The organism is Ruminococcus sp. OM04-4AA (assembly GCF_003462585.1).
Lineage (GTDB): Bacteria > Bacillota > Clostridia > Lachnospirales > Lachnospiraceae > Mediterraneibacter > Mediterraneibacter faecis.
Window position 1 is genome coordinate 1 of the sequence record NZ_QTZH01000003.1, and the last position, 57,671, is coordinate 57,671.

47 protein-coding genes and 8 pseudogenes (1 of these 55 running past the window's edge) are annotated in these 57,671 nt (G+C 41.6%); 48 read left to right on the forward strand and 7 right to left on the reverse strand.

The window, feature by feature from the left end:
- Window positions 1-715 precede the first annotated feature (715 nt).
- From DXB52_RS01675 to aroC, 4 genes and pseudogenes are all read right to left on the reverse strand, one after another.
- On the reverse strand, window positions 716-2,593 hold the full coding sequence (locus tag DXB52_RS01675; protein ID WP_117568179.1) for an extracellular solute-binding protein: 1,878 nt from the start codon (window positions 2,591-2,593) through the stop codon (window positions 716-718).
- Complete coding sequence (locus DXB52_RS01680) at window positions 2,593-3,426, reverse strand: ABC transporter permease (RefSeq protein ID WP_172675344.1); 834 nt, start codon at window positions 3,424-3,426, stop codon at window positions 2,593-2,595. The genes DXB52_RS01675 and DXB52_RS01680 overlap by 1 nt, the downstream gene beginning before the upstream one ends.
- A pseudogene (locus DXB52_RS01685) lies at window positions 3,398-4,470 on the reverse strand (ABC transporter ATP-binding protein). The gene DXB52_RS01680 and the pseudogene DXB52_RS01685 overlap by 29 nt, the downstream one beginning before the upstream one ends.
- Window positions 4,463-5,574: pseudogene (aroC, locus tag DXB52_RS01690) on the reverse strand (chorismate synthase). The pseudogenes DXB52_RS01685 and aroC overlap by 8 nt, the downstream one beginning before the upstream one ends.
- 386 nt (window positions 5,575-5,960) lie before the next feature.
- Between aroC and DXB52_RS01695 the strand changes: the two are divergent.
- The 27 genes and pseudogenes from DXB52_RS01695 (at window position 5,961) to DXB52_RS01825 (ending at window position 36,515) form a co-directional block, all read left to right on the forward strand.
- Window positions 5,961-7,412: a L,D-transpeptidase family protein gene (locus DXB52_RS01695; RefSeq protein ID WP_181982993.1), complete on the forward strand. Its 1,452-nt coding sequence runs from the start codon at window positions 5,961-5,963 to the stop codon at window positions 7,410-7,412.
- Window positions 7,413-7,501: 89 nt separating this feature from the next.
- Complete coding sequence (tgt, locus tag DXB52_RS01700) at window positions 7,502-8,629, forward strand: tRNA guanosine(34) transglycosylase Tgt (protein WP_055145881.1); 1,128 nt, start codon at window positions 7,502-7,504, stop codon at window positions 8,627-8,629.
- Between the two features lie 171 nt (window positions 8,630-8,800).
- Window positions 8,801-9,076 (forward strand): preprotein translocase subunit YajC, encoded by a 276-nt coding sequence (gene yajC, locus DXB52_RS01705; RefSeq protein ID WP_015529127.1) that lies wholly within the window; start codon window positions 8,801-8,803, stop codon window positions 9,074-9,076.
- Window positions 9,077-9,264: 188 nt separating this feature from the next.
- A pseudogene (leuB, locus tag DXB52_RS01710) lies at window positions 9,265-10,349 on the forward strand (3-isopropylmalate dehydrogenase).
- A gap of 33 nt (window positions 10,350-10,382) precedes the next feature.
- Entirely contained in the window at window positions 10,383-12,056 is a 1,674-nt protein-coding gene (gene ilvD, locus DXB52_RS01715) for a dihydroxy-acid dehydratase (RefSeq protein ID WP_015529129.1), read from the forward strand.
- Window positions 12,057-12,083: 27 nt separating this feature from the next.
- Window positions 12,084-13,769, forward strand: a complete 1,686-nt coding sequence (gene ilvB / locus DXB52_RS01720; protein ID WP_015529130.1) for a biosynthetic-type acetolactate synthase large subunit — start codon at window positions 12,084-12,086, stop codon at window positions 13,767-13,769.
- A 122-nt stretch (window positions 13,770-13,891) separates the two neighbouring features.
- On the forward strand, window positions 13,892-14,974 hold the full coding sequence (serC, locus tag DXB52_RS01725) for a 3-phosphoserine/phosphohydroxythreonine transaminase (RefSeq protein ID WP_020436149.1): 1,083 nt from the start codon (window positions 13,892-13,894) through the stop codon (window positions 14,972-14,974).
- 1 nt (window position 14,975) lies between these two features.
- Window positions 14,976-16,139, forward strand: coding sequence for a phosphoglycerate dehydrogenase (locus tag DXB52_RS01730; protein WP_020436148.1), 1,164 nt, complete (start codon window positions 14,976-14,978; stop codon window positions 16,137-16,139).
- 274 nt (window positions 16,140-16,413) lie between these two features.
- Entirely contained in the window at window positions 16,414-17,106 is a 693-nt protein-coding gene (locus DXB52_RS01735; protein ID WP_015529133.1) for a GntR family transcriptional regulator, read from the forward strand.
- Window positions 17,093-18,289 carry an NADP-dependent isocitrate dehydrogenase gene (locus tag DXB52_RS01740; RefSeq protein ID WP_015529134.1) on the forward strand — a complete coding sequence of 399 codons (1,197 nt, stop codon included), beginning with the start codon at window positions 17,093-17,095 and terminating at the stop codon, window positions 18,287-18,289. The genes DXB52_RS01735 and DXB52_RS01740 overlap by 14 nt, the downstream gene beginning before the upstream one ends.
- Before the next feature lie 808 nt (window positions 18,290-19,097).
- Window positions 19,098-20,536: pseudogene (locus tag DXB52_RS01745) on the forward strand (acyl-CoA carboxylase subunit beta).
- A gap of 14 nt (window positions 20,537-20,550) precedes the next feature.
- Window positions 20,551-21,315, forward strand: coding sequence for an OadG family transporter subunit (locus tag DXB52_RS01750; RefSeq protein WP_117539820.1), 765 nt, complete (start codon window positions 20,551-20,553; stop codon window positions 21,313-21,315).
- A 16-nt stretch (window positions 21,316-21,331) separates the two neighbouring features.
- Complete coding sequence (locus tag DXB52_RS01755; RefSeq protein ID WP_015529137.1) at window positions 21,332-21,700, forward strand: biotin/lipoyl-containing protein; 369 nt, start codon at window positions 21,332-21,334, stop codon at window positions 21,698-21,700.
- Between the two features lie 25 nt (window positions 21,701-21,725).
- A pseudogene (locus DXB52_RS01760) lies at window positions 21,726-22,876 on the forward strand (sodium ion-translocating decarboxylase subunit beta).
- A 17-nt stretch (window positions 22,877-22,893) separates the two neighbouring features.
- Entirely contained in the window at window positions 22,894-24,306 is a 1,413-nt protein-coding gene (locus DXB52_RS01765; protein ID WP_118106356.1) for an oxaloacetate decarboxylase subunit alpha, read from the forward strand.
- Window positions 24,307-24,493: 187 nt separating this feature from the next.
- Window positions 24,494-26,284 (forward strand): aminopeptidase P family protein, encoded by a 1,791-nt coding sequence (locus DXB52_RS01770; protein ID WP_181981396.1) that lies wholly within the window; start codon window positions 24,494-24,496, stop codon window positions 26,282-26,284.
- Between the two features lie 94 nt (window positions 26,285-26,378).
- Window positions 26,379-27,332 carry a MurR/RpiR family transcriptional regulator gene (locus DXB52_RS01775; protein ID WP_015529141.1) on the forward strand — a complete coding sequence of 318 codons (954 nt, stop codon included), beginning with the start codon at window positions 26,379-26,381 and terminating at the stop codon, window positions 27,330-27,332.
- A gap of 3 nt (window positions 27,333-27,335) precedes the next feature.
- Complete coding sequence (locus tag DXB52_RS01780) at window positions 27,336-28,571, forward strand: BaiN/RdsA family NAD(P)/FAD-dependent oxidoreductase (RefSeq protein ID WP_117568187.1); 1,236 nt, start codon at window positions 27,336-27,338, stop codon at window positions 28,569-28,571.
- A 124-nt stretch (window positions 28,572-28,695) separates the two neighbouring features.
- A pseudogene (cmk, locus tag DXB52_RS01785) lies at window positions 28,696-29,354 on the forward strand ((d)CMP kinase).
- Between the two features lie 20 nt (window positions 29,355-29,374).
- A complete protein-coding gene (gene ispH / locus DXB52_RS01790; protein WP_117539824.1) occupies window positions 29,375-30,229 on the forward strand; it encodes a 4-hydroxy-3-methylbut-2-enyl diphosphate reductase in 855 nt (284 codons plus the stop codon).
- Window positions 30,210-31,286 carry a 30S ribosomal protein S1 gene (gene rpsA, locus DXB52_RS01795; protein WP_117960337.1) on the forward strand — a complete coding sequence of 359 codons (1,077 nt, stop codon included), beginning with the start codon at window positions 30,210-30,212 and terminating at the stop codon, window positions 31,284-31,286. The genes ispH and rpsA overlap by 20 nt, the downstream gene beginning before the upstream one ends.
- Window positions 31,287-31,483: 197 nt before the next feature.
- Complete coding sequence (gene rsxC, locus DXB52_RS01800; RefSeq protein ID WP_117960339.1) at window positions 31,484-32,803, forward strand: electron transport complex subunit RsxC; 1,320 nt, start codon at window positions 31,484-31,486, stop codon at window positions 32,801-32,803.
- 16 nt (window positions 32,804-32,819) lie between these two features.
- Window positions 32,820-33,752, forward strand: coding sequence for an RnfABCDGE type electron transport complex subunit D (locus DXB52_RS01805; protein WP_117960341.1), 933 nt, complete (start codon window positions 32,820-32,822; stop codon window positions 33,750-33,752).
- On the forward strand, window positions 33,752-34,366 hold the full coding sequence (locus DXB52_RS01810; protein WP_020436607.1) for an RnfABCDGE type electron transport complex subunit G: 615 nt from the start codon (window positions 33,752-33,754) through the stop codon (window positions 34,364-34,366). Before DXB52_RS01805 ends, DXB52_RS01810 begins: the two co-directional genes overlap by 1 nt.
- Window positions 34,359-35,075, forward strand: coding sequence for an electron transport complex subunit RsxE (gene rsxE / locus DXB52_RS01815; protein WP_015529148.1), 717 nt, complete (start codon window positions 34,359-34,361; stop codon window positions 35,073-35,075). Before DXB52_RS01810 ends, rsxE begins: the two co-directional genes overlap by 8 nt.
- A gap of 15 nt (window positions 35,076-35,090) precedes the next feature.
- Window positions 35,091-35,705: an electron transport complex protein RnfA gene (locus DXB52_RS01820; protein ID WP_055163209.1), complete on the forward strand. Its 615-nt coding sequence runs from the start codon at window positions 35,091-35,093 to the stop codon at window positions 35,703-35,705.
- A 12-nt stretch (window positions 35,706-35,717) separates the two neighbouring features.
- Window positions 35,718-36,515 (forward strand): RnfABCDGE type electron transport complex subunit B, encoded by a 798-nt coding sequence (locus tag DXB52_RS01825; protein ID WP_118106358.1) that lies wholly within the window; start codon window positions 35,718-35,720, stop codon window positions 36,513-36,515.
- 227 nt (window positions 36,516-36,742) lie between these two features.
- On the opposite strand, the gene DXB52_RS01830 is transcribed toward DXB52_RS01825, so the two are convergent.
- Window positions 36,743-37,744: an FAD:protein FMN transferase gene (locus DXB52_RS01830; protein WP_118106360.1), complete on the reverse strand. Its 1,002-nt coding sequence runs from the start codon at window positions 37,742-37,744 to the stop codon at window positions 36,743-36,745.
- A 124-nt stretch (window positions 37,745-37,868) separates the two neighbouring features.
- Between DXB52_RS01830 and DXB52_RS01835 the strand changes: the two genes are divergently transcribed.
- From DXB52_RS01835 to DXB52_RS16085, 12 genes are all read left to right on the forward strand, one after another.
- Window positions 37,869-38,246 carry a NusG domain II-containing protein gene (locus DXB52_RS01835; RefSeq protein WP_117568193.1) on the forward strand — a complete coding sequence of 126 codons (378 nt, stop codon included), beginning with the start codon at window positions 37,869-37,871 and terminating at the stop codon, window positions 38,244-38,246.
- Window positions 38,230-38,733, forward strand: coding sequence for a Gx transporter family protein (locus DXB52_RS01840; protein ID WP_117568194.1), 504 nt, complete (start codon window positions 38,230-38,232; stop codon window positions 38,731-38,733). Before DXB52_RS01835 ends, DXB52_RS01840 begins: the two co-directional genes overlap by 17 nt.
- A 51-nt stretch (window positions 38,734-38,784) precedes the next feature.
- Entirely contained in the window at window positions 38,785-39,393 is a 609-nt protein-coding gene (gene ruvA, locus DXB52_RS01845; protein ID WP_015529152.1) for a Holliday junction branch migration protein RuvA, read from the forward strand.
- A gap of 196 nt (window positions 39,394-39,589) precedes the next feature.
- Window positions 39,590-40,588, forward strand: coding sequence for a Holliday junction branch migration DNA helicase RuvB (gene ruvB, locus DXB52_RS01850; protein WP_015529153.1), 999 nt, complete (start codon window positions 39,590-39,592; stop codon window positions 40,586-40,588).
- Window positions 40,589-40,662: 74 nt separating this feature from the next.
- Window positions 40,663-41,073 (forward strand): cell division protein ZapA, encoded by a 411-nt coding sequence (locus tag DXB52_RS01855; protein WP_005609966.1) that lies wholly within the window; start codon window positions 40,663-40,665, stop codon window positions 41,071-41,073.
- A 170-nt stretch (window positions 41,074-41,243) separates the two neighbouring features.
- Entirely contained in the window at window positions 41,244-43,658 is a 2,415-nt protein-coding gene (locus DXB52_RS01860) for a U32 family peptidase (RefSeq protein WP_118106362.1), read from the forward strand.
- A gap of 12 nt (window positions 43,659-43,670) precedes the next feature.
- Entirely contained in the window at window positions 43,671-45,299 is a 1,629-nt protein-coding gene (locus DXB52_RS01865; protein WP_117497647.1) for an FtsW/RodA/SpoVE family cell cycle protein, read from the forward strand.
- Between the two features lie 16 nt (window positions 45,300-45,315).
- Window positions 45,316-46,686 (forward strand): penicillin-binding transpeptidase domain-containing protein, encoded by a 1,371-nt coding sequence (locus DXB52_RS01870; RefSeq protein WP_330670358.1) that lies wholly within the window; start codon window positions 45,316-45,318, stop codon window positions 46,684-46,686.
- A 14-nt stretch (window positions 46,687-46,700) separates the two neighbouring features.
- Window positions 46,701-47,054, forward strand: coding sequence for a hypothetical protein (locus DXB52_RS01875; protein WP_015529158.1), 354 nt, complete (start codon window positions 46,701-46,703; stop codon window positions 47,052-47,054).
- Between the two features lie 146 nt (window positions 47,055-47,200).
- Window positions 47,201-47,962, forward strand: a complete 762-nt coding sequence (locus DXB52_RS01880; protein ID WP_181989145.1) for a DUF2953 domain-containing protein — start codon at window positions 47,201-47,203, stop codon at window positions 47,960-47,962.
- A gap of 14 nt (window positions 47,963-47,976) precedes the next feature.
- Window positions 47,977-48,360 (forward strand): GerW family sporulation protein, encoded by a 384-nt coding sequence (locus tag DXB52_RS01885; RefSeq protein WP_118106368.1) that lies wholly within the window; start codon window positions 47,977-47,979, stop codon window positions 48,358-48,360.
- 39 nt (window positions 48,361-48,399) lie between these two features.
- A complete protein-coding gene (locus tag DXB52_RS16085; protein WP_020436619.1) occupies window positions 48,400-48,537 on the forward strand; it encodes a hypothetical protein in 138 nt (45 codons plus the stop codon).
- Window positions 48,538-48,607: 70 nt separating this feature from the next.
- Here DXB52_RS16085 and rpmB read toward each other — a convergent pair whose 3' ends face one another.
- Window positions 48,608-48,793: a 50S ribosomal protein L28 gene (gene rpmB / locus DXB52_RS01890; protein ID WP_015529161.1), complete on the reverse strand. Its 186-nt coding sequence runs from the start codon at window positions 48,791-48,793 to the stop codon at window positions 48,608-48,610.
- A 185-nt stretch (window positions 48,794-48,978) separates the two neighbouring features.
- Between rpmB and DXB52_RS01895 the strand changes: the two genes are divergently transcribed.
- From DXB52_RS01895 to DXB52_RS01925, 8 genes and pseudogenes are all read left to right on the forward strand, one after another.
- Window positions 48,979-49,338: an Asp23/Gls24 family envelope stress response protein gene (locus DXB52_RS01895; protein ID WP_015529162.1), complete on the forward strand. Its 360-nt coding sequence runs from the start codon at window positions 48,979-48,981 to the stop codon at window positions 49,336-49,338.
- 12 nt (window positions 49,339-49,350) lie between these two features.
- Window positions 49,351-51,011: pseudogene (locus DXB52_RS01900) on the forward strand (DAK2 domain-containing protein).
- A 109-nt stretch (window positions 51,012-51,120) separates the two neighbouring features.
- A complete protein-coding gene (locus DXB52_RS01905) occupies window positions 51,121-52,506 on the forward strand; it encodes an ATP-dependent DNA helicase RecG (protein ID WP_472519903.1) in 1,386 nt (461 codons plus the stop codon).
- An 8-nt stretch (window positions 52,507-52,514) separates the two neighbouring features.
- Window positions 52,515-53,180 carry a helicase-related protein gene (locus DXB52_RS16500; RefSeq protein WP_472519904.1) on the forward strand — a complete coding sequence of 222 codons (666 nt, stop codon included), beginning with the start codon at window positions 52,515-52,517 and terminating at the stop codon, window positions 53,178-53,180.
- Between the two features lie 156 nt (window positions 53,181-53,336).
- The gene (locus tag DXB52_RS01910; RefSeq protein ID WP_015529164.1) at window positions 53,337-53,543 is read left to right on the forward strand and encodes an alpha/beta-type small acid-soluble spore protein; all 207 of its coding nucleotides are present in this window, start codon (window positions 53,337-53,339) and stop codon (window positions 53,541-53,543) included.
- Window positions 53,544-53,692: 149 nt separating this feature from the next.
- Window positions 53,693-54,289, forward strand: a complete 597-nt coding sequence (rsmD, locus tag DXB52_RS01915; protein WP_081016831.1) for a 16S rRNA (guanine(966)-N(2))-methyltransferase RsmD — start codon at window positions 53,693-53,695, stop codon at window positions 54,287-54,289.
- Window positions 54,283-54,773 (forward strand): annotated as a pseudogene (coaD, locus tag DXB52_RS01920) (pantetheine-phosphate adenylyltransferase). The gene rsmD and the pseudogene coaD overlap by 7 nt, the downstream one beginning before the upstream one ends.
- A gap of 2 nt (window positions 54,774-54,775) precedes the next feature.
- Window positions 54,776-55,363: an ATP synthase subunit B family protein gene (locus DXB52_RS01925; RefSeq protein WP_015529166.1), complete on the forward strand. Its 588-nt coding sequence runs from the start codon at window positions 54,776-54,778 to the stop codon at window positions 55,361-55,363.
- Window positions 55,364-55,376: 13 nt separating this feature from the next.
- Here the strand turns inward: DXB52_RS01925 and DXB52_RS01930 are convergent, their stop codons facing one another.
- Window positions 55,377-56,333 carry a transporter gene (locus DXB52_RS01930; RefSeq protein ID WP_117960356.1) on the reverse strand — a complete coding sequence of 319 codons (957 nt, stop codon included), beginning with the start codon at window positions 56,331-56,333 and terminating at the stop codon, window positions 55,377-55,379.
- A gap of 127 nt (window positions 56,334-56,460) precedes the next feature.
- Between DXB52_RS01930 and DXB52_RS01935 the strand changes: the two genes are divergently transcribed.
- Window positions 56,461-57,671: the 5' portion of an RsmF rRNA methyltransferase first C-terminal domain-containing protein gene (locus DXB52_RS01935; protein WP_117960358.1), read on the forward strand. It continues 172 nt past the right edge of the window; the window shows 1,211 of its 1,383 coding nt (coding positions 1-1,211); it begins with the start codon at window positions 56,461-56,463; its stop codon lies off the right edge, out of view.

Below are 57,671 nucleotides of genomic sequence, written 5' to 3' on the forward strand. Positions count from 1 at the left end.
GCCGCAAGAATGATGCTATATTGCATCGGACACCGGCCCGCTCTACCTCATCCCCTTGAAAGTATGTAACGTAAGAGCCAGAACAGTTACCGTGAGTGGTGCCTGTCTGCTCTTACGTTACATACTGAACAAGGTGTATTCGGAACGCTCCTGCCTTATATGTGTCCTCAACAATATAGCACCATCCTCGCTTCTTTATTCCAAACAGAAGTGTTTGCTTAACGGGACGAATCTGAAAGACTTCATACAAGTTTTGATTTGTTGCACGTAAGTGATTGCTGTGGAACGAATTCAACACTTGAATACAGAATTCTGGACGGAAGTAAAAAAGGGAACGCTATCGACTATATGACACAACTTATGCCAATTTGTAAATTTTAGTCATTAGCGTTCCCTTTTCATATCCCTTCTGATTTGCATTTCGATAAGAATAATCTGTATTCAAATCATTTCTGATCTGATGAATCTGAGTGTTTGGATGGACTCTTGCATAAGATATGCATTTGGCGTAAGAGTGTACGAAGACATTTTGCGCGGATTGTTAGAAGAAGCGAGATACAAACCACACACGGTGCATATCTCGCTTCTTTGTTACAATCCCTCAAAAGGCTGAGGGAACGGGCCCTGCATATCGTTGCAAGAGACCGTCCAAACACGCCCTTCTTCATTCATTTAAATTTTGAACCAGCCAATATTCTTATTGCTAAATACAAATTTATTTCGACTTTACTTCTCTCCACAACTCATTATACAGCGCCTCATTTTCATCTCCGAGGAAATTAAATGTCTCACAGTTTTTCAACTGATCAGTATCAGGGAATGCAATCGTGCTGTTTCTCATGTAGTCATCCTCGATCAATGCCTGCCCGGCAGAGTTCGGGATGGAGTAAGTGATGTATTCAAAATTCATTTTTGCAATATCCGGTCTACAGAGGAAGTTGATGAATTCTTCTGCATGTTCCTTATTCTCTGCATTTTTTGGAATAACCCAGGAATCAATCCAAAGATTAGAACCTTCCTTAGGAATCACGTAATCGAGATTTGGATTCTCCTGCTGGCAGTACAGTGCTTCGCCGGAATAAATTACTCCGAGAGCTGCTTCATTTCCAATCATTTTATCACGTACCTGGTCGATAACATATGCCTGCACAAGAGGTTTCTGTTCCATCAGCAGATTCTTGGCAGCTTGAAGTTCATCTAAGTCTGTTGAATTTAATGAATAGCCCAGGTATTTTAAAGCGACACCAAAGGCATCTCTTACACTGTCCTGCATAAGGATGCTATCTTTATATTTTTCATCCCACAGAACACCCCAGCTGTCAATTGGTTCATCTACCATTTTCTTGTTATAAAGGATTCCGACAGTTCCCCAAAGATAAGGTACAGAATATTTATTATCAGGATCAAATCCTTTGGCAAGATCCATATATTTCTGATCGATATATTTCAAGTTTGGGATGTTGTCATAATTAATCTCTTCCAAAAGATTATTCTCAATCATTCTCTGAATCATATAATCAGATGGACATACAACATCGTATGCAATCGCTCCCGACTGAATTTTTGGATACATGATCTCGTTTGTCTCAAATTCTTCATATACTACATCAATACCAGTTTCTTCTTCAAACATATCAATAACATCAGGGTCAATATAATCACCCCAGTTATAAACAATTACCTGGCCTTGTGAGGAGATAACATCGTTCTTTCCGTAAATAAAACCACCGATGATAATAAGCACAGCCATAGCAACAGGTACCAAACGCTGGAAGAAAAATCTTCCGAATTTTTGTGCTTTTCCAAAATGCTTTACTTTTACTGCTTTTTTCTTTTCGACAGGTGACATATTGATCAGAATCAAAAGTAACAGCACTGTAACAAACATAATGGTTGAAAGTGCATACATTTCAGGCTTGATTCCTTTACGGACTTCACTGTAAATCTTGGTTGAGAGTGTATCAATACCAGGACCTTTTGTGAAATGCGTGATCACAAAGTCATCCAGAGACATTGTAAAGGAAAGCAGGAAACCGGAGAAAATTCCAGGCATAATATCTGGAAGTACTACTTTGAAAAATGCATAGGCCGGAGAAGCACCAAGGTCCAGTGCAGCTTCGTAAGTTCTACGGTTTGTCTGTTTTAATTTTGGCATTACACTTAAGATGACATAAGGTATGTTGAATGTAATATGTGCCAAAAGGATTGTTTTGAATCCAAGTGTGAAGCGGAATGCAATGAAGAGAAGCATCAGGGATACTCCTGTTACGATATCGGCATTCAGCATAGGGATGTTTGTAACTCCCATAAAAAGAGTACGCATTCTTGAATTCATTGCCTGCATGCCAAGTGCGGCACAAGTACCGATCAATGTTGCAATCAGTGCAGAGAGCAATGCAATGATCAGTGTTGTGTACAATGCATTCATAATCTCTTTGTTTTGGAAAAGAGAGACATACCATTTTCCGGTGAATCCGCCCCATTTGGAACGTGTTTTAGTATTGTTAAAGGAGAGGACCATCAAAGTCACGATCGGTGCATACAGAATAATGCAGATCAGTGCCAGATAGATCTTTTTTGCTATAGTTTTCATTAAAATGCTGTCCCCTCCCCGTTTTTATCATATTTGGCGATCACGGCCATACTTGCGATGATGAAGATCATCAGCACCAGGGATAAACCGGAACCGGTATGCCAGTTGCTTCCCTGTTTGAATTCCTGCTCGATCACGTTTCCAATCAGAAGAATCTTGCTTCCACCGAGAAGGTCGGAAATAACAAAGGTCGTCAGCGCAGGTACGAAGACCATAGTGATACCACTGATAATTCCAGGAATGCTCAAAGGAAAGATGATCTGTGTAAATGTCTGAAATTCATTGGCTCCAAGATCTCTTGCTGCGTAAATGACATCTTTATCAATCTTTGCCAATACATTATAAATGGGAAGCACCATAAAAGGCAGGAAGTTATATACCATACCTAATACAATAGCCCCCGGTGTATTGATGATAGACTGCTGTGGCAGATGGAAGAACGCAAGAATGCTGTTGATCACACCATTTTTTTCAAGCAGTGTCTGCCAGGCGAGTGTACGCAGAAGAAAGTTCATCCACATCGGAAGAATAAAAATCAGTACGATAAGACTTGTCTGGTTCATGTTTTTTTCAGATAAAATCATTGCAAGAGGATATGCAAGAACCAGGCAGATCAGTGTGCTGACCAGGGAAAGCAACAGTGCAAGTCCAAGTGCTTTCAGGTTTTCAGGCGAAGCCATCATTGCAATGTTAGACCAGGTAAAAGTCCCTTCTTTATCTGTCAGACCATAATAAAAGATCATGAGCAATGGGATAATAATAAATGACACGGACCAGAAAAGATAAGGCCCGGCAAGTAATTTTCTATTCTTCAACAGCAGGTGCCTCCTCATCTTCAGATTCTGGTTTTTTCATAATCTGGATGTCAAAAGGATCCACTTTGATTCCGACTTCAGTTCCTACAGGGAACATATCTGTGCTATGTACGAGAAGTTCATAGTTGTTGGCAAGAACTTCCATCTCGTAGTGAACACCCTTAAAGATCAAGTTTGTTACAATTCCGTCAATAACACCTTCACCGGGTTTGACAAGATCAATATCTTCCGGACGGATTACAGCATCGACCGGACGGTTATGACCAAATCCTACGTCTACACATTTCCAGACAGCACCGAGCATACGGACAACTTTGTCTTCGAGCATGGTTGCAGCAATAATATTACTGTCTCCGATAAAATCAGCTACGAATGCATTTTGCGGTTCGTTATAAATATCTTCCGGGGTGCCGATCTGCTGGATGTATCCCTGATTCATAACAACAATCGTATCAGACATTGTAAGAGCTTCTTCCTGATCGTGCGTTACATAGACAAATGTAATTCCAAGTTCATTTTTTAATCGGATCAGTTCATATTGCATATCCTGGCGAAGTTTTAAATCCAATGCACCAAGTGTTCATCAAGAAGAAGAACCTTTGGTTCATTTACAATCGCACGTGCGATTGCGATTCGCTGCTGCTGACCACCACTTAATGAGTCAGGAGAACGATCCCCGTATCCTTCCAGATTGACAAGCTTTAAGGCATAATGAATCTTATCGCGGATATAACCTTTAGATTTACCTTTGATCTTCAATCCGAAAGCAATATTTTCTGCAATGGACATATGAGAGAAGAGGGCATATTTCTGAAATACGGTATTCAGCTGACGGCGGTTTGGCGGAAGACTGTTGATATTTCTCCCATCAAAAATAATATTACCGGAGTCCGGTGTCTCAAAGCCACCGAGAATACGCAACAGTGTTGTTTTTCCACATCCACTAGGACCAAGGAGTGTGAGAAATTCGTTCTCACGGATATAAAGATTTAATTTATCCAGAATTACATTTTCGTCATAGGATTTGGTAATATCTATGATATCGATCAGTTTATTAGACATTTTTATCCTCCGTATATAATTGTTTTATCTGATTCATCCGGCTGACTGCATTACGCAAGAGCAGATCAGCGAGAGTGAGTGCGGTCATTGCTTCCACAACAACAACTGCGCGCGGTACGATGATTGGATCATGACGTCCGTGAATAGACAGTTCGATTTCTTCGCCTGAATTAGTTACAGTGTGCTGCATCTGAGAAATCGAAGGTGTTGGCTTGATCGCAGCTCTTAAGATTAATTGAGAACCATCACTCATGCCACCCAAAGTTCCACCGGATGATTCGAAGTTTTCATAACCTGACCTTGTTGCATGCAGAAAGGATCATTGTTTGTGCTTCCGGTAGAAGAGGCACTCTGAAAGCCATCGCCGATTTCGACACCTTTTACGGCTCCGATAGACATGATTGCCTGTGCAAGTAAAGCGTCCAGTTTATCGAAGACCGGTTCACCGAGACCGGCTGGAAGATGGTCAACACGGCATTCGATCAGACCGCCGCAGGAATCCATCTTCTCCATAAGAGTAGAAACGTATTCAGCAGCCTTTTCGGCAGCATCTTTATTCGGCAGATAAAAACTGTTATTTGTAATCTCAGTAAAATCATAATCAGCTTCAGCTACAGTGACAGGACCAATGGATTTTGCATAAGTTGTCAGCAAGATTCCTAATTCGCCAAGTAATTTTGAAGCAATTGCACCGGCAGCAACACGGCCGATCGTCTCGCGGCCGGAAGAACGTCCACCGCCACGGTAATCTCGGAAACCATATTTCTGATCAAAGCAGTAATCTGCGTGTCCCGGACGATAAGATGTCGCAATATTCCCATAATCTCTGGAACGTTGATCCTGATTCCGCACGAGAAGAGAAATAGGAGTTCCGGTTGTGGTTCCTTCAAAGACTCCGGACAGAATCTCGACAGAGTCAGATTCATTCCGCTTCGTTGTATATTTACTCTGTCCCGGTTTGCGTCGATCTAAAAATTGTTGAATATCCTGTTCAGATAAAGGGATGCCGGCAGGGCATCCATCTATAACTACACCAACTCCGGGACCGTGGGACTCGCCCCAGGTAGTGACTCGAAATAAAGTGCCAAATGTTGAACCGCTCATAATATATCTAAAACTCCTTTCGTTTGTATCAATAAGGTATACAAAAAGTGTGTATAAAATGCTCTTTTGCATATCATATATCATTCTTTTCCGTATCATACCCCCAGATACGAAACATATTGTTGTGTTTCATAACTGAGGGTACAGTGCAATTATATAGGAAGAAAGAGGTGTACGCAAGTTAAAATGTTGTAGAATTCAACAGAATTTCAAAAATAAATTACAAAAGTATTTCTAAAAGATTTCGTTCGAATTAACAATTCAACATCGGTTTAATTTGTGCGTATTTCATGAAAGTTTGGGGTGTACATTTTGGAAAAAGCGTAATATAATGAAGTCTGAATCAAAAAGAAGTATTAATCCAAAAGACGAGGGTGAGAATTAGAATGTCTGAAAAGAAAGTAGTTAGAAGACGCAAAGTAAGAAGAAAGAAAAAGCAGAAGACAATTGACAAGAAGATCTGGATGATTATCGGTGGTGTTATTGCTGGTCTTGTTATTGTTTATCTTGCAATATCAGTCTTTTTTATGAGTCATTTCTATATTAATACGCAGATTAACGGAAAGAACTTTTCTGGTAAGAATGCGGCGGCGGTAGAGAATTATATTAAAAATCAGGTGGCAGATTATAAACTGACAATTATAGAACAGAATAATATGACAGATGCAATCGAAGGATCGGATATTTCACTTGTATATAAGGAAAATTCAGATATAGAGGATGCACTGAAGAAACAGAATGCATTTTTGTGGCCACAGGCATTTTTCTCAAAAAGTTCAGCTGAGGTCACAATTGAGGTTGGATATGACGAAGCAACATTGGAGTCAAAGATTGAAGCCGTACAAGCCCTGAATCAGGAGCAGACAGATCCACAGTCTGCTTATCCAAAGTATGATGGGAACAGTTTCGTTGTTGAACCTGAGGTTTATGGTACGAAAGTAGATGTGGATACATTTAAGGCAAAAGTGAAGGATGCGATCACAAACTTCAAGAGTGAATTAAATATGATGGATGAGAAGTGCTATGCTATGCCGAAGTACACTTCAGAGTCTCCGGAAGTTCAGAAAGCCTGTGATGCGATGAACAATTATCTGAAAGCCAGCATCACTTATAAGATGACAAACCAGAATATGGTTGTGAACAAGGATCTGATCTCAGGCTGGGTAACATATGATGATAATATGAATGCAACGCTTGATGAGTCAAAGGTGAAAGAGTGGCTTCGTGAATTTGGAAAGACTTATGATACGGTTGGAACGACAAGAAGTATTACAACTCCGGGAGGAAAAACAGTAGACGTTTCGGGAGGTACTTACGGCTGGTCAGTTGACGAGGCAGCAGAACTGACTGCGCTTGTTGACAGCATTAAGAAAGGTGAGGTTGTCGAGAAAGAACCTGCTTATGCACAGACGGCGGCTACACATGACGCGCAGGATTGGGGAACGACTTATCTGGAAGTAGATATCCCGGCTCAGCATATGTGGTATGTGGTTAACGGAGCTGTACAATTAGAGACAGACGTTGTTACAGGACTTCCTACACCGGAGCGAGAGACACCGACAGGAGTTTATTCGATTCTTGAGATGAAGAGGGATAAGACACTGGTCGGAGAAATTAATCCTTCTACAGGACAGCCAAGTTATCGTACAAAGGTAGGATACTGGATGCGTGTGACCTGGACAGGAATCGGATTCCACGATGCGACATGGAATCCAAGCTTTGGAGGAAGCCGTTATCAGACGAATGGTTCTCATGGATGTATCAATATGCCATTAGACCAGGCGGCAAGTCTTTACGGAATGCTTAGTATGGGAACACCTGTTATAATACATAATTAAAGGAAATGCAAAGATAAATATAGCCTGCCATAACTATTGGCAGGCTTTGATAGTCTGAAAACCAAAAAGAAAAGAAGAGGAAAAAGCTTATGTATGAACTTTTAAAGAAAGACGGGCGTGCGAAAAGAGGACGCTTTACAACAGTTCACGGAGTAATTGAAACTCCGGTTTTTATGAATGTTGGAACAGCAGCAGCAATCAAAGGAGCAGTATCTACAGATGATCTGAGAGGGATTAAGACGCAGGTGGAGTTGTCTAATACATATCATCTTCATGTTCGTCCGGGAGATGAAGTTGTGAAGAAACTCGGAGGACTTCATAAATTTATGAACTGGGATAAACCGATTCTGACAGATTCCGGCGGATTTCAGGTATTTTCCCTTGCAAAGTTGAGAAAGATCAAGGAAGAAGGAGTTCACTTTAATTCACATATTGATGGTCATAAGATATTTATGGGACCGGAACAGAGCATGCAGATTCAGTCTAATCTTGCATCCACGATTGCGATGGCATTTGATGAGTGCCCGTCCAGTGTGGCAGACAGAAAGTATATGACGAATTCTGTAGAGCGTACGACGCGCTGGCTGAAGCGCTGTAAGGATGAGATGGCAAGACTGAATTCTCTGCCGGATACGATCAATCCACATCAGATGCTGTTTGGAATTAATCAGGGCGGAATTTATGAGGATATCCGAATTGCACATGCACAGCAGATCGCAGAACTGAATCTGGATGGTTATGCAGTGGGTGGACTTGCAGTAGGAGAGAGCCACGAAGAGATGTACCGTATTCTTGATGCAGTGGTTCCGCATCTTCCGGAAAACAAGCCGACTTATCTGATGGGTGTTGGTACACCGGCTAATATTTTGGAGGCAGTAGATCGAGGAGTGGATTTCTTTGACTGTGTATATCCGTCAAGAAACGGACGTCATGGGCATGTATATACAAATCATGGAAAGATGAATCTGTTTAATGCCAAGTATGAACTGGATGATCGCCCGATCGAGGAAGGATGTAACTGTCCGGCATGTAGAAGCTACAGCAGAGCGTACATCAGACATCTTTTGAAAGCAAAAGAGATGCTCGGAATGCGTCTGTGTGTACTTCATAATCTGTATTTCTATAATACAATGATGGAAGAGATCCGTGATGCGATTGATGCAGGGGAATTCCAGGCATACAAGAAGAGAAAACTTGAAGGTATGGAACAGAAATAAAGATTCTGAACAAAAGATATAAAAAATGTATAAAAACATATAAAATATCCATGGAATATTAGAAAAAGACTTGAATTAAAAGCTGTTTTTGTGTATAGTGGATGTATTGTCTATTAGTATTTTGAAGGTACTGGACAGATAGCTTTAACAAATAGTCAGGAGGAAATTTCAATGGGAACAGTAGGTATTATAGTTGTTTATGCTGTTATCCTCGGTGGTATGTGGTTTCTTCTGATGCGTCCTCAGAAAAAGGAGCAGAAGAGAATCCAGGCAATGCTCGCTGATATGGAGATTGGAGATACAGCGCTTACTACAAGTGGATTTTATGGAGTTATCATCGATATCACAGATGATGATGTAATTGTTGAGTTCGGTAATAACAAGAATTGCCGTATTCCTATGCAGAAGGCTGCAATCGCTCAGATTGAGAAGCCGGGTGCAGAATAAGATGCAGATAAAGACCAGAGGGAGTGATTCCTTTTGGTCTTTTATTTTACATAAAATGTGCCCGAAAAATACAATTTTCAATAAAAATACAGAGTGCCCTCTATTTTTTTATCCGAAATACTTGAAACAGTGAAAAAAATGCGGTATGATAAAAAAAGATTTTTACATTTTGGAAGGATGAGTTAGATATGGAAATGAAAATTGGAGTAATCAAGGGAGATGGAATTGGCCCTGAGATCGTAGACGAGGCAATGAAAGTTTTGGATCAGACAGCGAAAGTTTATGGTCATTCGATTTCCTATACGCAGCTTCTGATGGGAGGAGCATCAATTGATGTGAACGGAGTGCCACTTACAGAAGAGACGCTTCAGCTGGCAAAGGACAGTGACGCAGTCTTATGGGTTCCATTGGCGGTGATGCGAAGACTTCTCCATGGTATCAGCTCGAACCATCAAAACGTCCGGAAGCAGGTCTGTTACAGCTTAGAAAGGGACTGAACCTTTTTGCTAACTTAAGACCGGCAGTTCTCTATGATGAACTGAAAGGTGCGTGTCCTTTAAAGAAAGAGATTGCAGACAGAGGATTTGATCTTATGATCATGCGTGAACTGACGGGCGGTCTTTATTTCGGAAAACGCAGTACAGAGGAGATTGATGGTGTCCTTACTGCAAAAGATGAACTTACATACAATGAAAATGAGATCCGCAGAATCGCAAAACGTGGTTTTGACATTGCAATGAAGAGAAATAAGAAAGTTACAAGTGTTGATAAAGCGAATGTACTTGACTCTTCCAGACTTTGGAGAAAAGTTGTTGAGGAGGTAGCGAAGGACTATCCGGAAGTTACATTAGAACATATGCTTGTAGACAATTGTGCAATGCAGCTTGTGAAAGATCCGGCACAGTTTGACGTTGTCCTGACAGAGAACATGTTTGGAGATATTTTATCTGATGAAGCAAGTATGGTGACAGGTTCAATAGGAATGCTTGCAAGTGCAAGTCTGAACGACACAAAATTCGGTCTGTATGAACCAAGTGGCGGTTCAGCACCGGATATCGCCGGAAAGGGAATCGCAAACCCGATCGCAACAATTCTTTCAGCAGCAATGATGCTGAGATTTTCATTTGATCTTGATAAAGAGGCAGATGCGATTGAAAATGCTGTTGCAGCAGTATTAAAAGACGGATACCGTACAATCGACATTATGTCTGAAGGAAAAGAACAGATCGGAACAGCCCAGATGGGAGATAAGATCTGCGAATATATTAAGTAATTAGCAGTTGTTACAGAAAGAGAGGATTTTAAAATGAGAAGTGATACAGTTAAAAAAGGAATTCAGCAGGCACCACATCGTTCTCTGTTTAATGCACTGGGACTTACAGAGGAGGAATTAGATCGTCCACTGATTGGTGTTGTAAGTTCTTATAATGAGATTGTACCGGGACACATGAATCTGGATAAGATCACAGAAGCCGTTAAACTTGGCGTGGCAATGGCCGGAGGAACACCAATCATGGTTCCTGCAATTGCTGTCTGTGATGGTATTGCTATGGGACATATCGGTATGAAATATTCTCTTGTAACAAGAGACCTGATCGCAGATTCTACAGAAGCTCTTGCTATGGCTCATCAGTTTGACGGACTTGTAATGATCCCAAACTGTGACAAGAATGTACCGGGACTTCTGATGGCAGCTGCCCGTGTGAATGTACCGACAGTATTTGTAAGCGGAGGACCGATGCTTGCAGGACATGTAAAGGGAAGCAAAACAAGTCTTTCCAGTATGTTTGAGGCAGTAGGTTCTTATGCAGCAGGAAAGATGAACGACGAAGATATTTGCGAATTTGAGAATAAAGCATGTCCGACTTGCGGATCTTGTTCCGGTATGTATACAGCAAACAGTATGAACTGTCTGACAGAGGCTCTTGGTATGGGACTGAAAGGAAATGGAACAATCCCAGCTGTTTATTCTGCAAGAATCCAGCTTGCTAAACATGCAGGTATGCAGGTGATGGAGCTTGTAAGAAAGAATATCCGTCCAAGAGATATTATGACAGAAGACGCAATCCTCAATGCACTTACAGTTGATATGGCACTTGGATGCTCTACAAACAGCATGCTTCACCTTCCGGCAATCGCACATGAGATTGGTATGGATTTTGAGATTGATTTTGCAAATGCGATCAGTGAGAAGACTCCAAACCTTTGTCATCTTGCACCGGCAGGTCATACTTATATTGAAGATCTGAACGAAGCAGGCGGAGTTTATGCAGTTATGAACGAGTTGAATAAGAAGGGACTTCTTCACACAGATTGCATGACTGTAACAGGAAAGACAGTAGGAGAGAATATTGCCGGATGTGAGAATAAGAATCCGGAAGTTATCCGCCCAATCGACAACCCATATACTAAGACAGGCGGACTTGCTGTATTGAAAGGAAATCTTGCACCGGACGGAAGTGTTGTAAAACGTTCTGCAGTATGTGATGAGATGCTTGTACATGAAGGACCGGCAAGAATCTTCGAGAGTGATGAAGAAGCGACAGAAGCAATCAAGACAGGAAAGATCAATCCTGGAGATGTTATTGTAATCCGTTACGAGGGACCAAAAGGCGGCCCTGGAATGAGAGAGATGCTCAATCCTACATCTGCGATTGCAGGATACGGACTTGGGTCTACAGTAGCTCTTATCACAGATGGAAGATTCAGCGGAGCATCCAGAGGTGCTTCTATCGGACACGTATCACCGGAGGCAGCAGTTGGTGGACCGATCGCACTGGTAGAAGAGGGAGATATTATCAAGATCAATATTCCGGAACTGAAATTGGAGCTGGATGTATCGGATGAAGAACTGGCAGCAAGAAAAGCAAAATGGCAGCCAAGAGAACCTAAGGTTAAGACAGGATACCTCGCAAGATATGCTTCTATGGTAACATCAGGTAACCGCGGAGCAATTCTCGAAGTACCGAAGGCAAAATAAAATAAAGAACCAGGAGGAGAGTACGTCATGCAGTTAAATGGAGCAGAAATCGTGATCGAATGTCTGAAAGAACAAGGCGTTGACACTGTATTTGGCTATCCGGGTGGAGCAATTTTAAATGTATATGATGAACTTTATAAACATCGTGATGAGATCCGTCATATCCTGACTTCTCATGAGCAGGGGGCAGCCCATGCGGCTGACGGATATGCGAGAGCTACGGGAAAAGTAGGGGTCTGTCTTGCAACAAGCGGACCGGGAGCAACAAATCTTGTAACAGGAATCGCAACAGCATATATGGATTCTATACCGATTGTTGCAATTACATGTAATGTCGGTGTCCCATTACTTGGAAAAGACAGTTTTCAGGAGATTGATATTGCCGGAGTAACCATGCCAATCACAAAATACAGTTATATCGTTAAAGATGTAACAAAGCTTGCAGAAACAATCAGAAAGGCTTTTCGTATTGCTAAGACTGGAAGACCGGGGCCGGTGCTGATTGATATTCCGAAGGATGTTACTGCGAAAGTTACAGAGTATGAGAAGGAATATCCAGGTGTATATAACCGAGAGGTAATCCATTCAGAGGAAGCGGATCTCAAGAAGGCTGTTGAGATGATCAAAGAAGCGCAGAGACCATATATTTTCGTAGGTGGTGGAGCCGTTCTTTCTGAGGCGAGTAAAGAGCTTTATGAATTTGCACAGAAGGTAGATGCACCGGTAACAGATTCTCTGATGGGGAAAGGAGCTTTCCCGGGAACTGATGAGAGATATACCGGAATGCTCGGAATGCATGGAACAAAGGCATCGAACTTTGGAGTAAGTGAATGTGATCTTCTGATCGTAACAGGAGCAAGATTCAGTGACCGTGTAACCGGAAATACTGCAACATTTGCAAAAGATGCGAAGATTCTTCAGATTGACATTGATCCGGCAGAGATGGATAAGAATGTCATGATCGATCTTGGGGTAGTAGGTGATATTAAAGCAGTCCTGAAGAAAATAAATGAGCATCTCCCACAGCAGTCTCATCTGGAATGGATGAATAAGATTAAAGATTACAAGGCGAAATATCCATTAACATATCATAAGGATGTACTTACAGGTCCATTTGCAGTAGAAGAAATTTATCGTCAGACAAATGGAGAAGCAATTATCACAACAGAAGTCGGACAGCATCAGATGTGGGCAGCACAGTATTATAAATATACGAAACCAAGAACACTTTTAACATCAGGTGGTCTTGGAACAATGGGATATGGTCTTGGAGCAGCAATCGGTGCGAAGACAGGATGTCCGGATAAAATTGTTGTAAATATTGCCGGAGACGGATGTTTCCGTATGAATATGAATGAGATCGCAACAGCTGTAAGACATGATGTTCCGATTATCCAGGTTGTAGTTAATAACCATGTACTCGGTATGGTTCGTCAATGGCAGGATCTTTTCTATGATGAAAGATATTCTGCGACAGTTCTCCGTGATGCAGTTGACTATGTGAAGCTTGCAGAAGCGATGGGAGCAGTAGGACTTCGAGCTACAACACAGGAGGAGTTTAAAGAGTGCTTTGCGAAAGCATTGACATGTGGAAAACCGGTTCTGATCGATTGTATGATCGACTGTGATGATAAGGTATGGCCTATGGTTGCGCCGGGAGCACCGATCAGCGAAGCATTTGATGAGCAGGATCTGAAAGCAAAAGAAAACTAAAAATAATAAGTTTCAGTCACATAGTTGCATGGCTGGTAAATAAAGGAATATTTTATTTTTATGTGAGAAAATCTGTGAAAACGGAGTTTCTATAGATACACAATAACAGGAGGTAATTAAAAATGAGTAGAGTGTATAATTTTTCAGCGGGACCGGCGGTTCTGCCAGAAGAAGTACTGAAGGAAGCGGCAGCAGAGATGCTGGACTACAAGGGAACAGGAATGTCTGTTATGGAGATGAGTCATCGTTCCAAAGCTTTCGAGGAAATTATCACAGAAGCTGAGCAGGATCTCAGAGATCTGATGAACATTCCGGATAACTATAAAGTACTGTTTCTTCAGGGCGGAGCGTCACAGCAGTTTGCTATGATCCCTATGAACCTGATGAAGAATAAGGTTGCTGATTACATTGTCACAGGACAGTGGGCTAAGAAAGCAGCTAAGGAAGCAGAAAAATATGGAAAGGTAAATGTTGTTGCATCCTCAGCGGATAAGACATTTTCATACATTCCAGACTGCTCCGATCTTCCGATTTCAGAAGATGCAGACTACGTATATATCTGTGAAAACAATACTATTTACGGAACAAAATTTAAAACACTGCCAAACACAAAAGGAAAAGATCTTGTGGCAGATGTCTCCTCCTGTTTTCTTTCCGAACCTGTAGATGTAACAAAATATGCAATGATTTATGGTGGAGTTCAGAAAAATATCGGACCTGCTGGTGTAGTGATCGCAATCATCCGTGAAGATCTGATCACAGAGGATGTTCTCCCGGGAACACCTACAATGCTTACATATAAGACACATGCAGATGCAAAATCTCTTTATAATACACCACCGGCATACGGAATCTATATCTGTGGTAAAGTCTTCAAATGGCTTAAGAAGATGGGCGGACTTGAAGTAATGAAAGAACGCAACGAAAAGAAAGCAAAAGTTCTTTATGATTTCCTTGATCAGAGCAAACTGTTCAAAGGAACTGTTGTCCCGGAAGATCGTTCTCTTATGAATGTACCATTCGTGACAGGCGATGCAGATCTGGATGCAAAATTCGTTAAGGAAGCAAAAGAAGCTGGATTTGAGAATCTGAAAGGACATAGAACTGTAGGCGGAATGCGTGCCAGCATTTACAACGCAATGCCATATGAGGGTGTTGTTGCACTTGTAGACTTTATGAAGAAATTTGAAGAGGAGAATCTGTAAGATGTTTAAATATCATTGCCTGAATCCAATTTCTGCCGTTGGCATGAATAAGTTGGATGAAAATTATGTAAAGACAGAAAATGCGGATGAAGCTGACGTGATTCTTGTCCGCAGTGCCAAAATGCATGAGATGGAATTCGGAAAGAACCTGAAAGCAATCGCTCGTGCGGGAGCCGGAGTGAATAATATTCCGCTTGATAAATGTGCAGAGGAAGGAATTGTTGTATTCAATACACCTGGAGCAAATGCGAATGGTGTAAAAGAACTTGTGATTGCAGGAATGCTTCTCGCAGCCAGAGATGTTGTTGGTGGAATTCAGTGGGTACAGGAATTCGAGGAAGATGGAGATATCGCAAAGATTGCTGAGAAGAAGAAAAAAGCATTTGCAGGAACAGAACTTTCCGGAAAGAAACTTGGTGTGATCGGACTTGGAGCAATCGGAGTTCTTGTTGCGAATGTAGCAACACATCTTGGGATGGAAGTTTATGGATATGATCCATATGTTTCCGTAGATTCTGCATGGAGACTTTCCAGAAGTATCCATCACGCAACAACAGTAGATGAAATCTATAAAGAGTGCGATTATATCACAATCCATGTACCTGCACTTGACAGTACAAAGGGAATGATTGACAAGAATGCAATCAGTCTGATGAAAGAGGGCGTTGTAATTCTGAACTTCGCCAGAGATGTTCTTGTAAATCAGGAAGATATCGTTGATGCACTTGTAGCAGGTAAAGTACACCGTTATGTAACAGATTTCCCAACAAAGGAAATTGTAGGGGTAAAAGGTGCAATTGTAATTCCACATCTTGGAGCATCTACAGAAGAGTCAGAAGACAATTGTGCACAGATGGCTGTTGCTGAGATCCGTGATTTCCTTGAGAACGGAAATATTACACATTCCGTTAATTATCCGGATTGCAACGTGGGAACAAAAGCTGACGGAGACAGAATTACAATTCTTCACCGTAATGTGCCGAATATGATCGGTCAGTTTACAACACTTCTTGCACAGGAGAATCAGAATATCGCACTTATGACAAATAAGAGCAAGAAGGAATATGCATATACAGTAATTGATGTGGACGGAAGCGTTTCTGATGAAGTTGTAAGTAAACTGGAATCAATCACAGATGTACTTGGTGTGCGTGTGATCAAATAAAAAGTAAATGAAGTTTAATTTGGCTAAGCTGATTTTGAAAGCTGATTTATAACGAAAAGGACAGGGTGGTTTTTCTATGTGAGAGACCACCTTTTTGTATACAATAAGTTGATAAATAAGATATGGCACAAAGCATATAAAAATGAACAGATAGTATAGAGAAGTATTACGCAAAAATGGATACATTTTTAACGCGATGATATCGGCATGAAACCATCTTGACAATATTTGTATAATCGTATACAATCATACAAAAAGAGAATAGGAGGAAATCATGGAAGAATATCAGGACCGTTCTCTGGGAGGACGTGTTTTTAAGAGACTCCGTGAAGATATCCTCAAAGGCAGATACAAACAACAGGATGAACTCAGAGAGGCTACCATCGGGAAAGAACTCGGGGTTAGCAGAACTCCAGTAAGGGAAGCGTTAAGACAGCTTGAATTAGAAGGTCTTGTGACGATCGTACCGAATAAAGGTGCTTATGTTACCGGAATCAGCCAGAAGGATATCTGGGATATCTATCAGATGCGTAAGTATCTGGAAGGAATGTGCGCCAGATGGGCGGCGGAACATATTACAGAAGACCAGTTAGAAGAATTAGAAGAGACCATTTTACTTTCAGAATTTCAGATGAAGAAAGAAAATGGATACAATAAAGAACAAGTGACAGGATTAGACGGAAGATTTCATACGATATTATATGAGGCTTCCGGAAGCAGGATGCTGTGTCATGTTCTTACAGATTTTCACCGATATGTTCAAATGGCAAGAAAGTCCTCGATTAATGTGAAGGCAAGAGCCGAGAAGTCAATTGAGGAGCATAAAGCAATTCTTCAGGCAATCAGGGACAGAAACCCGGATCTGGCAGAACAGCTTGCAAAGGAACATATTGTTCATGTCATGCAGAACCTAAAGAAAATAGAAGAAAAACATAATCAGGAGGTAGCAAAAGATGGAAAAAATTAAGATGACAACACCACTTGTAGAGATGGACGGAGATGAGATGACAAGAATTCTCTGGAAGATGATCAAGGATAATCTTCTTGAGCCATATATTGATCTCAAGACAGAATATTATGATCTCGGCCTGGAACACAGAAACGAGACAGATGACCAGGTAACAGTTGATTCCGCACTTGCAACAAAGAAATACAAAGTCGCAGTAAAGTGTGCAACAATCACTCCGAATGCAGCACGTATGGATGAGTATGATCTCAAAGAGATGTGGAAGAGTCCGAACGGAACAATCCGTGCAATTCTTGATGGTACTGTGTTCCGTGCTCCAATTGTTGTAAAAGGAATTGAGCCTTGCGTAAAGAACTGGAAGAAACCAATTACAATTGCAAGACATGCTTATGGAGATGTATATAAAGGATCCGAGATGAAGATTCCGGGAGCGGGAAAGGTTGAACTTGTATACACAGCAGAAGATGGAAGCCAGACAAAAGAACTGGTTCATGAGTTTGATGGACCTGGAATCGTACAGGGAATGCATAATATCAATAAATCCATCGAAAGCTTTGCAAGAAGCTGCTTCTCCTACGCTTTGGATACAAAACAGGATCTGTGGTTTGCAACAAAGGATACAATTTCTAAGAAATATGATCATACATTCAAAGATATCTTTCAGGAAATCTTTGATGCAGAATATGCTGATCAGTTCAAAGAAGCGGGAATTGAGTATTTCTACACACTGATCGATGATGCTGTTGCCCGTGTTATGAAATCAGAAGGTGGATATATCTGGGCATGTAAGAACTACGATGGAGATGTAATGAGCGACATGGTATCTTCCGCATTCGGTTCACTTGCTATGATGACATCCGTACTTGTTTCTCCGGACGGATATTATGAATATGAAGCTGCTCATGGAACTGTACAGCGTCACTATTATAAGCACCTGAAAGGTGAAGAGACATCTACAAACTCAGTTGCAACAATCTTCGCATGGACAGGAGCCCTCAGAAAACGCGGCGAGCTGGATGAAAACAAAGATCTGATGGACTTCGCAGATAAACTTGAGAAAGCAACAATCGACACAATCGAAGCAGGAGAGATGACAAAAGACCTCGCTTTGATCACAACAATCGAGAATCCGACAGTACTCAATAGTGAGGAGTTTATTAAAGCAATAGCGAAGAGACTGTAATTTATCGAGGGAATTTATACAATGGGCTAAGTTTTTGACAGAATGGTCGCAAGAATGGGTCTACTATTACCATGGGCACCGGCCCGCTCTACCTCATCCCTTTGAAAGTATGTAACATAAGAGCAGAACAGTTACCGTGTGTGGTGCCTGTTCTGGCTCTTATTAACATACTGAACAAAGTGTATTCGGAACGCTCCTGCCTTACATGTGCCCCTGGCAACAGTAGACCCGTTCTTGCTTGCGTAGTTCAAAATTAAACTTTCTCCTACAAATACAAAATTCACTCGAAAATACAGAAACTAAAGTCAAAAGATCAAGAAATCTTCATCGACAAAGCTCTACCTTCTCCCGGCTGTTAATTCTGTATTTGTCTTCTGGATTCGTTTTGTTTTGGATAAAAACTTCTTCTTTAGATAACGTAGCGGAGGCACGTTTTATGGTTGCTTCATCCACGATTAAGGCATAAGAGCGGTTCCGAATACACTTCGTTCTGTCTGTTAGCTTGGGACAGACACAAACCACACACGGTGAGTGCTCTGTTCCAAGCGTTACAGACATTCGAAGGGATGAGGTGGAGCGGGCCGTGTGGATGAAGCAACCATAGAACGCGCTTCTGCGGATGTTAGTGCAAAAGTGGAAACTTTATTTGGAACAGAAGAATCCAAGCTCGACAAAAACAATGTCCTGTGAAAAAAATGTCAATTTGCGGAAAATATGAATTGAAATTTCAATCGTCCTAGTATATAATACAATAGGCAGAAATTTTGGTTTATTTTAAAATTATTTTATAAGTATGGAGGGCTAAAATATGAGCTACAATGCAACAGAAAACTCAGCAAGCAGACGAATTGCCACACTGCTTGATGAGGGAAGCTTTGTTGAAATTGGCGGAGCTGTTACAGCTAGAAGCACAACTTTCAACTTGCAGGAGAAGGCAGCTCCTTCTGACGGTGTTATCACTGGATATGGAGTGATTGACGGTAACCTGGTTTATGTATACAGCCAGGATGCTGACGTTCTGGGTGGAGCACTCGGAGAGATGCATGCGAAGAAGATCGCAAGAATCTATGATATGGCTATGAAGATGGGAGCACCGGTGATCGGACTGATCGACTGTGCAGGTCTCAGACTTCAGGAAGCTACAGATGCACTTGAGGCATTTGGAAGCCTTTATCACAAACAGGCACTTGCATCAGGTGTGATTCCGCAGGTACAGCAATCTTTGGAATGTGCGGCGGCGGTCTTGCAGTTGTTCCGGGGCTTACAGATTTCACATTTATGGAAGCAAAAGACGGAAAACTTTTCGTTAATTCTCCAAATGCACTGGAAGGAAATGAGATTTCCAAGTGTAACACAGCAAGCGCTGAGTACCAGAGCAAGACAGCAGGTCTTGTAGATGGAATCGGTGCAGAGGCAGAGATTCTCGGACAGATCCGTGATCTTGTATGTATGCTTCCGGCAAACAATGAAGATGATATGTCTTATGAGGAATGCACAGATGACCTGAACCGTATCTGCGCAGACATTGCTAACGCATCAGAAGATACAGCAATCGCACTGGCACAGATTGCTGACAATCAGATTCTTGTTGAGACAAAGAAAGACTACGCAAAAGAGATGGTTACAGGATTTATCCGCCTGAACGGAATGACAGTTGGTGTTGTTGCAAACCGCTCTAAAGTATACAATGCAGAAGCTGAAGTAGAGGCTGAGTTCGACAGCGTTCTTACAGTAGACGGATGCAAGAAAGCAACAGATTTTGTAAACTTCTGTGATGCATTCTCAATCCCGGTTCTTACACTGACAAATGTAACAGGATTTGCTGCTACAGTAGAGTCAGAGAAGAACATGGCAAGCGCAGTTGCAAAACTGACATATGCATTTGCTAACGCTACAGTACCGAAGGTAAATGTAATCGTTGGTAAGGCATTCGGAAGTGCTTACGTTTCTATGAACAGTAAGTCAATTGGTGCAGATCTTGTTTATGCATGGCCAACAGCAGAGATCGGAATGATGGATGCGAAGCTTGCAGCACAGATCATGTACGCAGACGCAGATGCTGAGACTCTTAATGAGAAAGCAGCTGAATACAAAGAACTTCAGTCAAGCCCGAATTCAGCAGCAGCAAGAGGATATGTTGATGCGATCATCGAGCCGGCAGATACAAGAAAATATGTGATCGGAGCATTTGAGATGCTGTTCACAAAGAGAGAGGACCGTCCGGCTAAGAAACACGGAACGGTTTAGTGAGGTGAGGCGAAGTGAAGAAAAAAATCAGTTTATTAGGACTTATCCTCATTCTCGTTCTTAGCTTCACAGGATGTGGTAAGTCTGAGACAACAGAATATGATCAGACAAGATTTGAACAGTATGCTGAGTTTGTTGTTCAGAATTTCGAAGCGATGACAACAGAGCAGCTTGACAGCTTTTCTGATATGCGTGATCTTCAGCTTGACACACAGCTTATGAATGCAGGACTTCCGGTTGATGGAGAGGACTTCCTTACAATGATCAGCTCCTGGGAAGCAGCAGAAGAAGAGTGTGGTGCTTATGTTGAGCATGGCGATTGGACAATGGAAGTAAAGAACGATGGAGTTTCACTCACATCTGAAGCAAAATATGAAAACAGAGATGCAGACATCGTCTTCAGTTTTGACGAAAAGGGCAACATGGAGAGTATGGATGTTTCTGCTCATTATTCAACAGGAGAAATCCTTGAGAAAGCCGGTCTGAATACGGTACTTGGTATGGGAACTGTATTCGTTGTATTGATTTTCATTTCATTCATTATTTATCTGCTTGGATACATTCCGAAACTTCAGGAGAAGTTGGCAAATAAAGATAAGAAAGTGGAAGAGAAGAAGGAAGCACCTGTACAGGCAGCTCCAGCACCGGTAGCTGCAGCAGAAGATGATGCAGAACTTGTAGCAGTAATCGCAGCAGCAATTGCAGCAGCAGAGGGAACTTCTACAGATGGATTTGTTGTTCGTTCTATTAAGAGAAGAAAATCAAACAGATGGAATTAATCAGGAGGATAATTAGATGAAAAACTATACAATCACAGTAAACGGAAATGTATATGATGTAACAGTAGAAGAGAATGGTGCAGGCGCACCGGCAGCAGCACCGGTTGCAGCACCTAGAGCAGCAGCACCGGCAGCTCCGGCAGCAGCACCGAAAGCGGCAGCAGGCGCTGGAAGCATCCAGGTAAAAGCTGGAGCAGCAGGTAAAGTATTCCAGGTTCCTACATCTGTTGGACAGAAGGTAGAGGCTGGAGATACAGTTATTATCATTGAAGCAATGAAGATGGAGATCCCAGTTGTTGCCCCAGAGGCAGGAACTATTGCCAGCATTGATGTGGCAGTAGGTGATGCTGTTGAATCAGGAGCTGTACTTGCTACATTAAACTAGTAACTGAACCAGGAGGTTTTTACAAATGGAATATATTTCAAATACATTGGGAAACCTCGTAGAACAGACAGCGTTCATGAATCTTACATTTGGTAACCTGATCATGATTGCTGTTGCCTGCGTGTTTCTCTATCTGGCAATTCGCCACGAATTTGAGCCACTGCTTCTTGTTCCAATTGCCTTTGGTATGTTGCTTGTAAATATCTATCCGGATATTATGCTTCATGCTGAGGATGCAGCGAATGGAACCGGTGGGCTTCTGTATTACTTTTATCAGCTTGACGAGTGGTCCATCCTTCCTTCTCTGATCTTCCTTGGAGTTGGAGCGATGACAGACTTTGGTCCGCTGATCGCAAACCCGAAGAGTTTCCTGCTTGGTGCAGCAGCTCAGTTCGGTATTTTCGCAGCTTATCTTGGAGCTATGGCTCTTGGATTTTCAGACAAAGCAGCAGCTGCTATCTCCATTATCGGTGGAGCTGACGGCCCGACATCTATCTTCCTTGCAGGTAAACTGCAGCAGACAGCTATCATGGGACCGATCGCCGTAGCAGCATACTCCTATATGTCACTTGTGCCGATCATCCAGCCACCAATCATGAAACTTCTCACAACAGAGAAGGAAAGAAAGATCAAGATGGATCAGCTTCGCCCGGTTTCTAAGCTTGAGAGAATCCTCTTCCCGGTTATCGTTACAATCGTTGTATGTGTGATTCTTCCTACAACAGCTCCACTTGTTGGTATGTTGATGCTTGGTAACCTGTTCAAAGAGTGTGGAGTTGTAAGACAGCTGACAGAGACAGCTTCCAATGCCCTGATGTACATCGTAGTTATTCTTCTTGGTACATCTGTAGGTGCTACAACAAGTGCTGAAGCATTCCTGAACTGGAATACAATCAAGATCGTTATCCTTGGTCTTATAGCATTTGCATTCGGTACAGCTGCCGGAGTTCTCTTCGGTAAGTTAATGTGCGTCCTTACACATGGTAAGGTTAACCCGCTGATTGGTTCCGCTGGTGTATCTGCGGTTCCTATGGCAGCCCGTGTATCTCAGAGGTTGGTGCTGAGGCAGATCCTACAAACTTCCTTCTTATGCATGCAATGGGACCGAACGTTGCCGGAGTTATCGGTACTGCAGTAGCAGCCGGAACATTTATGGCTATTTTCGGCGTTAAGTAAATTAGGAGGATAAATAAATGGCAGAAATTGAAAAAAAACCAGTTAAAATAGTAGAAACTATTCTGCGTGATGCACATCAGTCTCTGATTGCTACCAGAATGACAACAGAGCAGATGATGCCAATCGTTGAGAAGATGGACAAGGTTGGATATCATGCTGTAGAGTGCTGGGGTGGAGCAACATTCGATGCTTCCCTCCGTTTCCTGAAAGAAGATCCATGGGAGAGACTTAGAAAGTTCCGTGATGGATTCAAGAATACAAAACTTCAGATGCTGTTCCGTGGACAGAATATCCTTGGATACCGTCCATACGCTGATGATGTTGTAGAGTATTTCGTACAGAAATCTGTGGCAAACGGAATCGATATCATTCGTATTTTCGACTGCCTCAATGACATGAGAAATCTTCAGACAGCTGTAAAGGCTGCGAACAAAGAGAAAGCCCATGCACAGGTTGCAATGTCTTATACACTCGGTGATGCTTACACAATGGAATACTGGGTAGACCTTGCGAAGAGAATCGAAGATATGGGTGCAAGCTCAATCTGTGTTAAGGATATGGCAGGACTTCTTGTTCCATATAAGACAACAGAGCTTGTTGGGGCATTGAAAGATGCAGTAAATATCCCGATCGAGATGCATACACACTACACATCAGGTGTTGCTTCTATGACATACATGAAAGCTGTAGAGGCAGGAGCTGACATCATCGATACAGCAATGTCTCCATTCGCACTTGGAACATCTCAGCCGGCTACAGAAGTTATGGTTGAGACATTCAAGGGAACACCATACGATACAGGACTTGATCAGAGTCTCCTTGCAGAGATTGCTGACTACTTCCGTCCAATCCGTGATGATTCTCTTGAGAGCGGACTGCTCAATCCGAAGAACCTTGGTGTTAATATCAAGACTCTTCTGTACCAGGTACCGGGAGGAATGCTTTCCAACCTGACATCCCAGCTGAAAGAGCAGGGAGCAGAAGATAAGTTCTACGAAGTACTTGAAGAGGTACCGCGTGTACGTAAAGATCTTGGTGAGCCACCGCTTGTTACACCATCTTCACAGATCGTTGGAACACAGGCTGTATTCAACGTACTGATGGGTGAGCGTTATAAGATGATCACAAAAGAGACAAAGGATGTTCTTGCAGGTAAATACGGTAAGACAACAAAACCGGTTGATCCAGAACTTCAGAAGAAGGCTCTTGGAGATGAAGAACCGATCACTTGCCGTCCGGCAGATCTTATCCCGGATGAGCTTGATACACTTCGTAAAGAGTGTGCACAGTGGATCCAGCAGGATGAGGATGTACTGACATATGCACTGTTCCCACAGGTTGCTGTTGACTTCTTCAAATACAGACAGGCTCAGCAGACAAAAGTAGATGCTACAGTAGCAGATACAGAGAACGGATCTTATCCGGTATAATCCTGACTGATTTAGTTAGATTATGAATTGAATAGAAAGACCAGAAGATAACAGATGGAAAGATTTGTGTTTTCTGGTCTTTTTCATTTGTAAGGAAATTTATTTGGTGGTATCATAGATGTGTACAATTTTGAATAATCAAGTTTTTGTAATATGAGTTTGATTGTTGGAATATATGGAGGCAGATATGAGTGTTTTAGACAGAATAGAGCGATTACGAAATGTAATGGAACAGCAGAAAATAGACTGCTATATCATCCCTACAGATGACTATCATCACAGTGAATACGTCGGTGATTATTTTAAATTCCGCGAATATATAACGGGCTTTACAGGATCAGCAGGTACCGCAGTTTTTACAAAGGATAAAGCGGGACTCTGGACAGATGGAAGATATTTTATTCAGGCAGAAGCGCAGTTGCAGGGGAGTGGGATCACGCTTTACAAATCAGGAGAACCTGGTGTTCCAACGATAGAAGAATTTTTAAAAAGTGAGCTAAAAGAAGGGGATGTTCTGGGATTTGATGGTCGTACAGTGACTTATGCACAAGGAAAACGATATTGTCATATAACAGATGAGAATGGCGCATCATTGAAATATAGCTTAGATTTTGCACAGAATATCTGGAAGGAAAGACCTGAAATGTCTATGGAATCTGTATTTTCTCTAGCGGATGAATATACAGGTGAAAAAATTGGATCCAAATTAGAACGAATCAGAGAAATAATGAAAGAAAATGGATGCAATGCACATGTTTTATCGAGTCTTGATGATATTGCATGGCTTTTAAATATAAGAGGAAATGATATTGCGTATTGTCCACTTGTTCTTTCTTATGCAATCGTTTATAATAATTCAGTTGAGCTGTTTGCTGACATTAGAAAATTCTCTGACGATATTGTGAATTCATTAGCAGAAAATCAAGTGAAGATTTATCCGTATGAGGATATTTATCACAAAGTTTCAGAAATGACATCAGAAGATAAGGTCCTTTTGGATTCTTCAATCATGAACTATAGTCTTTATCAGGCCATTTCCAAAGAGACGGTGATTATTGATAAGCAGAATCCGGAAATTCTGATGAAGTCAGTTAAAAATGAAACACAGGCAGAGAATTTGAGAAAAGCACATTTGAAGGATGCGGTTGCACATACAAAGTTTATGTACTGGTTAAAGAAGAATATTGGCAGAGTGGAGATTACAGAGCTGTCTGCTTCTGCCAGGCTGGAAGGATTGCGTGCAGAGCAGGAGCATTTCCTCGGACCAAGTTTTGGCCCGATCAGTGCATATGGAGAACATGGGGCAATTGTTCATTATAGTGCGGATGAGAAAAGCAATGTCCCTTTAAAAGAAGGAAAGCTTTTCATGACAGATACAGGTGGTCATTATCTGGAAGGGTCTACCGACATTACGCGTACGGTTGCACTTGGAGAAGTGGGGAACCTTGAAAAAGAACATTTCACACTGGTTGCAAGAGCAATGCTACGCCTGGCGAACACTGTATTTCTCTACGGATGCAGTGGTGCGAATCTGGATTGTATTGCAAGAGAGATCTTTTGGAAAGAAGGACTGAACTTTAATCATGGAACGGGGCATGGTGTTGGTTATTTATTGAATATCCATGAGGGACCGATCAATTTCCGTTGGAAAGAGGGAGAGAGGTCGGCTCCGGCATTGGAAGAGAATATGGTGATCACAGATGAACCGGGAATCTATATTGAGGGTTCTCATGGAATTCGTCTGGAAAATGAGCTGCTTGTCAGAAAAACAGTTAAGAATGAGTATGGACAGTTTATGAATTTTGAAATTCTTACTTATGTACCAATTGATCTGGATGCAATCTTGCCGGAGAAAATGAGTACAGAGGAGAAAGAAATGTTGAATCATTATCATAAGCAGGTTTATGAAAAGGTGTCCCCTTACCTTTCAGAGGAAGAACGAATCTGGCTGAAAGAGTACACGCGGGCTGTGAAGTAATCAGCAAGTCAGAGGTATGACAGAACTCTTATGTATCTGTTGAAGCTGCTGGACGGATAATGAAATATTTAGGGATTAGGAATAGTGTAAAAGAATGGAAACATCAGAACGCAATATTGAAGCGAATATGAATGAGCTGATCGGAAGGATCGAAGCAAAATATGAGAAGATGAGCAAGGGGCAGAAGCGCCTTGCAGAATATGTGAAAGAAAATTATGATAAGGCTGTATTTCTGACAGCAGCGCGTCTTGGAGAGATTGTGGGTGTCAGTGAATCTACGGTTGTACGATTTGCAACCCAGCTGGGATATAGGGGATACCCGGAATTTCAGAAAGCGTTGGAGGAACTTGTCCGTAATAAATTGAATTCAATCCAGCGTATGGAAGTGACCTATGGACGAATTACACAGAGTGAGATTCTCGAAACCGTTCTTCAGTCAGACATTGAGAAAATCAAGATGACCTTGTCTGCAATCGATCATAAGGCATTTAACTGGGCAATTGATACCCTTTTAGAAGCAAAGAGAATCTATGTTGTGGGAATCAGAAGCTGTGCACCACTTGCTTCTTTTATGGGATTTTATCTGAATCTTGTATGCGACAATGTAATTACAGTAAATACAAACAGTTCCAGTGAGATTTTTGAACAGATTATTCGAATCGGAGAAGGGGATGTGATCATAGGAATCAGTTTCCCAAGATATTCGATGAGAACATTGAAAGCATTGGAATTTGCGAGCAATAGAAAGGCAAAAGTAATCACACTTACTGACAGTATCCATTCACCTATGAATCAGTATTCTTCCTGCAATCTGATCGCAAGAAGTGATATGGCATCTATTGTCGATTCACTTGTTGCACCATTGAGTGTGATCAATGCACTGATTGTTGCGATTTGTATGAAAAAGCAGAAGGAAGTTGTTTCGACGTTAGAGACGTTGGAGAAAATCTGGGGTGAATATCAGGTTTACAGCGGAGAAGAAAGCAGCCAGGAAGGTGGCAGCGCAGGAACGAACGAGTCTTACAGACAGAATAAAGGAGAAGAATAGAGCATGAGTAATGTGATCGTAGTGGGCGGCGGGGCTGCCGGGATGATGGCGGCAGTTTTCGCTGCAAGAAATGGTCAGAATGTTCAGTTGCTTGAGAAGAATGAAAAGCTTGGGAAAAAGCTGTTCATTACAGGAAAAGGACGCTGCAATATAACGAATGCCGCTGATATAGAAGATTTATTTACGGCGGTGACAAGTAATCCGAAATTTTTATACAGTGGATTTTACAGTTTTACAAATCAGCAGGTGATCGATTTCTTTGAAGAACTTGGTGTGAAGACGAAAATTGAACGTGGAGAACGAGTTTTCCCTGTTTCAGATCATTCTTCTGATGTGATCGCAGCATTTTCAAGAGAGTTAAAATCATTAGGAGTAGCTGTTTCTCTTCACACAGAGGTGAGAGAACTGCTTTGTGAGCAGGATAAAGTGTGTGGGGTTTTATTAACTAATGGAAAGAAAATGAAGGCAGATGCTGTGATTGTTGCGACAGGTGGTATTTCCTATCCTTCTACGGGTTCTACAGGCGATGGATATCGTTTTGCGAAAGAAACAGGGCATAGAGTGACAGAACTCCTTCCATCACTTGTACCGATGGAAGTCAGACAATGGTATGCGAAAGAATTGCAGGGATTATCTCTTCGAAATATAGAAATTTGTATCACAGATGGGAAGAAAAAACTTTACGAAGAATTCGGAGAAATGCTTTTTACACATTATGGTGTAACAGGACCGGTTATTCTGAGCGCGAGCAGTGTGGTGGGAAAAACTTTAAGAAAAAAAGAACTTACACTTCATATAGACTTAAAACCGGCATTGAGTGAGGAACAACTTGATAAAAGAATCCTCAGAGAGTTTGATGCAAACCATAATAAACAGTATAAAAATTCAATCGATTCACTCTTTCCGGCAAAATTAAAGCCTGTTATGATAGAACTCTCGGAGATTGAACCTGAGAAAAAAGTGAATGAGATTACAAAAGAAGAACGACAGAGACTGGTTCATCTGATCAAGGATTTTACAATGACATTGACAGGGCTTCGCAGTTATAATGAAGCAATCATTACAAAAGGCGGAGTATCTGTAAAGGAGATCGATCCGGGAACAATGGAATCAAAAAAAATGAAAGGATTATATTTCGCCGGAGAGGTGCTTGATCTTGATGCAGTGACCGGAGGATATAATCTTCAGATTGCGTGGTCAACAGGGTATCTTGCCGGAATTAACGCAGGATGTGATTGAAATTTTACTGGGGAATGTCTGAATCCTGTGACAGGAAGAATAGATGTTGCTGGTCGCACATCGTGTGAACAGTAACGAATAGATTTGAAAATGGAATGTGGAAAGAAAAGATGGAGGAATAAAAATGGGATATAATGTAGCAATCGATGGACCGGCAGGGGCAGGGAAAAGTACAATTGCAAAGCAGGTTGCAAAAGAAAACGGATATATTTATGTAGATACCGGCGCAATGTACCGTGGATTGGCCATTCACTTTCTGAATCTTGGAATTGATCCAAAAGATACAGAAAAGATTATAGAGGCCTGCAAAGATGTGGAAGTAACGATTGGTTATGAAAGCGGAATCCAGCAGATCTATGTAAACGGAGAGAATGTTACAGCAAAGCTCGTACAGAAGAAGTTGGAAATATGGCTTCTATGACATCTGCGATTCCGGAAGTCAGAGAAAAACTTCTGGAACTTCAGAGAACGCTTGCAAGAGAGAAGGATGTGATCATGGATGGAAGAGACATTGGTACCCATGTGCTTCCGGATGCAGATGTAAAAATCTATCTTACAGCAAGCGTAGAAATCAGAGCAAAGAGAAGATATAAAGAGCTTGTTGAAAAGGGAGTACAGTGCGATCTGAAAGAGATAGAGAAAGATATTGAAGAAAGAGACTACCGTGATATGACAAGAAAGATCGCGCCACTGAAAAAAGCAGAGGATGCAATACTTGTTGACAGTTCGGATATGACACTGAAAGAAGTTGTAAACACGATTTCCAGATATTGTCATAGATAAATTTGCAGGAGTTGGATAGAATGAAAGTAATAAAGGCGAAATCAGCTGGATTTTGTTTCGGCGTTAAGCGTGCAGTGGATACAGTTTATGAACAGGTGGAAGAGAATCAGAATCTTCCAATCTATACGTATGGTCCGATCATCCATAATGAAGAAGTGGTGAAAGATCTGGAGCAGAAAGGTGTGATTGTTCTTCGCAGCGAAGAAGAGCTGGATACACTGGAAAGAGGAACCGTTATTATCCGCTCTCATGGGGTGGCAAAAGATGTGTATGACAGACTGGAAAATAAGAAAATCCAGATTGTAGATGCTACGTGTCCATTTGTTAAGAAGATCCATAATATCGTGCAGAAACACAGTGAGATGGGCGAGAATATTATTATCATTGGAAATCCGGAACATCCGGAGGTTCAGGGAATTAAGGGATGGGCAGGAGATCATGTAGAGGTCTTTCAGACAAAGGAAGAAGCAGAAAATTATTCTTGTGAGCAGGGAAAAAAGATTTGTATCGTTGCCCAGACGACATTTAATTACAATAAATTTAAAGAATTAGTTGAAATTCTTGAAAAAAAGAGTTATGATGTAAGTGTTTTAAATACAATCTGTAATGCTACGAAGGAGCGCCAGACAGAAGCGCAGAGCATAGCAGAGACGGTGGATGCTATGATCGTTATTGGTGACAAACATAGTTCCAATACCCAGAAGTTATTTGAAATATGCCGCAAAGCATGTAACAATACGTACTATATACAGACACTTGGCGATTTGGATTTGAATCAATTAGGGTCAGTGGAAACGGTAGGTATTACAGCAGGGGCATCCACGCCCAACAATATAATTGAGGAGGTTCAAAATAATGTCAGAATTATCTTTTGAACAGATGTTAGAAGAGTCATTTAAAACAATTCACAATGGAGAGGTTGTCGAAGGTACAGTAATCGACGTGAAACCGGATGAGATTATCCTGAACATTGGATATAAAGCAGATGGTATCATCACAAAGAGCGAATATTCCAACGATCAGTCTCTTGACCTTACAACAGTTGTATCTGTAGGTGATACAATGACAGTTAAGGTACTGAAAGTAAATGACGGAGAGGGTCAGGTTCTTCTTACATATAAGAGACTGGCTGCAGAAAAAGGAAATGAGAGACTGCGCGAAGCATATGAAAACCACGAAGTGCTGAAAGCTACAGTTACACAGATTCTTGGCGGCGGTATTTGTACAACAGTTGATGAAGTAAGAGTATTTATCCCGGCAAGCCTTGTTTCCGATTCTTATGAGAAAGATCTCAGCAAGTATGAAGGACAGGAAATCGAATTCGTAATCAGCGAGTTCAACCCGAGAAGAAACCGTGTGATCGGTGATAGAAGACAGCTTCTTGTAGCAGAGCGTGCTGAGAAGCAGAAAGAGCTGTTCGCGAAACTCAATGTTGGTGATACAGTAGAAGGAACTGTTAAGAATGTAACAGATTTCGGAGCATTCGTTGACCTTGGTGGTGTTGACGGACTTCTTCACATCTCAGAGATGTCATGGGGAAGAGTTGACAATCCGAAGAAAGTATTCCATGTAGGAGATACACTGAAAGTTCTTGTAAAAGACATTCATGATACAAAGATTGCACTCAGCCTGAAATTCCCAGAGACAAATCCTTGGGTAAATGCAGCAGAAGATTTCGCTGTAGGAACAGTTGTTACAGGAAAAGTTGCACGTATGACAGACTTTGGTGCTTTCGTAGAACTTGCACCAGGTGTTGATGCACTTCTTCATGTATCCCAGATTTCAAGAGCTCATGTTGAGAAACCGGCAGATGTTCTTGCAATCGGACAGGAAATCACAGCTAAGATCGTTGATCTTAACGAAGCAGAGAAGAAGATCAGCCTGAGCATGAAAGCTCTTGAGGCTGATAACGCTGAAGAGACAGAGGAATAAGATATAAATTATTTTTTAGAAGAACCGGCCATTGGCAGGTTCTTTTTCTGTTAAAAATTCGACAAGATGTATAGCGAAAGATACAAGAATTATTACATATTTGCTAGATTTTCAGAGCGCATTCTAGTAAAATAAGTATTACAAAATTAAAATATTATTGTTGTAATGACAATGATAAAAGAAAGGAAGGAAATGAGATGGGGCTTTTGACATTTAAAGGCGGAATCCATCCGGATGATGGAAAACGTTTTTCAAAGGATCAGCCGATCAGACCTGTAGTACCTCAGGGTGAACTGGTCTATCCACTTTCGCAGCATATAGGAGCACCGGCTAAACCGGTAGTTAAGAAAGGCGATTGTGTGCTGAAAGGACAGTTGATTGCTGAAGCGGGAGGATTTGTATCTTCTCCGATCTATTCATCTGTCTCCGGTAAAGTGAAAGGATTGGAACAACGTTTTAATCCAACCGGATCCCAGGTGGAGTGCATTGTTGTAGAAAACGATGGAGAGTACAAGGAAGTTGAATATGAACCGGTAAAGCCTTTGGAAGAGATGACAAAGGAAGAAATCATTAATAAGATTGGAGATGCCGGAATCGTAGGAATGGGTGGAGCAGGATTCCCTACAAAGGTAAAGCTTTCTCCGAAGGAACCGGATAAGATAGAATATATTATTGCAAACTGTGCTGAGTGTGAACCTTATATCACTGCAGATTACAGAAGAATGCTTGAGTATACAGAAGATCTTGTCAGCGGAATGAAGGTCATCCTTTCTTTATTCCCAAATGCAAGAGGTGTATTTGCTGTAGAGGATAACAAGAAAGATTGTATTGAAAAGTTACAGAAAGCAGTTGCCGACGAACCAAGAATTGATGTGAAAGCATTGATGACAAAATATCCACAGGGGGCAGAACGTCAGCTGATCTATGCAGTGACAAAACGAGCAATCAATTCTACCATGCTTCCGGCAGATGCAGGATGTATTGTTGATAATGTGGAGACTCTGATTGGAATCCACAATGCAGTAATCAAAGGAAAACCGTTGATGGAACGTGTTGTTACAGTGAGCGGCGATGCAGTCAAAAAACCAGGAAACTTTATGGCTCCTTTTGGAATAAACCACAGAGAGCTGGTTGAGGCAGCAGGAGGTTTGAAAGCGGAACCGCAGAAACTGATCTCCGGAGGACCGATGATGGGATTTGCCATGGTGACAATGGATGCACCGGTTACAAAGACTTCTTCCTCTATTCTGCTTTTTAAAGAAGACGTTGTGGCAAAGAGTCTTGAGACTGCATGTATTAACTGTGGAAGATGTGTGGAGATCTGTCCAAGCAGAATTATTCCATCCAGACTTGCAGACTTTTCAAAGAGAAAAGATGAGGCATCTTTTGTTGCATGGAATGGATTGGAATGTGTGGAATGTGGTTCCTGCAGTTATGTCTGTCCGGCAAAACGTCAGCTGAAACAGGCAATTGGTTCAATGCGTAAGACAGCATTGGCGAATAGAAAGAAGAAATAAGAGAGGTTGAAGTAAAGTGAACGAGAAATATAACGTATCTTCTTCGCCGCATATCCGTGATAAAGTGACAAGCAGCAACATTATGCTTTATGTTGTGATCGCACTTCTTCCGGCTACATTTTTTGGAATCTGGAATTTCCGTCATGAGAATGCCTGGATTCTTGTAGTTGTTACAACGGCAGCGGCTGTTTTATCTGAGTATCTTTATGAAAAATTAATGCATAAGCCAATTACGATCAATGATTTCAGTGCAGTTGTAACAGGACTTCTGCTCGCATTGAATCTTCCTCCGACACTCCCGTGGTGGATGGGTGTGCTTGGTGCAGTATTTGCCATCATTGTTGTGAAACAGTTGTTTGGAGGACTTGGACAGAACTTCATGAACCCTGCATTGGGAGCACGTTGTTTTCTGTTGATCTGTTTTGCAGGTAAGATGACTTATTTTGTTTACGACGGAGTGACGGGGCCGACTCCTCTGGCAGAGTTGAAAGCAGGAGAAACAGTGAATACATTGTCTATGCTTCTCGGAAATATCAGAGGAACAATCGGAGAGACTTCTGTAGTTGCAATTATGATCGGTGCAATGTTCCTGATTCTTATGGGGGTAATTGACCTTAGAATTCCTGGAACTTACATTGTGACATTTGTGATTTTTATCACATTGTTTGGAGGATATGGATTCGATCCTCAGTACATCACAGCACATCTTTGTGGTGGTGGTCTGATGCTTGGAGCATGGTTTATGGCAACAGATTATGTGACATCTCCGATTACGAGCAAAGGAAAGATCCTTTTTGGAATCTGTCTTGGATGTCTGACTGGTCTGTTCCGTCTTTTTGGTGGATCAGCAGAAGGGGTTTCCTATGCGATCATCATCAGTAACCTTTTAGTTCCGTTGATCGAGAAGGTTACTCTTCCAAAACCATTTGGTAAAGGAGGAGAAAAGTAATGAATAAAATTGTTAAAAACACGTTGATTCTGACAGCGATCACTGTTGTTGCGGGTCTCCTTCTCGGAGTTGTATATGGTGTGACAAAAGATCCGATCGCGAAAGCACAGGAGGAGGCAAAACAGGAAGCATTTCGTTCTGTTCTTTCAGATGCAGAGACATTTGAATCGGATACAGAATTTGATGCTGATGCAGCTTCTGCTCTTCTGAAAGAAAATGGATACACTTCAGATGATATTTCTGAGGTGGCTGAGGGAAAAGACGCTTCCGGCGAGACCGTTGGTTATGTTGTAAATGTTACATCACATGAAGGATACGGCGGAGACATTGATATTTCTGTAGGTATCAGGGAAGATGGAACAGTAACAGGTATTGAGATGCTCAGTATCAGTGAGACAGCAGGTCTCGGAATGAAAGCTAAGGAAGCAGATTTCAAAGATCAGTTTAAAGATAAGAATGTAGAAAAGTTTACATATACAAAGACAGGAGAGTCAGGAGATGACATGATCGATGCCATCAGTGGTGCTACGATCACAACTAACGCTGTGACAAATGCAGTAGACTCTGCACTTGTATATTTTCAAAATGAGTTAGGAGGCGGAAGTAATGAATAAATGTACAGAACGGCTGTATAACGGCCTTGTAAAAGAAAATCCGACCTTCGTTCTTATGCTTGGTATGTGTCCTACACTTGCGGTTACAACATCTGCAATCAACGGTGTTGGTATGGGACTTTCTACAACAGTTGTATTGATCATGTCTAACATGTTGATTTCTATGTTGAGAAAGATTATTCCGGATTCTGTCAGAATGCCGGCATTTATCGTTATTGTTGCTTCTTTCGTGACAATTGTACAGTTCCTGATGGAAGGATTCGTTCCAAGCCTTTATGATTCACTTGGACTTTATATTCCTCTGATCGTTGTAAACTGTATCATTCTCGGAAGAGCAGAGAGTTATGCTTCAAAGAATCCGGTTCTTCCTTCTATCTTTGATGGAATCGGTATGGGACTTGGATTTACTGTTGGTCTTACAGCAATAGGTATTGTCAGAGAACTGATCGGTGCTGGTAAGATCTTTGATATCCGTGTTATGCCGGAATCTTACGAGCCACTGACAATCTTCATCCTTGCACCGGGAGCATTCTTTGTCCTTGCAGGTCTTGTTGCTTTACAGAATAAAGTAAAGAACAATATGGCGAAGAAAGGAAAGAAAGTTCCGGAGACGGTCGGATGCGGAGAAGGCTGTGCAAGCTGTGGGAATGCTTCATCCTGCAGTGGAAAGATCTTCCCGACAGGCGAAGAAGACGCAAAGAACGAATAAAGGAGGGGACAGAAAGTGAAAGAATTATTATTAATTGCAGTTGGTTCAGCATTTGTAAATAATGTTGTCCTGAGCCAGTTTCTTGGTATATGTCCGTTCCTCGGTGTATCCAAGAATGTGAAGACTGCTGCCGGAATGGGCGGAGCGGTTGTATTCGTTATTACGATCGCATCTTTTGTAACTGGATTGATCTATAAGTTTATTCTCGGAAATCCAAATATCATGGGGGGAGAATTATCCTACCTGAATACAATTGTATTTATTCTTGTAATCGCCGCACTTGTACAGTTTGTAGAGATGTTCTTAAAGAAAGCGATGCCATCATTATACAATGCGCTCGGTGTATATCTTCCGTTGATCACAACGAACTGTGCAGTTCTCGGAGTAGCACTGACAAACGTACAGAATGGCTACTATGATGACATGAGTGCAGGTATGGGACTTCTCACAGGTGTTGTGAATGGATTTGCTACAGCTGTCGGATTCCTTGTATCAATTGTGCTGATGGCCGGAATTCGCGAGAAGATTGAGTACAATGATATCAGTGAGTCATTTCAGGGGACTCCGATCGTGCTTGTTACAGCAGGACTGATGGCAATTGCATTTTTCGGATTCTCGGGATTAATTTAGGAGGAAGAGCAAATGAGTATGACAGGAATTATTTTGGCGGCAGTAGTCGTCGGTGGAACCGGTTTATTCATCGGTGTTTTCCTCGGAATCGCAGGTAAGAAGTTTGCTGTAAAAGTAGATGAACGTGAAGAAGCAATTTTAGGTGTTCTTCCGGGAAATAACTGTGGCGGATGCGGTTATGCAGGCTGTTCAGGACTTGCAGCGGCAATCGTAAAAGGTGAAGCAGAAGTTGGCGGATGTCCGGTTGGTGGGGCACCTGTTGCTGCAAAGATCGGTGATATCATGGGTGTTGCAGCAGGCACACAAGAGAGACAGACCGCTTTTGTAAAATGTGCCGGAACCTGTGAAAAAGCAATTTTGGATTATGATTACACAGGTATTCAGGATTGTACGATGGCAAGCATGATGCAGAATGGAGGAGCAAAAGGATGTAATTCAGGATGTCTTGGATTCGGTTCTTGTGTTGCTGCCTGTCCGTTTGATGCAATTCATGTAGTAGATGGAATTGCTGTTGTTGACAAAGAAGCATGTAAAGCATGTGGGAAATGTATTGCAGCATGTCCAAAACACCTGATCGAGCTGATTCCATATGAGCAGAAGACATTTGTACGCTGTAATTCCAATGCAAAAGGAAAAGTACAGCTGGCAATTTGTCAGGCAGGATGTATCGGATGTCGCATTTGTGAGAAGAACTGTGAAGCAGGAGCGATCACTGTAACGAATTTCCTTGCACATATCGATGCAGATAAATGTACAGAGTGTGGTGTCTGTGTAGAAAAATGCCCGAGAAAGATTATTACGTTACGTTAATAATAAGGTAACTGTTCAGAGCCAACCTCCAAAATGCTACGCATTTCGTCGGTGTGGCGTATCCGCCAAATAAAATTTCAAAAACAGTCTTAAAAATGCAAGCATTTTACACCTGTTTTATGAAATTTTGCTTGGCTCTGAACAGTTACATAATAAGACAGAAATTTATTTAAGAAAAGAGATCAGAAAAGGAAGCTGAAAATTTAAATTGATCAGCTTCCTTTTTTCTAGTTATTAATATCAGTGATTAAATTGACAGAGTCACTGCTTTTATAAATCATATTGTCATCGGTAATAAATACTGCCTCGATATTATCCATACTTCGGATAAGTTTTAATCCTTCATCCAGTCCAAGCGCATAACAGGTTGTGCTTAAGGCATCCCCGTCAACCGATTTGTCAGAGATGATCGTGACTTGGTTTAAGTTATTTTCTATTGGATATCCTGTAGAAGGATCAAGGATATGGTGGTAAATTTTTCCGTCTTTCTTAAAGTACCGTTCGTAATTCCCGGAAGATACGATGGACTTATCAGATACCGGAAGAACGGCTATAACTGTCCCATCTTCTGCAAATGGTTTCTGGATACCGATCCGGAAGTTGGAACCGTCTGTTTTTCCGCCGAGTGTCAGTATGTTACCACCGAGATTGATATAGGCATGTTCTATTCCTTCTTCTATAAGATAATTCTTTACCTGATCTGCAATATAGCCTTTGGCGATACCGCCCAGATCAATCTTTGCATAAGGATCTGACATGGTTATCGTTGTTCCGTTGACCTCTATAGTTTTATAATTGATATGAGTAACTGCTTCGGACAGCTGCTCTGCGTCAGGGATGCTATGATCCGCATTATTGTGAAAATTCCAAAGGTCACTGGCAGAAGCGATTGTGATGTCAAATTTTCCGCCGGAAAGATCCCCATAATATTTTCCCAGTTCAATTAAATCAGCAGTTTCTTTCGATACAGAAACGGAGGCGCCTTGTGCCTGATTGATCTGACTGATTTCACTGGAATCGATCGTAGGACTTAAGAGTTGTTCATATTTCTCACAGATATCTTTGCAGCCATCCATGATCTTAGAATCTGCTCCCCAGACTTCGATCTTAACAACGGTGTCGAAATAGCTTCCTGTCATAGAAAGCGACTGTGACTGATCTTTTGTGGAACATCCGGTCAGCAGAAAAGAAAATGCAAGGAAACAAGCCAGTATTTTTTTGTGTTTCATAAAATCTCCGTTCTTAATATAAATGAATGATGTGTTTATTATAACGAGGTTTGAATAAAAATACAATCGAACATGTGGTTGCATTCAAAATATGGTTGTGCTATGATGAATTAGCAAAACCATTATGGAAGAAAGATGGTGCGGAATGAAGAAGAATGACTGGATACTTGCAGCAGCTATTTTTTTTGTAGCTGTTTTAACGTTTGGTTTACAGCTCTTAAAAACTACAGATAAATACAGCGAAGTGGAGATTCTGGTAAAAGGTGAGTTGTATGGAAGATACCGCCTGGAACAGGATCAGGAAATTGATGTAAATGATAAGAACAAAGTACTCATAAAGGACGGAAAGGTTCGTATGGAAGATGCTGACTGTCCGGATCAGATTTGTGTAAACCACAGAGCAATTTCAAGAGACGGGGAAAGTATAATCTGTCTGCCGAATCAGACTGTAGTAACGATCCGTGGCGGAGAGGAACCGGAGGTGGATGAGATTGCGCGGTAGAAAAGTAGCGATATTTGGCGTATTTACAGCATTGGCATTGATTTTTAGCTATGTGGAACTTTTGATTCCGATTAATTTCGGAATACCGGGAGCAAAACTTGGTCTGGCGAATCTTATGACAGTTCTTGTTCTGTACAAGATGGGGATAAAAGAGGCACTGACACTTTCCGTGACAAGGATTATTTTATCGGGCTTCATGTTCGGAAATCTGTTTGGTATTCTATATAGTTTATCAGGAGGACTTTTGAGTTTCCTTGTTATGGTTCTCCTTAAGAAATCAGACAGGTTCAGTGTTGCCGGAGTCAGTATTGGCGGAGGTACAGCACATAATATCGGGCAGCTTCTTGTTGCAATGGTTGTTGTACAGACATATCAGGTGGGGTATTATCTGCCGGTTTTGTTAGTGGCAGGAGAAGTGACCGGGCTGCTGATCGGACTTGTGGCAAAAGAAGTTTTAAAAAGGATCCAGGGAATTTCTCTGGTATAATTATTATGGAAGCGTTGCGGTTTTGGTGCAGCGGGAAAAGGATAGAGGAAAATGATATCATATATTAGAGGTGAACTGGCAGCAGTCCAGGAGCAGAAAGCGATTGTGGAAGCGGGTGGAATCGGATACGGAATTTATATGTCGCAGCAGACATTATCCATGCTTCCGGCAGTTGGGGAAGAAGTGAAAATTCATACATATCTCAACGTGCGTGAGGATGCAATGCAATTATATGGATTTCTAACAGGCGAAGATCTTCAGGTTTTCAGACTGTTGATCGGTGTCAGCGGGATCGGACCGAAAGCCGGTCTGAATATTCTTTCCTGCCTTTCTCCGGATGAACTTCGTTTTGCCGTGCTGGCCGGAGATGTCAAAACAATTTCATCAGCTCCTGGAATTGGGAAGAAGACTGCGGAAAAGCTGATTCTGGAGTTGAAAGATAAGATGAGCATTGAGGATGTTTTGGAACAGGCAGCACATGGCGGTGAACAGTCAAAAGAAATTGAGGCGACAGATACCGGAATGCAGGCAGAAGCGGTACAGGCACTGACAGCACTTGGTTATGGTAGCGCAGAGAGTTTACGTGCAGTGAAGAAGGTATCTGTTGATTGTGCGAGTGTAGAAGATCTTTTGAGAGAAGCGTTAAAGAATCTGCTCTGATTAGATATAAAAATTTGGTAACTGTTCAGAGCCAAGCAAAATTTCAAAAAAGGTATAAAATGCTTGCATTTTTTAGACTGTTTTTGAAATTTTATTTGGCGGATACGCCACACCTCCGAAATGCGTAGCATTTTGGAGGTTGGCTCTGAACAGTTACAAAATTTGAAGTAAAGAGTTATGAAATGAGAGGTCGGTTATGGCGAAGAGAATTATAACGACAGAGAATCTGGAAGAAGACAGTAAGATAGAGGGGCAGTTAAGACCGCAGCTTTTATCAGAATATATCGGACAGGAGAAAGCAAAGAAGACACTTAGTATTTACATAGAAGCAGCGAAAGCAAGGGGCGAAGCACTGGATCATGTGTTGTTTTACGGACCGCCGGGACTTGGTAAGACAACACTGGCGGGAATCATAGCGAATGAGATGGGTGTAAATATGAAGATTACCTCCGGACCGGCAATAGAGAAACCAGGTGAGATGGCTGCAATTCTGAATGGTCTTCAGGAACATGATGTGTTATTTGTGGATGAGATTCACAGACTTAACCGTCAGGTGGAAGAAGTGCTTTATCCGGCAATGGAAGATTATGCGATCGACATTATGATCGGAAAGGGACCGGGAGCAAGGTCTGTTCGTCTGAATCTTCCAAAGTTTACACTGGTTGGGGCAACAACAAGAGCAGGAATGCTTACAGCACCGCTCAGAGACCGTTTTGGTGTAGTACATCATTTGGAGTTATATAATGAAGAAGAGTTGAAGACGATCATTCTGCGTTCTGCACATGTTCTGGGTGTAGAGATTGAAGAAGAAGGTGCTATGGAACTTGCCAGAAGATCAAGGGGAACACCGCGACTTGCGAACCGTCTGCTGAAAAGAGTGCGTGACTTTGCACAGGTTAAATATGATGGTGTAATCACAAAAGAAGTAGCAAATTATGCATTGGATCTTCTTGACGTGGATAAATTCGGATTGGATCATATTGATCGTAACATTCTGATCACAATGATTGAGAAGTTCCAGGGAGGACCGGTAGGACTTGAGACACTTGCCGCATCGATTTCAGAAGATGCAGGCACATTAGAAGATGTTTACGAACCGTATTTGTTGAAAAATGGATTCATTCAGAGGACTCCAAGAGGTCGTGTTGTAACAGAATTAGCTTACCAACATCTTGGAATTCCGAGAGAAGTATAGAAATTCTGAAAAAATAGTTGGTTTTTGAGGATAAATAGTCTATAATAGAAGAATAGAAACTCGAGGAGGAAGCTATGAGTTCAGCAAAACATTTTACAGAAGTATTAATCGGAGGAAAAGTCTATACTCTCAGTGGCTTTGAAGGAGAAGAGTATCTGCAGAAAGTATCTTCCTATCTTAATCATAAAATCACAGAATGTACGAACAGTGAAGGATACAGAAAACAGAGTGCAGACACGAGGAATGTCCTTCTTGCGCTTAATATTGCAGATGATTATTTTAAAGCAAAGAAACAGGGAGATTCCCTGGAAAGCGATATCGAACTCAAGGATAAAGAGATGTATGATCTGAAGCATGAATTGATTTCAGCCCAGATCAAACTTGAGAATGCTGAGAAAGAGCTTGCAAAGATGAAAGAAGAGAATAATGACCTTCAGATGCAGATTGTTAAGCTCGAGACAGAGATGAAAAACCGAAGAAGGTAAATGAGAAAAGCTGTCACTTTGGCAGCCTTTTTCATTTACGCGAACAACGAGCCAAAGTCCGTACTTGCACAAGACCTTGGCGATTGTCGCGATAACTTGAGAAACTCGCGGAGCGTGTTTCTCATAGATTATGTGAATATAACAATAAAGAGAAGGATAATGACAGAAGAATGAGAAAAGACCGACAGGTGGAGATTCTGGCTCCGGCGGGATCCTTTGCATGTTTTCAGGCAGCAATGAATGCAGGTGCAGATGCCGTTTATGCGGCAGGAGCACGTTTTGGAGCAAGAGCATATGCAAACAATTTTACACAGGATGAGCTGATCGAAGCAATTGAGCGTGCTCATATTTATGGGAAGAAGTTTTATCTTACAGTAAATACATTATTAAAAGATCATGAGATTGCAGAACTGTATGATTATCTGGCACCATTATATGAGAAAGGTTTGGATGCGGTGATCGTTCAGGATACGGGTGTATTCCAATTTATCAGAAGCAATTTTCCGGATCTTGATATCCATGCGAGTACACAGATGACAATCACTGGTGCGGCAGGAGCGAAGTTTTTAGAGAGTCAGGGGGCGGCAAGAGTTGTCCCGGCAAGAGAGCTTTCGTTGGAAGAAGTTCGACAGATTCATGAAACAACGGACCTTGAAGTAGAGTGTTTTGTTCATGGAGCACTTTGCTATTGTTACTCCGGACAGTGTCTGATGAGTAGTGTGATCGGCGGCCGAAGTGGAAATCGTGGTCAATGTGCACAGCCATGCAGACTTCCTTATACAGTAGATGGTCAGAAGAAATATTTTCTTAGCCTGAAGGATATCTGTACGTTGGAATTAATTCCGGAACTGGTTGAAGCCGGGATTGACTCATTTAAGATAGAAGGACGCATGAAGAAACCGGAATATGTGGCAGCAGTAACAGCTATGTATCGGAAATATGTGGATTTATATTTGAAAAAAGGGAAAAGTGGTTATGCGGTGAAACCGGAAGACCGCGAAAACCTGATGGATCTTTATAATCGCGGTGATTCAGATACCGGATATTATAAGCAGCATAATGGAAGAGAAATGCTGGCACTGGATCGTCCGAATCATGCCGGAGTAGCAGCAGCCAGATGTCTGTCGCAAAATGGACGTGAGGTCACAGCTCAGGCTTTGACAGATCTGCATGCACATGATGTTCTTGAAATCGGTAGCGGGAAAGATAATTATACACTTGGCAAGAAGATCGCAAAGGGAGAAAAGTTACGTTTTCTTGTGCCGAAGGGGATGCGTTTCAAAGAAGGCTTTGTTTTTAGAAGAATCCGAAATGAAGAACTGATTGAGAGTCTGGATCAGAAATACAGGAAAGAAGACCGGCAGGAGGAGATTTATGGCTTTTTGAGCCTTCAGGTTGGATATCCGGCATCTTTTACGGTCTGCTGCAGGGAATTTTCTTATACAGCATATACAGAACATGCAGTTGAACGTGCACAGAAGCGCCCATTGGAGGAAGAGAGAATTCGCACACAGCTTGCGAAGACAGGCGGTACGCTATTTTTCCTGAAAGATCTGGAAATATCTATGGATCAGGATGCATTTCTTCCGATGCAGCAGCTGAATAGTTTAAGAAGAGCAGCACTGGATGGATTGAGAAGAGAGATCGCAACTGCTTTTTACAGGGAATGCAATCCTTCAACGACACAGGTAGAAACATTTAAAGAAGAGACAGGAAATGGAAATCTGAACAGATATTCTGTGTTTATTGAAACAGAGGAACAGTTAGAGGCCGTGTTCAGCTTTTTGAATCAGAAAGAGGAACTTTATGGACAGGGAACTCCAAGGATTGGCCGGATTGCATTAGATTTCCGGTTGTTTGGCACAGATTTTTCAGACACACATGTCAGAGACAGGATTGATTTTTGGAGAAAAAGCGGAGTTGAATTGTATCTGGTATTTCCACATATTTTCAGAGAGAATGCGCAGGAATGGTTTGGAAGACAATTTGAAAACTTTAATCAATTGCCAATTGACGGCGTTGTTATTCGAAATTTTGAAGCTTTCTTTTTCTTAAAAGAAAGAGGATTTGACAAAAAGATTATATTAGACCATAATCTATATATCTTTAATCAGTATGGCAAAGAATTTTGGAACCAGCAAAAAGTTGAGGATTTTACAGCTCCGTTGGAGCTTAACAGCAGAGAACTAAGAGAACTTGATATCAGAAACGGTGAACTTCTTGTTTACGGAAGAATTCCGGTTATGGTATCTGCACAGTGTATTGAGAGAACAACTTCAGGCTGTTCTAAGAAACCGGGAGTACGAGTGCTTCAAGACAGAAGAGACGAAAAATTCTTTGCGCGTAACTATTGTGATCTCTGTTATAATGTGATTTATACGGAAAATCCGATCAATCTAAGACAGGAATGGGACAGAGTGAATGAATTGTATCCAAAGATGCGCCGTATCCAGTTTACTCTGGAGGATAAAGAACAGACAGAAACAGTTCTGAATACATTTTTCTTAACAGATGAAAAAACTGTTGCCAGAGGAAAAGAAGATACAGGTTTTACAACAGGACATTTCAACAGAGGAATTATTTGAAGCAGGTGAAATATGGCTAATATTATTATTCAGGTATCCAAATACCTTATCATCATCTTGATGGCGGCATATACTTTTTCCTGTTTTTCAATCTTTACGAGAAGTTATGAAGATGAGGAAAACAAAGTATTGATCCGTCAGGATGTACTTCTATTTATGATACAGATCACTGCATTTATTGCAATGTATTTTGCAACGCAGGATCTGAGGATGATGTTCATATATGGTGCACTGGCAGTGATTGTGATGGCAGTCATCTTATTATACAATCTGATCTACCCGAATGTTTCGAGACTGGTTGTCAATAATATGTGTATGTTGATCACAGCGGGAATGATCATGATCACAAGGCTTTCCGCACAGAGTAAGTCTCCTTATGGAATTGCAATCCGTCAGCTGGTATTTGTTGTTGTTGGTATTGTTTTTGGTCTTATTGTTCCGGTTCTGATCCGGAAGATGACTTTCCTGGAGAACTGGACTTATATCTATGCAGCAGTTGGAGGAGCAGCACTTCTTATCGTTGCATTGTTTGCAGCAACACTTGGAGGAGCAAAGCTGAGTTTCAATATTGGACCTGTGAGTCTGCAGCCTTCTGAGTTTGTTAAGATTCTGTTTGTATTTTTCGTAGCAGCAAGCCTGAATAAATCGACAGAATTTAAGAATGTTGTTGTTACGACTGCGATAGCGGCAGCACATGTTCTGATTCTTGTATTGTCAACAGATCTGGGAGCTGCATTAATCTTCTTTATTGTGTATCTGATTATGCTATATGTTGCGACAAGGCAGCCGTTATATGCAATTGCAGGTGTGGCAGCAGGGTGTGGAGCTGCAGTGATTGGATATCATCTGTTTTCCCACATTAAGGTCAGAGTTGCGGCATGGCAGGATCCGTTTGCAGCTTATAGCGAAGGGGGATATCAGATCGCCCAGTCGTTGTTTGCAATTGGAAGTGGCGGCTGGTTTGGAACAGGATTATTCCGTGGTCAGCCGGATACGATTCCAGTGGCAGAGACGGATCTGATCTTCTCTGCAATGACAGAAGAAATGGGACTGATTTTTACACTGTGTCTGATCCTTGTATGCGTCAGCTGTTATGTGATGTTTTTGAATATTGCGATGGAATTGCGTAATTTCTTCTATAAATTAGTAGCACTTGGTCTGGGAACCTGCTATATTTTTCAGGTATTTCTGCAGATCGGAGGAGTGACAAAGTTCATTCCGTTAACCGGAGTAACACTTCCATTCGTCAGTTATGGTGGAAGTTCTCTGTTAAGTACGATGATCATGTTTGGGATTATTCAGGGGCTCTACATTGTCAGAGAAGATGAAGAAGCAGAAGAAGAGCATCAGATTGAGATGCAGCGCGCAAGACAGAGAAACCGCAGCAGGCAGAATGAAAGACGCCGCCAGAGCAGTTCGAATGCAAAATCAGGAAGATCCCGTCAGGATGGACGTGACAGACGAAGAGAATATGATGGAGATAACAGAGACAGAGCAAGACAAAGAGAAAGGGATTTAAGAAATGAATCGGGAAGAACGACCGGTAAGAAAACAACAAAAAGCAGACCGAGATTCGAGGATGTCCCGGAACAGCGGCCGCAAAGACAGCGGAGAACGCGTTCGGAACAAAGAGTTCGCTAGAGTCACTTACTTTTTCGTGATTCTCTTTATCGCGTTGATGGGATATCTTGTATATTTTATGGTCGTGCGGGCAAAACTTGTAGTGAACAGTCCATATAATCAAAGACAGGATGCTTATGCAGATACGATTATACGAGGAAGCATTGTTGATAAGAATGGAAATGTGCTTGCACAGACAGTCGTTGGGGATGATGGATCAGAGACGAGAGAGTATCCTTATGGAGAAGTGTTTGCTCATGCGATCGGATACAGTAATTCCAAGCTTGGAACTACGGGTCTGGAATCGGTAGAGAATTTTGAGCTTCTGACATCAAATGCATTCTTTCTTGAAAAACTGCAGAATGAATTCAGTGAAAAGAAGAATCGAGGAGATACAGTTGTAACAACATTGGATGCAAATCTGCAGCAGGCGGCTTATGATGCGCTTGGATCAAACAAAGGTGCGGCAATCGTAATGGAGGCGAGTACGGGAAAGATTCTCGCCATGGTTTCCAAACCGGCATATGATCCGAATAATATTTTAAGTGACTGGTCAGAATTGAATTCAGATGAAGAAAACAGTCCGCTGTTGAATCGTGTGACACAAGGATCTTATGCTCCAGGATCGACGTTTAAAGTGGTTACAACACTTGCTTTTATGCGTCAGAACAGTGATTATCCGAATTATACATATGATTGTAATGGAGAGATTTCACAGGGAGATATTACAATTCACTGCTTTAATGGAAATGCACATGGCTCAGAGGATCTGAGAAGTTCCTTTGCAAATTCCTGTAATTCATCTTTTGCCAATATTGGTCTTGGCCTGGATCTGACGCAATACCGTCAGACGGCGGAAGATTTATTGTTCAATAAATCTCTTCCGGGTGTACTGAATACAGCGAAGAGCTCTTTTGCACTGGATCAGAATTCCAGTGAGGGAGAAGTAATGATGACGGCAATGGGACAGGGAAAGACAACCGTAAGTCCATATCATATGGCACTGATTGCCGAGGCAGTGGCGAACGGTGGAACCATGATGCAGCCATATCTTGTGGAAAGTGTGACGAATTATACTGGCTCCCAGATACGAAAGAATGTTCCGAAAAGTTATAAGAAGGTCATGACATCGGATGAAGCTGCACAATTGAAAGAGTATATGACAGCTGTTGTAGAGGAAGGAACAGGATCTGTCTTAAAAGGAAGATCCTATACTGCTGCAGGAAAAACAGGAACAGCAGAGTACAGTATGTCAGATGGAGAAAAGACACATTCCTGGTTTATGGGATTTACAAATGTGGATAATCCAGATCTGGTAATCAGTGTGATCACAGAAGGTTCGGATGGAAGTTCCAGCGGAAAAGCAGTGGCAATCGCCGGGGATATTTTAGACGCCTATTACAACTAATGGGAGGAGAAAAGATGCAGACAAAATTTTTCTGTGATTTATATGTCAGCGAAGGCTGGGAAAAGAAAAAACTGAAATTAATAAAAAAATTGCAGAAAAATAAACTGCAGCCTTCTGTCTATGTAATTACGCTTTCACAGGGAAAGCAGAATCATTTAGAATATTATTCGTCGCTTCTTTTAAAGCAACATATATTTGACAATGCATCTTTATTTATTGTCGGAATTGCGAATGGGTATGATGGCGCATTGAGTCTGATCGAAAGGATTGCGGAAGAAGCATATGAGAAGACGGGAGAGGTAAACTTGAGAAAGTTCCTTTTGGATCGTCAGGAAGAGTTTGAGAAAAAGGAGATTCGAAGCGTATGATACATATCCTGTTTCTTATACTGAAAATAATTGGATGGATTCTTCTTTTTTTGCTCGTAATTTTACTCTTACTGATTTTAATAATCTTGTTTTATCCGGTGAAATACAGATTTTCTGCAAAAGGGGAGAATACACTTGATACCCTTGTGGCATATGGAAAGGTCAGTTGGCTGTTTCATCTGATTTCCGGATCAGCGTCTTATGAACATGGAGAATTAAAATGGAAGCTTCGTCTTGCCTGGAAGAAATTTGACAGTTCGGAAGAGGAACAAAAGGAAACGTCAGAGAAGCTGGTGGTTCCTGAGCCGTTGGAAAAAGAATCTTTGGAAGGTAAGAAGACGGAAGTAAAGAATAATCCACCGGAAAAAGATGTGAAAATTGAGAAAGCATCAGAAAAAGAGCCAGAGATAAAAAAAGAGTCAGAGACAGAAAAGACGAAAGTTCAAGAGGAGCGCAGGCCCGAAAACGTACAGACGGAATCTAAATTGAAAAAAATCAAATATACATTTCAGAAACTCTGTGGTACTATAAAAAAAGCAGGAGAGAAAAAAGAATTTCTAACCGCTTTTTTAACTTATGAGAAACATCAACGGGCATTCGAGGCAGTGAAGAAAGAATTATGCCATCTGTTACATGTTCTGAAGCCTAAAAAGCTTCAGGCGAATGTTACATTTGGATTCAGTGATCCTTCCTGGACAGGATATATGTTAGCTTTTCTGGGGAGTATTTACGGACTGATTGGTGAGTATGTTCAGATTCAGCCGGATTTTGAAGAACGAAAGCTGAAGGGAAATGCATCTGCAGAAGGGAAGATCCGGGTTATTTACTTTGCTGTTCCTGCATGGAAGCTGTTTTGGAATAAAGATGTGAAGATTACCTACAAACACATTAGAAAATATATAAAATGAGAGGAGTCAGGATTATGGCAGACGGAAACAAATTTAAAGAAACAGTAGAATCACTCTTTCAGGGAATGGACAGCGTTGTTTCATCAAAGACAGTTGTCGGAGATGCGATCCATATCAATGGAACAATCATTCTTCCATTGGTAGATGTCTCTTTTGGTATTGGAGCAGGTTCTTTTAACGCTGAAAAGAAAGAAAGAGCGGGCGGTGGAATCGGTGGAAAGATCACACCGAGTGCTGTGATCGTTATTCAGGATGGAAAGACGAAACTTGTGAATATCAAGAATCAGGATACAATTACAAAACTTTTGGATATGGTACCTGATGTGGTAGACCGTTTTACATCAAAAGATGAAAAATTAACAGAAGAAGATGTAGCAGATATTCTGGATGCAGAATAAAATAGTTACTAGAATATAGAAAATATTGGGAGCAGTATTGTGAAGAAAGTTTTTGGATTTGCATTGTTTTGGTTTGCAGCAGGAATGATCGTCATGATGCTGCTTTCTGATGTCTTATGGGGAACTGTGATCGCAATTACCGGTATTGTACTGGCATATTGTTTGTTCTGCAGATAAAAAAAGAACTTTATCCGAATAAACAGATAAAGTTCTTTATACCGTGTCATATTGAATCATCAAACGAGAATTAAGCACGCTCAACGAGTCCTGATCTCAGGCAAGAAGTACAAACGTACATTTTCTGAGAACCGCCCTCTGTCTTAACTCTTACAGACTTCACATTTGATTTCCACATTTTTGGTGATCTTCTATGAGAGTGGCTTACATTGTTTCCAAAATGAGCACCCTTTTCACAAATAGCACATTTAGCCATGACTGCACCTCCTAACAATCTAAACTGGTCTTTTAGACTCATAACAATGATATTCTATCAGAAACTTTCGAGTAATGCAAGTGTTATTTTAAAAAAATCAAAACTGTATTGTAAAAAACAAAAAGTAATAGTATAATAGTCATGTTATATATGGAAAGAACCTATAGAATTGGAGGGAATATATGATGAAGGGAAGTATGAGTACAGATCTTGGAATCATTACAATCAATCCTGAAGTCATTGCAAAATATGCAGGCTCAATGGCAATTGAGTGCTTTGGCATAGTAGGAATGGCAGCAGTTAATATGAAAGATGGCCTTGTGCATCTTTTGAAAAGAGAAAGCCTGACAAGGGGAATTCATGTTGAGATCACAGAAGATAATGTAATTACGCTTGATTTTCATGTGATCGTTTCCTATGGAGTGAATATTCTTTCAGTTTCTGACAACCTTATGAATAATGTAAAATATAAGGTAGAAGAATTTACTGGTATGAAAGTAGATAAGATCAACATCTTCGTTGAAGGTGTCAGAGTGATAGATTAAGGAGGAACAATTGTGGCTGTTAAAACGATAAACACCGAATTGCTTCAGAAGATGTTTCTTGCGGGAGCAGCGAATCTTGAGGCAAAGAAGGAGTTCATTAATGAATTGAACGTATTTCCGGTGCCGGATGGTGATACAGGAACAAATATGACACTGACGATCCTGTCAGCGGCAAAAGAAGTAAAGGCGCTGGAGAATCCTGATATGGTGGCGATTGCAAAAGCAATTTCTTCAGGCTCTCTTCGTGGAGCAAGAGGTAACTCCGGAGTTATCTTGTCCCAGCTTCTTCGTGGCTTTACAAAGGAGATCAGGGAACATAAAGAGATTGACACAATTACACTTGCGAAGGCATGTGAACGTGCAACTGCAACTGCTTATAAGGCTGTTATGAAGCCGAAGGAAGGAACAATTCTTACTGTAGCAAAGGGAGCATCCCAGAAAGCGGCAGAGCTTGCAGAGACAACAGAAGATCTGGATACATTTATTTCAGAAGTAATCAACTATGCGCAGGAAGTTCTTGAAAAGACACCGGAGATGCTTCCGGTATTAAAAGAGGCGGGCGTAGTAGATTCCGGTGGACAGGGACTTCTGGAAGTGATGCGTGGTGCATACGATGCATTCCAGGGAAAAGAGATTGATTATTCTGCAATCGAGGCAAGTGCTGGCACAAAGATGGTGAAGCCTTCTGAACAGGCGGAAACAGAGATTAAGTTCGGATATTGTACAGAGTTTATCATCATGCTGGAAAAAGAATTCACAGCGAAAGATGAGACAGAGTTCAAAGCATATCTGGAGTCTATCGGAGATCTATCGTATGTGTAGCGGATGATGATATTGTTAAGATCCACGTACACACGAATGATCCGGGACTTGCAATCCAGAGAGCGCTGACATACGGACAGCTCTCACGTATGAAGATTGATAATATGAGAGAAGAGCATCAGGAGAGATTGATCAAAGATGCGGAGAAGCTGGCTGCACAGCAGGCTGAAGCAAAAAAGGCGGAGCCGCGCAAAGAAGTCGGATTTATTGCAGTTTCTATCGGAGAAGGAATGAATGAGATTTTCCGTGAGCTTGGTGCTGACTACATTATTGAAGGCGGTCAGACAATGAATCCAAGTACAGAAGACATGCTCAATGCAATCGATCAGGTGAACGCAGAACATATCTTTATCCTTCCGAACAACAAGAACATTATTCTTGCTGCCAATCAGGCGCAGACACTGACAGAAGATAAGGATATTATTGTTGTGCCTTCCAAGACAGTTCCGCAGGGAATTACTGCGATCATTAACTATATGCCGGATGCAGACGCACAGACAAATCTGGAAGCAATGATCGAAGGAATTGGAAATGTGAAGACAGGACAGGTTACTTATGCAGTCCGTGATACACACATTGATGACAAAGAGATCCATGAGGGAGATATCATGGGAATCGGAGACAGTGGAATTCTTGCTGTTGGACAGTCTGTGGAAGAGACAACAAAAGAGATGCTTGCACAGCTGGTGGATGAAGACACAGAGCTGATCAGCCTGTATTATGGTCAGGATGTACAGGAGGAGAGTGCAGAGAACTTTGCACAGGAGATTGAAGATTTATATCCGGATGTAGATGTTGATGTACATTCCGGTGGACAGCCAATCTACTATTATGTACTTTCTGTTGAATAAGGAGAACTGTCAGTAAAGAGACAGAACAGCAGTACTGTATTAAAATCAGGAACAGACCGGGACATTTGGGAAAAGTGTTCCGGTTATTTTGTTTAGGAGACAGACATAAATGAGTAAAAAAGCAGGAGTTGGAACAATCAAAGGTGTAGGCGAAAAAACGGAGAAACTCTTCGAAAAAATCGGAGTTTACACAGTGGATGACCTGATTCATTATTATCCGAGAGGGTATGAGATTTTTGGAGAGCCGCTTCCGATCGGTGAAGTGGAGGAAGGAAAAGTCTGCACGATCTGCGGCAGTGTTTTTGGGCGTGTGCAGGTTTCACCGGGAAAAGGAAGACAGATCACGACTGCATATTTAAAGGATCTGACAGGAACAATAAAGGTGATCTGGTTTCGAATGCCGTTTTTAAGAAATACACTTGGGCGAAAAGGAGCAGTTGTTCTCCGCGGCAGGGTTGTGAAGAAAAGAGATTCCCTTGTGATGGAACATCCGGAGATTTACGATCCGGCAGTCCGTTATCAGGAGAAGATCAACACCATGCAGCCTGTTTATGGATTGACAGCAGGTCTGACAAACAATGCAGTAATCAAAGCACTACGTCAGGCATTAGAACAGGTGCGGGAACAGGATGACTTTCTTCCGGATGAATTTACGAAGAAATATCATTTCCGGCCTTATGAACAATCTGTGCGGGAGATGCATTTCCCGGAGAATAAAGAAGCATTTCTTGCGGCAAGACAACGATTTGTTTTTGAGGAATTTCTTGTTTTTATTCTTTCTCTGCGCCAGATTAAAAATACACAGGACAGGATGAAGAACGGATTCCATTTTGAAGATCAGCCTCAAATCAACGAATTCCTGAGACAACTGCCGTATGAACTGACGGCTGCGCAGCTGCGGGTATGGGATGATATGCAGAAAGACATGAAAAGTCAATATGTCATGTCCAGACTTGTTCAGGGAGATGTTGGATCAGGTAAAACAATCGTAGCAGTTCTTGGATTACTGTTTGCAGGATTGAACGGCTATCAGGGAGCGTTAATGGCACCGACAGAGGTACTTGCAAGACAACATTTTGAAAATATCAAAGACATGTTGGAACAGTATCAGATCCCACTGCGGGCAGAACTTTTGACCGGATCTATGAAAGCAAAAGAAAAGAGAGAAGCTTATGCCCGGATTGAGAGTGGGGAATCATCAATTATTATAGGAACACACGCATTGATCCAGGAGAAAGCAATCTATCACAATCTGGCACTTGTGGTGACGGATGAACAGCATCGTTTTGGCGTAAAACAAAGAGAAATGCTTGCAGGTAAAGGAAACCTGCCACACATTCTCGTAATGAGTGCGACACCGATCCCGAGAACACTTGGAATTATTCTTTATGGTGATCTGGATATTTCTGTGATCGATGAGCTCCCGAAGAACCGTCTTCCGATCAAAAACTGTGTTGTGGATACAGGATATCGTCCGAAGGCCTATGAATCATAAGAAAACAGGTGGCACAAGGACGTCAGTGCTATGTGATCTGTCCAATGGTTGAAGAAAGTGAAGCAATGGAAGCGGAAAATGTTATCGATTATTGCGAGATGCTTTCAGAAACATTAGGGGATTCAATCAATGTCAGCTTTCTGCATGGAAAGATGAAGGAAAAAGAGAAAGATGAAGTGATGAATGCATTTGGAAGAAATGAAATCCAGGTGCTTGTTTCAACAACAGTTGTTGAAGTGGGAATTGATGTGCCGAATGCGACAGTGATCATGATCGAAAATGCAGAACGTTTCGGGCTGGCACAGCTTCATCAGTTGAGAGGAAGGGTTGGTCGTGGAAAGTATCAGTCCTATTGCATTTTCATGACAGCATCGAAATCAAAAGAAACGAAGGAACGGTTAGATATCCTGAATCATTCAAATGATGGTTTCTTTATTGCAAGTGAAGATCTCCGACTGCGTGGCCCGGGGGATCTTTTTGGAATCCGGCAGAGTGGCGTGCTTGATTTTAAAGTTGCCGATGTATTTCAAGATGCAAAGTTGCTTCAAAACGCAAGTGAAGAGGCAGACAGACTTCTTCTGGACGATCCGGAACTGGAATTCCCTGAGCATCGCAAATTGAAAGAACATTTACGGATAAAACTGGATGAGATCATGCTGGAAACAACATTGTGATGTTTGCGGATTACAGCAATTGTACAGCAATGGAGCAATTCGGCTGCATCAGTGATTGCCAGAAGTTACCAGTTTAAAATTAATTTTCCTCCACATACTAACAGCGTAACAAAGCTAAATAGTAAAGTTACAAAATGCAAAAGGAGGAAAAAGATCATGGCAAGTCGTTCATCTAACAAAACAGCAGTACCTGAGGCGAAAGGAGCTATGAACAAGTTCAAGTACGAAGTAGCATCCGAGTTGGGAGTTCCGTTAACAGACGGCTACAATGGAGACCTCACATCAAAACAGAATGGTTCTGTCGGCGGTTATATGGTTAAAAAGATGATTGAACAGCAGGAGAAGCAGATGGCAGAAAAGTAACAGGCGAAGAAAAATCGTCTGCAGAAGCGGTTTGCATCAGACAGAAAAGCGGTTCAAAAACTGTCATGTACAGTAAAAAGAACACAAGAAATGAAAAAGAGAAAAGCACTCGGCATTGACCCGGGTGCTTTTTTCTGCTAAAATTCACCATAGTTAATGACAGGAGGTGTCGATATTTGAGAGTAATTGCAGGAAGCGCAAGAAGCCTAAAACTGAAGACTCTTGAGGGGATAGAGACAAGACCGACAACGGACCGGATCAAAGAGACTTTGTTTAATATGATAAGTCCGCAGATGTATGACTGTATTTTCCTTGATTTGTTTGCAGGAAGTGGCGGAATCGGAATAGAGGCTCTCAGCAGGGGAGCAAAAGAAGCAGTATTTGTAGAGAAAAATCCTAAGGCGATGGAATGTGTCAAGGAGAATTTGAAATTCACACGTCTGGAGAAGAAGGGACTTACACTGACAAAGGATGTGATGAACGCATTATATCAGTTGGAAGGTGAAAAGGTTTTTGACTTTGTATTCATGGATCCACCGTATAATATGGGATTTGAGAAAAGAGTTCTGGAATACCTTGCAGGATCGGATCTGATCTATGAAGATACGGTGATCATCGTAGAAGCTTCGTTAGATACAGATTTTGGATATCTTCCAGAATTGGGATATTCTTTGATCAAAGAGAAGAGATATAAGACAAACAAGCATGTATTTATTGAGAAAGCCGGAAAGGAAGAAGTATGTTAAAAGCAATTTATCCGGGAAGTTTTGACCCCGTTACCCGTGGACATTATGATATCATTTGCAGATCTTGTAAAATCGTAGACAAATTAATTGTCGGAGTACTGAATAATAAAGCAAAAATGCCGTTGTTTTCTGTAGAAGAACGTGTTAAAATGTTAAAGGAAGTGACGAAAGATCTGCCGAATGTTGAGATTATACCATTTGATGGATTGCTGGTAGACTTTGCGGAACAGATAGGTGCAGATGTGGTTATCAGGGATTACGTGCGATTACCGATTTTGAATATGAGCTGCAGATGTCGCAGACGAATCAGAGGATGAAGCCTGATATAGAGACCATGTTTCTGACAACAAGTATAGAATATTCTTACTTAAGTTCGACTACAGTGCGGGAGATTGCTGCTTTTGGGGGAGACGTATCACAGTTTGTGCCGGAAGCCGTCGAGATCGCACTCAGAGAAAAGATGAAAGAAAAAAGGAGAGTGTAACAATGAGCAGCCGTATTGAACAGATCATTGAAGAAATTGAAGAATATATAGACAGAGATTGTAAGTTTCAGCCGTTGTCTACAACAAAGATTATTGTAAATAAGGAACATCTGGATGAATTACTTCGCGAACTTCGTATGAAGACACCGGATGAGATCAAACGTTATCAGAAGATTATTGCGAACAGAGATGCGATTCTTGCTGATGCAAAGGCAAAAGCAGATGCAATGATCGAGGAAGCACAGGTTCAGACAACAGAGCTTGTTAGTGAGCATGAGATCATGCAGCAGGCATATGCTCAGGCAAATGAGATCGTAACTCAGGCAACAGCACAGGCACAGGAGATTCTTGATAACGCAACAATGGATGCAAATACAATCCGCGTTGGTGCGATCCAGTATACAGATGATCTTCTTGCAAATGCAGAAAGCATTATCGGACATACTTTGGACAGTTATACAACAAAGTATGACGGATTGATCAATTCTTTACAGGAGTGCTACGATACAGTCCGCTCTAACCGTTCAGAACTTGAAGTTCCATCTGATGACGGATATTATGATGAGAATGGACAGGGAGACCTGAGGTAGTCATTACATTGTATTATAAAAATTTCAGATAGAGAAATGTCAAAAGACTGACTGCCAGTGCGGCGGTCAGTTTTTGTATTATATAAGAAGAAAGTTTAAGTCCTGTACCGGCAATCATGGATTGTGTCTGGGCAACGGAACACCATCCACCAAAAGAGGTAAGTGCGAGAAGCAACGGATAAAGAACCTGGGGGTTGGAAAGACTTTGAGACAGGAGAAGAATTCCGTTTGTCATCTCAAGAGAAGATTTCAGGAGAAGAAAACCAGGTGAACGAATCGGCAGAAGTTCCAATAATGCAAGAAGTACAGAAAAGATCATCAGGTAACCTCCGACTTTTACAAGCGTTTCTGAACTGTTCAGAATACAGGATTCTAACATAGAAAAATTCGTTTTGTGCGTCAGTGGTTTTGAAAAAATGGAATTCTCCTGTGTGAAAACTTCGGACATTTCCGGAAAAATCCAATCTTTATTTTTGATGAAATGTCTTAGAATCCGTTGAAGAAAGCTTAAGAGGATCATAGTTCCGAAAAGAAGCAGTAAAGCGGGAATGCAGAAAGCTTTCTGATGAATTGTATTTAAAACAAGAAAAGTAATAATAAAAGATGGACTTGCATTATTACAGAAGGACAGCAGGTAAGAAGCTTCTTCAAGAGAAATTTTTCCTTGAAGAAGAAGGTCGGCAATGATTTTTGCGCCCATTGGATAACCGCATAAAAAGCCGGACAGAACGGCGAAACTTCCATAGAAAGAAGTTCCAAAGAGCAGATGGAAAGGACGGAAAAGCAGACGGGAGACAACAGCAGCACCATCTGTTTTCAACAAAAGTCCTGTGACAATAAGATAAGGAAAAAGGGTCGGTATCAGAATCTGATACCAGAGAAGCAGGCCATCACAAGCTCCCTGGAATACAGTTTCAGGAAAGAGTAGCATCGTAAAAAACAATGAAAGCAGTACGAGAGCCAGAAGCATAGGAAACCTCCTTTTACAAAAATATTCTATGAAAAGAAAAAAGAAACTATACCGGAGCTATGGAAATATGATATAGTTAAATGTAAAGTATTTTGATCTTGATATTGCAAAGGAGCAAACAATAAATATGAATTTACCAAAAGTATTTGAAGAGAAAATGAAGGATCTTCTTGGTTCTGAATATGAAGCGTATACGGCATGTTATGATGAACCGCGTCACTATGGTCTGCGCGTGAACACAGCGAAGATTTCTGTGGAAGATTTCCTGAAGATCGCACCTTGGCCGTTAGAGCCGGTTCCGTGGATCCATAATGGATTCTATTATGACGGAGATAATATCCAGCCGTCGAAACATCCATATTATTTCGCAGGACTTTATTATCTGCAGGAGCCAAGTGCCATGACACCGGCAGATCGTCTTCCGGTAGAGCAGGGAGACCGTGTGCTTGATGTCTGTGCAGCACCTGGAGGCAAGGCCACAGAACTTGGGGCAAAGCTTGGAGGAACCGGTGTACTGGCTGCGAATGATCTGAGCAGTTCCAGAGCGAAGGGGCTTTTGAAGAATCTTGAATTATTTGGAATCGGAAACGTGCTCATCTTAAGTGAAGAGCCTGGAAAGCTTGTTTCTTATTTCCCAGAGTATTTTGATAAGATTTTGATCGACGCACCTTGTTCCGGGGAAGGCATGTTCCGTAAAGAGAAAAAGATGGTGAAAGCATGGGAAGAACATGGACCGGAGTTTTTTTCAAAGATCCAGAGAAGCATTGTGACACAGGCAGCCCAGATGCTGCGCCCGGGTGGAATGCTGCTTTATTCCACCTGTACATTTTCACCGGAAGAGAATGAACAGACGATTGAATATCTGCTTCAGGAATACCCGGAATTTAAGATCTGTGAGATGGAAGGTTACGAAGGATTTGCAGATGGAATGCCGCAGGTGACAGAAAGCAAGAATCCGGAACTTGAAAAGACGGTTCGTATTTTCCCTCATCGTATGAAGGGAGAAGGACATTTCCTCGCACTTCTTCAAAAGGGTGAAAAACAGGAAGAAGGAAAGAGACTTCCGGAGAGTGGGAAGAACAAGAAGCTTCCGGAAGAATTGGAAGAATTTCTTGGTCATATTGATCGAAAATTCGATTCCTCTCGCATGGATCTGCGTGGAGAGAAAGTATATTATATGCCGGAAGGACTTCCGACACTTCGTGGAATCCGTTTCTTAAGAACAGGCCTACTGATGGGTGAACTGAAGAAGAATCGTTTTGAGCCGAGTCAGGCACTGGCGATGAATCTGAAAAAGGAAGAATATGATCAGGTGATCGATCTTCCATTAGAAGACGA

What these genes read in the sequence shown, in the direction of transcription:
- DXB52_RS01755 (WP_015529137.1), top strand. Translation starts at nt 21,332, where the DNA reads ATGAAAAACTATACAATCACAGTAAACGGAAATGTATATGATGTAACA.
- serC (WP_020436149.1), top strand. Translation starts at nt 13,892, where the DNA reads ATGAGTAGAGTGTATAATTTTTCAGCGGGACCGGCGGTTCTGCCAGAA.
- ilvD (WP_015529129.1), top strand. Translation starts at nt 10,383, where the DNA reads ATGAGAAGTGATACAGTTAAAAAAGGAATTCAGCAGGCACCACATCGT.
- DXB52_RS01905 (WP_472519903.1), top strand. Translation starts at nt 51,121, where the DNA reads ATGAGTAAAAAAGCAGGAGTTGGAACAATCAAAGGTGTAGGCGAAAAA.
- ruvA (WP_015529152.1), top strand. Translation starts at nt 38,785, where the DNA reads ATGATATCATATATTAGAGGTGAACTGGCAGCAGTCCAGGAGCAGAAA.
- DXB52_RS01730 (WP_020436148.1), top strand. Translation starts at nt 14,976, where the DNA reads ATGTTTAAATATCATTGCCTGAATCCAATTTCTGCCGTTGGCATGAAT.
- DXB52_RS01695 (WP_181982993.1), top strand. Translation starts at nt 5,961, where the DNA reads ATGTCTGAAAAGAAAGTAGTTAGAAGACGCAAAGTAAGAAGAAAGAAA.
- ilvB (WP_015529130.1), top strand. Translation starts at nt 12,084, where the DNA reads ATGCAGTTAAATGGAGCAGAAATCGTGATCGAATGTCTGAAAGAACAA.
- DXB52_RS01775 (WP_015529141.1), top strand. Translation starts at nt 26,379, where the DNA reads ATGGAAACATCAGAACGCAATATTGAAGCGAATATGAATGAGCTGATC.
- rsxE (WP_015529148.1), top strand. Translation starts at nt 34,359, where the DNA reads ATGAATAAATGTACAGAACGGCTGTATAACGGCCTTGTAAAAGAAAAT.
- DXB52_RS01910 (WP_015529164.1), top strand. Translation starts at nt 53,337, where the DNA reads ATGGCAAGTCGTTCATCTAACAAAACAGCAGTACCTGAGGCGAAAGGA.
- DXB52_RS01810 (WP_020436607.1), top strand. Translation starts at nt 33,752, where the DNA reads ATGAATAAAATTGTTAAAAACACGTTGATTCTGACAGCGATCACTGTT.
- rpmB (WP_015529161.1), bottom strand. Translation starts at nt 48,793, where the DNA reads ATGGCTAAATGTGCTATTTGTGAAAAGGGTGCTCATTTTGGAAACAAT.
- DXB52_RS01840 (WP_117568194.1), top strand. Translation starts at nt 38,230, where the DNA reads ATGAGATTGCGCGGTAGAAAAGTAGCGATATTTGGCGTATTTACAGCA.
- DXB52_RS01865 (WP_117497647.1), top strand. Translation starts at nt 43,671, where the DNA reads ATGGCTAATATTATTATTCAGGTATCCAAATACCTTATCATCATCTTG.
- DXB52_RS01680 (WP_172675344.1), bottom strand. Translation starts at nt 3,426, where the DNA reads ATGAGGAGGCACCTGCTGTTGAAGAATAGAAAATTACTTGCCGGGCCT.
- DXB52_RS01860 (WP_118106362.1), top strand. Translation starts at nt 41,244, where the DNA reads ATGAGAAAAGACCGACAGGTGGAGATTCTGGCTCCGGCGGGATCCTTT.
- DXB52_RS01875 (WP_015529158.1), top strand. Translation starts at nt 46,701, where the DNA reads ATGCAGACAAAATTTTTCTGTGATTTATATGTCAGCGAAGGCTGGGAA.
- DXB52_RS01825 (WP_118106358.1), top strand. Translation starts at nt 35,718, where the DNA reads ATGAGTATGACAGGAATTATTTTGGCGGCAGTAGTCGTCGGTGGAACC.
- DXB52_RS01830 (WP_118106360.1), bottom strand. Translation starts at nt 37,744, where the DNA reads ATGAAACACAAAAAAATACTGGCTTGTTTCCTTGCATTTTCTTTTCTG.
- DXB52_RS01740 (WP_015529134.1), top strand. Translation starts at nt 17,093, where the DNA reads ATGGAAAAAATTAAGATGACAACACCACTTGTAGAGATGGACGGAGAT.
- DXB52_RS01930 (WP_117960356.1), bottom strand. Translation starts at nt 56,333, where the DNA reads ATGCTTCTGGCTCTCGTACTGCTTTCATTGTTTTTTACGATGCTACTC.
- DXB52_RS01765 (WP_118106356.1), top strand. Translation starts at nt 22,894, where the DNA reads ATGGCAGAAATTGAAAAAAAACCAGTTAAAATAGTAGAAACTATTCTG.
- DXB52_RS01885 (WP_118106368.1), top strand. Translation starts at nt 47,977, where the DNA reads ATGGCAGACGGAAACAAATTTAAAGAAACAGTAGAATCACTCTTTCAG.
- DXB52_RS01855 (WP_005609966.1), top strand. Translation starts at nt 40,663, where the DNA reads ATGAGTTCAGCAAAACATTTTACAGAAGTATTAATCGGAGGAAAAGTC.
- yajC (WP_015529127.1), top strand. Translation starts at nt 8,801, where the DNA reads ATGGGAACAGTAGGTATTATAGTTGTTTATGCTGTTATCCTCGGTGGT.
- tgt (WP_055145881.1), top strand. Translation starts at nt 7,502, where the DNA reads ATGTATGAACTTTTAAAGAAAGACGGGCGTGCGAAAAGAGGACGCTTT.
- rsxC (WP_117960339.1), top strand. Translation starts at nt 31,484, where the DNA reads ATGGGGCTTTTGACATTTAAAGGCGGAATCCATCCGGATGATGGAAAA.
- DXB52_RS01735 (WP_015529133.1), top strand. Translation starts at nt 16,414, where the DNA reads ATGGAAGAATATCAGGACCGTTCTCTGGGAGGACGTGTTTTTAAGAGA.
- ruvB (WP_015529153.1), top strand. Translation starts at nt 39,590, where the DNA reads ATGGCGAAGAGAATTATAACGACAGAGAATCTGGAAGAAGACAGTAAG.
- DXB52_RS01835 (WP_117568193.1), top strand. Translation starts at nt 37,869, where the DNA reads ATGGAAGAAAGATGGTGCGGAATGAAGAAGAATGACTGGATACTTGCA.
- rpsA (WP_117960337.1), top strand. Translation starts at nt 30,210, where the DNA reads ATGTCAGAATTATCTTTTGAACAGATGTTAGAAGAGTCATTTAAAACA.
- DXB52_RS01770 (WP_181981396.1), top strand. Translation starts at nt 24,494, where the DNA reads ATGAGTGTTTTAGACAGAATAGAGCGATTACGAAATGTAATGGAACAG.
- DXB52_RS01780 (WP_117568187.1), top strand. Translation starts at nt 27,336, where the DNA reads ATGAGTAATGTGATCGTAGTGGGCGGCGGGGCTGCCGGGATGATGGCG.
- ispH (WP_117539824.1), top strand. Translation starts at nt 29,375, where the DNA reads ATGAAAGTAATAAAGGCGAAATCAGCTGGATTTTGTTTCGGCGTTAAG.
- DXB52_RS01925 (WP_015529166.1), top strand. Translation starts at nt 54,776, where the DNA reads ATGAGCAGCCGTATTGAACAGATCATTGAAGAAATTGAAGAATATATA.
- DXB52_RS01675 (WP_117568179.1), bottom strand. Translation starts at nt 2,593, where the DNA reads ATGAAAACTATAGCAAAAAAGATCTATCTGGCACTGATCTGCATTATT.
- DXB52_RS01895 (WP_015529162.1), top strand. Translation starts at nt 48,979, where the DNA reads ATGAAGGGAAGTATGAGTACAGATCTTGGAATCATTACAATCAATCCT.